The 57,671-nt window shown below is 62.8% G+C and carries 43 protein-coding genes, 3 tRNA genes and 1 pseudogene (1 of these 47 running past the window's edge); 38 read left to right on the top strand and 9 right to left on the bottom strand.

The genetic code is table 11. The annotated features are described in order from the left end of the window. The 10 genes from olsF to tmk form a co-directional block, all read left to right on the top strand. Window positions 1-806, top strand: the 3' portion of a protein-coding gene (gene olsF, locus HBF25_RS21140; RefSeq protein WP_166952556.1) for a bifunctional ornithine lipid synthase OlsF. It extends 904 nt beyond the left edge of the window; only the last 806 of its 1,710 coding nucleotides appear in the window; its start codon lies beyond the left edge, outside the window; the stop codon is at window positions 804-806. A gap of 268 nt (window positions 807-1,074) precedes the next feature. After that, window positions 1,075-4,440, top strand: a complete 3,366-nt coding sequence (locus HBF25_RS21135) for a TonB-dependent receptor (RefSeq protein ID WP_166952554.1) — start codon at window positions 1,075-1,077, stop codon at window positions 4,438-4,440. A gap of 163 nt (window positions 4,441-4,603) precedes the next feature. Continuing rightward, window positions 4,604-6,001 (top strand): nucleotide 5'-monophosphate nucleosidase PpnN, encoded by a 1,398-nt coding sequence (ppnN, locus tag HBF25_RS21130; protein ID WP_166952552.1) that lies wholly within the window; start codon window positions 4,604-4,606, stop codon window positions 5,999-6,001. Window positions 6,002-6,117: 116 nt separating this feature from the next. Beyond that, window positions 6,118-6,273 carry a DUF3309 family protein gene (locus HBF25_RS21125; protein WP_166952549.1) on the top strand — a complete coding sequence of 52 codons (156 nt, stop codon included), beginning with the start codon at window positions 6,118-6,120 and terminating at the stop codon, window positions 6,271-6,273. A gap of 72 nt (window positions 6,274-6,345) precedes the next feature. Beyond that, window positions 6,346-6,984 carry an SOS response-associated peptidase family protein gene (locus HBF25_RS21120; RefSeq protein ID WP_166952546.1) on the top strand — a complete coding sequence of 213 codons (639 nt, stop codon included), beginning with the start codon at window positions 6,346-6,348 and terminating at the stop codon, window positions 6,982-6,984. Between the two features lie 18 nt (window positions 6,985-7,002). After that, window positions 7,003-7,137: a hypothetical protein gene (locus HBF25_RS22485; RefSeq protein ID WP_279588233.1), complete on the top strand. Its 135-nt coding sequence runs from the start codon at window positions 7,003-7,005 to the stop codon at window positions 7,135-7,137. Continuing rightward, window positions 7,137-7,742 (top strand): DNA-3-methyladenine glycosylase, encoded by a 606-nt coding sequence (locus HBF25_RS21115; protein WP_166952543.1) that lies wholly within the window; start codon window positions 7,137-7,139, stop codon window positions 7,740-7,742. The genes HBF25_RS22485 and HBF25_RS21115 overlap by 1 nt, the downstream gene beginning before the upstream one ends. Before the next feature lie 66 nt (window positions 7,743-7,808). Next, window positions 7,809-8,081 (top strand): hypothetical protein, encoded by a 273-nt coding sequence (locus HBF25_RS21110; RefSeq protein ID WP_166952540.1) that lies wholly within the window; start codon window positions 7,809-7,811, stop codon window positions 8,079-8,081. 70 nt (window positions 8,082-8,151) lie between these two features. Next, window positions 8,152-8,228, top strand: a tRNA-Asn gene (locus HBF25_RS21105). 170 nt (window positions 8,229-8,398) lie between these two features. Continuing rightward, on the top strand, window positions 8,399-9,022 hold the full coding sequence (gene tmk, locus HBF25_RS21100) for a dTMP kinase (RefSeq protein WP_166952537.1): 624 nt from the start codon (window positions 8,399-8,401) through the stop codon (window positions 9,020-9,022). 108 nt (window positions 9,023-9,130) lie between these two features. Here the strand turns inward: tmk and HBF25_RS21095 are convergent, their stop codons facing one another. After that, window positions 9,131-9,622 carry a GspH/FimT family pseudopilin gene (locus HBF25_RS21095; RefSeq protein WP_166952534.1) on the bottom strand — a complete coding sequence of 164 codons (492 nt, stop codon included), beginning with the start codon at window positions 9,620-9,622 and terminating at the stop codon, window positions 9,131-9,133. Between the two features lie 124 nt (window positions 9,623-9,746). Between HBF25_RS21095 and uvrB the strand changes: the two genes are divergently transcribed. Together uvrB and HBF25_RS21085 are read left to right on the top strand one after the other, a co-directional pair. Beyond that, entirely contained in the window at window positions 9,747-11,768 is a 2,022-nt protein-coding gene (gene uvrB / locus HBF25_RS21090) for an excinuclease ABC subunit UvrB (RefSeq protein WP_166952531.1), read from the top strand. A 58-nt stretch (window positions 11,769-11,826) separates the two neighbouring features. Beyond that, window positions 11,827-11,901 (top strand) — tRNA-Val (locus HBF25_RS21085). Window positions 11,902-12,521: 620 nt separating this feature from the next. Here HBF25_RS21085 and HBF25_RS21080 read toward each other — a convergent pair. Continuing rightward, window positions 12,522-13,955: a hypothetical protein gene (locus HBF25_RS21080; RefSeq protein ID WP_166952528.1), complete on the bottom strand. Its 1,434-nt coding sequence runs from the start codon at window positions 13,953-13,955 to the stop codon at window positions 12,522-12,524. 829 nt (window positions 13,956-14,784) lie between these two features. On the opposite strand from HBF25_RS21080, the gene HBF25_RS21075 reads away from it, so the two are divergent. Together HBF25_RS21075 and HBF25_RS21070 are read left to right on the top strand one after the other, a co-directional pair. Then, window positions 14,785-15,075, top strand: coding sequence for a hypothetical protein (locus tag HBF25_RS21075; RefSeq protein WP_166952525.1), 291 nt, complete (start codon window positions 14,785-14,787; stop codon window positions 15,073-15,075). Next, complete coding sequence (locus HBF25_RS21070; protein WP_166952522.1) at window positions 15,065-15,364, top strand: hypothetical protein; 300 nt, start codon at window positions 15,065-15,067, stop codon at window positions 15,362-15,364. The genes HBF25_RS21075 and HBF25_RS21070 overlap by 11 nt, the downstream gene beginning before the upstream one ends. Before the next feature lie 480 nt (window positions 15,365-15,844). On the opposite strand, the gene HBF25_RS21065 is transcribed toward HBF25_RS21070, so the two are convergent. Further along, window positions 15,845-18,061 carry a TonB-dependent receptor gene (locus HBF25_RS21065; RefSeq protein ID WP_166952519.1) on the bottom strand — a complete coding sequence of 739 codons (2,217 nt, stop codon included), beginning with the start codon at window positions 18,059-18,061 and terminating at the stop codon, window positions 15,845-15,847. A gap of 173 nt (window positions 18,062-18,234) precedes the next feature. Here HBF25_RS21065 and HBF25_RS21060 point away from each other — a divergent pair, with 173 nt between their 5' ends. From HBF25_RS21060 to recD, 4 genes are all read left to right on the top strand, one after another. Beyond that, complete coding sequence (locus HBF25_RS21060; RefSeq protein WP_166952516.1) at window positions 18,235-18,654, top strand: CopD family protein; 420 nt, start codon at window positions 18,235-18,237, stop codon at window positions 18,652-18,654. 63 nt (window positions 18,655-18,717) lie between these two features. Next, a complete protein-coding gene (gene recC, locus HBF25_RS21055) occupies window positions 18,718-22,143 on the top strand; it encodes an exodeoxyribonuclease V subunit gamma (RefSeq protein WP_243853355.1) in 3,426 nt (1,141 codons plus the stop codon). Next, window positions 22,140-25,784: an exodeoxyribonuclease V subunit beta gene (recB, locus tag HBF25_RS21050; protein ID WP_166952513.1), complete on the top strand. Its 3,645-nt coding sequence runs from the start codon at window positions 22,140-22,142 to the stop codon at window positions 25,782-25,784. Before recC ends, recB begins: the two co-directional genes overlap by 4 nt. Further along, window positions 25,781-27,658 carry an exodeoxyribonuclease V subunit alpha gene (recD, locus tag HBF25_RS21045; RefSeq protein WP_166952510.1) on the top strand — a complete coding sequence of 626 codons (1,878 nt, stop codon included), beginning with the start codon at window positions 25,781-25,783 and terminating at the stop codon, window positions 27,656-27,658. Before recB ends, recD begins: the two co-directional genes overlap by 4 nt. 200 nt (window positions 27,659-27,858) lie before the next feature. Here recD and HBF25_RS21040 read toward each other — a convergent pair whose 3' ends face one another. Further along, a complete protein-coding gene (locus HBF25_RS21040; protein WP_166952507.1) occupies window positions 27,859-28,863 on the bottom strand; it encodes an NAD-dependent epimerase in 1,005 nt (334 codons plus the stop codon). Between the two features lie 237 nt (window positions 28,864-29,100). On the opposite strand from HBF25_RS21040, the gene thrS reads away from it, so the two are divergent. The 12 genes from thrS (at window position 29,101) to HBF25_RS20980 (ending at window position 40,679) form a co-directional block, all read left to right on the top strand. Beyond that, window positions 29,101-31,002: a threonine--tRNA ligase gene (thrS, locus tag HBF25_RS21035; RefSeq protein ID WP_166952504.1), complete on the top strand. Its 1,902-nt coding sequence runs from the start codon at window positions 29,101-29,103 to the stop codon at window positions 31,000-31,002. Window positions 31,003-31,047: 45 nt separating this feature from the next. Then, window positions 31,048-31,575, top strand: coding sequence for a translation initiation factor IF-3 (gene infC, locus HBF25_RS21030; RefSeq protein ID WP_341778331.1), 528 nt, complete (start codon window positions 31,048-31,050; stop codon window positions 31,573-31,575). 418 nt (window positions 31,576-31,993) lie between these two features. Continuing rightward, complete coding sequence (gene rpmI, locus HBF25_RS21025) at window positions 31,994-32,191, top strand: 50S ribosomal protein L35 (protein WP_036114929.1); 198 nt, start codon at window positions 31,994-31,996, stop codon at window positions 32,189-32,191. Window positions 32,192-32,206: 15 nt separating this feature from the next. Continuing rightward, entirely contained in the window at window positions 32,207-32,566 is a 360-nt protein-coding gene (rplT, locus tag HBF25_RS21020; protein ID WP_072322974.1) for a 50S ribosomal protein L20, read from the top strand. Window positions 32,567-32,677: 111 nt separating this feature from the next. After that, window positions 32,678-33,670, top strand: coding sequence for a phenylalanine--tRNA ligase subunit alpha (gene pheS, locus HBF25_RS21015; protein WP_166952500.1), 993 nt, complete (start codon window positions 32,678-32,680; stop codon window positions 33,668-33,670). Between the two features lie 31 nt (window positions 33,671-33,701). Then, a complete protein-coding gene (gene pheT / locus HBF25_RS21010; RefSeq protein ID WP_166952497.1) occupies window positions 33,702-36,083 on the top strand; it encodes a phenylalanine--tRNA ligase subunit beta in 2,382 nt (793 codons plus the stop codon). A gap of 1 nt (window position 36,084) precedes the next feature. Continuing rightward, window positions 36,085-36,384 carry an integration host factor subunit alpha gene (gene ihfA, locus HBF25_RS21005; RefSeq protein ID WP_144909793.1) on the top strand — a complete coding sequence of 100 codons (300 nt, stop codon included), beginning with the start codon at window positions 36,085-36,087 and terminating at the stop codon, window positions 36,382-36,384. Then, window positions 36,365-36,721, top strand: a complete 357-nt coding sequence (locus HBF25_RS21000; protein ID WP_166952494.1) for a MerR family transcriptional regulator — start codon at window positions 36,365-36,367, stop codon at window positions 36,719-36,721. The genes ihfA and HBF25_RS21000 overlap by 20 nt, the downstream gene beginning before the upstream one ends. Before the next feature lie 46 nt (window positions 36,722-36,767). Beyond that, window positions 36,768-36,844, top strand: a tRNA-Pro gene (locus HBF25_RS20995). Between the two features lie 558 nt (window positions 36,845-37,402). After that, complete coding sequence (locus HBF25_RS20990; RefSeq protein WP_166952491.1) at window positions 37,403-38,251, top strand: tetratricopeptide repeat protein; 849 nt, start codon at window positions 37,403-37,405, stop codon at window positions 38,249-38,251. A 152-nt stretch (window positions 38,252-38,403) separates the two neighbouring features. Continuing rightward, entirely contained in the window at window positions 38,404-39,732 is a 1,329-nt protein-coding gene (locus tag HBF25_RS20985; protein ID WP_166952488.1) for a beta/alpha barrel domain-containing protein, read from the top strand. Continuing rightward, the gene (locus HBF25_RS20980; protein WP_166952486.1) at window positions 39,729-40,679 is read left to right on the top strand and encodes a GGDEF domain-containing protein; all 951 of its coding nucleotides are present in this window, start codon (window positions 39,729-39,731) and stop codon (window positions 40,677-40,679) included. The genes HBF25_RS20985 and HBF25_RS20980 overlap by 4 nt, the downstream gene beginning before the upstream one ends. On the opposite strand, the gene serA is transcribed toward HBF25_RS20980, so the two are convergent. Further along, entirely contained in the window at window positions 40,673-41,908 is a 1,236-nt protein-coding gene (serA, locus tag HBF25_RS20975) for a phosphoglycerate dehydrogenase (RefSeq protein ID WP_166952483.1), read from the bottom strand. The genes HBF25_RS20980 and serA overlap by 7 nt on opposite strands. 124 nt (window positions 41,909-42,032) lie before the next feature. Between serA and HBF25_RS20970 the strand changes: the two genes are divergently transcribed. The 6 genes and pseudogenes from HBF25_RS20970 to HBF25_RS20945 all read left to right on the top strand — a co-directional run bounded on the left by HBF25_RS20970 (window position 42,033) and on the right by HBF25_RS20945 (window position 49,151). Then, a complete protein-coding gene (locus HBF25_RS20970) occupies window positions 42,033-43,406 on the top strand; it encodes an FAD-binding oxidoreductase (protein ID WP_166952481.1) in 1,374 nt (457 codons plus the stop codon). A 245-nt stretch (window positions 43,407-43,651) separates the two neighbouring features. Continuing rightward, window positions 43,652-44,608, top strand: coding sequence for a prolyl aminopeptidase (gene pip, locus HBF25_RS20965; RefSeq protein WP_166952478.1), 957 nt, complete (start codon window positions 43,652-43,654; stop codon window positions 44,606-44,608). A 167-nt stretch (window positions 44,609-44,775) separates the two neighbouring features. After that, entirely contained in the window at window positions 44,776-45,792 is a 1,017-nt protein-coding gene (locus tag HBF25_RS20960) for a nucleoid-associated protein (RefSeq protein ID WP_166952476.1), read from the top strand. Continuing rightward, entirely contained in the window at window positions 45,792-46,730 is a 939-nt protein-coding gene (gene gapS4a / locus HBF25_RS20955; RefSeq protein WP_166952473.1) for a GapS4a family protein, read from the top strand. Before HBF25_RS20960 ends, gapS4a begins: the two co-directional genes overlap by 1 nt. Before the next feature lie 3 nt (window positions 46,731-46,733). Next, the gene (gene gapS4b, locus HBF25_RS20950; RefSeq protein ID WP_166952470.1) at window positions 46,734-47,864 is read left to right on the top strand and encodes a GapS4b family protein; all 1,131 of its coding nucleotides are present in this window, start codon (window positions 46,734-46,736) and stop codon (window positions 47,862-47,864) included. Window positions 47,865-48,012: 148 nt separating this feature from the next. Further along, a pseudogene (locus HBF25_RS20945) lies at window positions 48,013-49,151 on the top strand (IS3 family transposase). Window positions 49,152-49,494: 343 nt separating this feature from the next. Here the strand turns inward: HBF25_RS20945 and HBF25_RS20935 are convergent. Both HBF25_RS20935 and HBF25_RS20930 read right to left on the bottom strand, forming a co-directional pair. Further along, window positions 49,495-52,230 (bottom strand): lamin tail domain-containing protein, encoded by a 2,736-nt coding sequence (locus tag HBF25_RS20935; protein ID WP_166952468.1) that lies wholly within the window; start codon window positions 52,228-52,230, stop codon window positions 49,495-49,497. Window positions 52,231-52,440: 210 nt separating this feature from the next. Continuing rightward, entirely contained in the window at window positions 52,441-54,744 is a 2,304-nt protein-coding gene (locus tag HBF25_RS20930) for a TonB-dependent receptor (protein WP_208392711.1), read from the bottom strand. Between the two features lie 474 nt (window positions 54,745-55,218). Here HBF25_RS20930 and HBF25_RS20925 point away from each other — a divergent pair, with 474 nt between their 5' ends. Both HBF25_RS20925 and HBF25_RS20920 read left to right on the top strand, forming a co-directional pair. Beyond that, window positions 55,219-55,665 carry a YybH family protein gene (locus HBF25_RS20925; RefSeq protein WP_166952465.1) on the top strand — a complete coding sequence of 149 codons (447 nt, stop codon included), beginning with the start codon at window positions 55,219-55,221 and terminating at the stop codon, window positions 55,663-55,665. Between the two features lie 3 nt (window positions 55,666-55,668). Further along, window positions 55,669-56,247, top strand: a complete 579-nt coding sequence (locus HBF25_RS20920; protein ID WP_166952463.1) for a helix-turn-helix domain-containing protein — start codon at window positions 55,669-55,671, stop codon at window positions 56,245-56,247. A gap of 33 nt (window positions 56,248-56,280) precedes the next feature. Here HBF25_RS20920 and upp read toward each other — a convergent pair whose 3' ends face one another. Both upp and HBF25_RS20910 read right to left on the bottom strand, forming a co-directional pair. Continuing rightward, window positions 56,281-56,925: a uracil phosphoribosyltransferase gene (gene upp / locus HBF25_RS20915; protein WP_166952461.1), complete on the bottom strand. Its 645-nt coding sequence runs from the start codon at window positions 56,923-56,925 to the stop codon at window positions 56,281-56,283. A gap of 240 nt (window positions 56,926-57,165) precedes the next feature. Further along, window positions 57,166-57,486 carry a PsiF family protein gene (locus tag HBF25_RS20910; RefSeq protein WP_166952460.1) on the bottom strand — a complete coding sequence of 107 codons (321 nt, stop codon included), beginning with the start codon at window positions 57,484-57,486 and terminating at the stop codon, window positions 57,166-57,168. Between the last annotated feature and the right edge of the window lie 185 nt (window positions 57,487-57,671).

Genomic DNA, 57,671 nt, shown 5'->3' with positions numbered 1-57,671 from the left:
GCAAGAAGATCATCCTCATGCAGGGTTCGTCGGACAGCGCCGCCCTGCGCGAGATCGGCCGCCTGCGTGAACTGACCTTCCGCCGCGTGGGCGAGGGCACCGGCAAGCGCCGCGATCTCGACGCCTACGATCCCTACTACGAGCACCTGGTGCTGTGGGACGCCAAAGCCCTGCGCATCGTGGGCGCGTATCGCTTCGGTCACGGCGGTCGCATCATCGGCGAGCGCGGCATGAACTCGCTTTACACCTCAAGTTTGTTCGACTACTCGCCGGCGCTCGAATCACGCCTGGCGCAAGGACTTGAGCTGGGCCGCAGCTTCATTGCGCCCGCCTACTGGCGCTCGCGCGCCCTCGACCAGCTCTGGCAGGGCATCGGCCTGTATCTGCAGCGCCACGGCGACCTGCGCTACCTGTTCGGCCCGGTAAGCATGTCCGTAAGCATGCCGCGTGAGGCGCGGGAATGGATCGCAGCCGCGCACCAGCATTTCTTCGGCGTGCAGGGTCTTGCGGCGGCCCGCCAGCCGTTCGTGATTCCTGAAGCCACCATCGATTCGGTGCGTGCCGAGCTGGAAGGCCTTGATCCGGCGGCAGGTCTGGGCCGGCTCAAGCATCGCCTGGACGCTCTTGGTGTCACCTTGCCCGTACTTTATCGCCAGTATGTCGATCTGGTGGAGCCTGCGGGCGTGCAGTTCCTTGCGTTCGGTGAGGATCCCGACTTCTCGGGATGCGTCGACGGCCTCGTAATGCTCGACCTGGCCTCACTGAAACCTGCGAAGCGTTCACGCTACCTGACAAAGAATGCCTGATTTTTCAATGAGGTAGGCGGGAAGGGTCTGCCTCTAAGAAAAAGTGGTATTTATCAAAGTTACGTGAAAGAGTTACAAATCTGTCATACAATGCCGTTAAAGTGGGCTTAACAACTGTCACCACCGGTTCGCAGGATGTGACGCCGGTCACGTAGAGCCTACGTAGCACTTTGGGGACAAACCAGGACGAATCGCACAACCCGGCACGTTGCCGGGCGTCCCTTCGTCTGGCCATTTTTTCGTTGCAAGCCACAGGGTCGACCATTAAATGAATAGCCGAATCCGCGCCAAACTCTTGCCGCTGGCGATCGCATCGCTGTTTGCGGCACCTGCATTCGCGCAGGAAACCTCCGCCACGATCAGCGGCCGCATCCTCGATGCCGCCGGCCAGCCGGTGGCCAACGCCACCGTCGTCATCGTGCACGAGCCGTCGGGTACCACCAAGACGGTCACCACGGACGCTGCCGGTCGCTACAACGCCCTGGGCCTGCGCACGGGCGGTCCGTTCGACGTGACGGTGAAGAAGGACGGCGCGCCGTCCGCCCGTCAGGACAACATCTTCCTGGCCGTCGGTAACGACACGGCCGTGAACCTCACCGTGGGTGCCGGCGCCGCCAGCAGCGCCGACGCGACGGCGCTCTCCGCCGTGACCGTGTCCGCCGTGTCGGGCCAGTTCTCGTCGGAAAACAAGGGTCTGTCCACCTCGATCTCGCAGGAACAGCTGAAAAACACCCCGGCTCCCAGCGGCAACATCGCCGACATCGCGCGTCTCGATCCGCGCGTCACGGTCGATCACGGCACGGGCGCCATCTCGGCGAACGGCCAGAACACCCGCATGAACAGCATCAAGGTCGATGGCCTTGGCGTGGGCGACCCGTTCGGCCTGAACTCCACCGGCATGCCGACCGTCGGCTCGCCGGTGTCGATGGACACCATCGACTCGTTCAACATCTCCACCGCCAACTACGACGTCAACTCCGACACGATCGGTGCTGAAATCAACGCGGTGACGAAGTCCGGTACCAACGATTTCCACGGTTCGGTCTACTACGGCTTCAAGAACGCCAGCAGCATGGTCGGCGACGCGGGCTGGCTCAACCAGAACCGCGGCTACACCGAGTTCGACCGCAACTGGAAGAGCGGTGTCACCATCGGTGGCCCGATCATCAAGGACAAGCTGTTCTTCTTCGCCGGCTTCGAAAAGGAAGAAGTGACCGGCCTGAGCTCGGGTGCCGTCAATGGCCTCGATCCGTCGCTTGTCAATTCGACCTCGAACAAGATTTCGCAGACCGATCTGACCAATACGATCAACGGCGCGCGCAACATCGGCTTGAACCCCGGTACGCTCGGCGCCAACGCCGGCACGCTGACCGACAAGCGTTACATCGCGAAGATCGACTGGAATATTACCGACGGTCACCGCATGAACCTTGCGTACTCGCGTACCAAGGAAGTCAAGCCTAATCCGCAGGGCAATAGCGTCAACAGCATCGGCCTTTCGAGCTACTGGTACACGGTCAACTCCGACATCAAGAATTACACCCTGCAGTCGTTCGACGACTGGAGTGACATCTTCTCGTCGGAAACCAAGATTGGCTACAGTGATTACGGCCTGAACCGCTCGGTTGCTACGCAGCAGCCGCAGGTCACCGTACGCGTCAACAACGGCACCAACCCGGGTACCTCGCCGACGATCAACCTCGGCGAAGACCAGTACAGTCACTACAACGTGGCTTCGGTGAAGACGTTGAACGCCATGTGGGCCGGCACGTTGTACCTGGGCGACCACACCATCAAGGGTGGCGTCGAGTGGGAGCGTAGCCGCGTCTACAACCTGTTCGGTCGTACCGAATTCGGTGCCTACACCTTCGATGGCGCGGCGCGTCTCGCCGCAGGCGACTACACCCAGTACGTGCTGTATCAGCCGGCGCCGGGTTACTCGCTCGCCGATATCGCCGCCAAGGTGGAGCTGCGTCGCCAGACCTGGTTCCTGCAGGATACCTGGCAGGCCTCCGACAACCTCTCGGTCCAGTACGGCATTCGCGTCAACAAGTACCTGACGGACGACCAGCCGATCTACAACCCGACCTTCCAGCAGAAGTTCGGCTTCAGCAACGCCAACACCATCAATGGTAGCAAGCTGATCGAGCCGCGCCTGTCGTTCAATTACACCTTCGACAGCGAGTACAAGACCCAGCTGCGTGGCGGCGTTGGCCTGTTCCAGTCGGATCCGCCGACCGTCTGGCTGGCGAACCCGTACCAGAACAACGGTATCAACATCGCCACGTATACGTACAACCGCCAGCCGAACGGCCAGTGCACGCTGGGCAACAGCAAGACCACGATGGCCTGCCCGCAGTTCAGCCCGGATCCGCTTGCCCAGAAGATCAGCGGCGCCGGCACCATCCCGCAGATGGCCGTCGATACCGTCGACAAGAACTTCAAGCTGCCGAGCGTGTGGAAGTCCTCGATTGCCTTTGATCGCGAGCTGCCGTGGGATGGCATCATCGGTAGCATCGAGTGGCAGCATCTCGAGGTGAACAACGGCATCTTCTACCAGAACCTCAACATCGGTAACCCGACCGGCAAGCTGCCGGACGGTCGCTTTACCTACTACGGGTGCATTGGTGGCGCGACGCCGCTGGGTGGTCCGACCGGCGCTACCAACTGCGCGGCTCTGCCGAACGGCCAGGTCAGCAACGGCACGACCAATAACTTCAATCGACAGCGTTCGGACAATCGCTTCGCACAGGCTGTCACCTACCTGACCAACACCAAGAAGGGCGGTGCGGACACGGTGACTCTGTCGTTCAGCAAGGCCTTGCAGAACGGCTGGGCCTGGAGCGTCGCTGCGACTGCCGGTCACTCGACCGAGGTCAATCCGGGTACTTCCAGCCAGGCCAGCTCGAATTACTCGAACAACGCCTGGTACAACCCGAACGAGGACGTCGCCTCGACCGCGAACACCAACATCGGACGTCGCCTCAACGCCTCGCTCACCTGGCAGCACAAGTTCTTCGGTGACTACAACACCACGGTCAGCGCCTTCTACGACGGCCACGACGGCGTGCCGTACAGCTGGGTGTTCTCGAACGATGCCAACGGCGACAGCTACGCCCGCGACCTCGTCTACATCCCGAAGGGCCCGGGCGACGTGATCCTGCGTAACTCCGGTGGCACCGCGCCTGCCTCGCAGCAGCTGCAGGACCAGTTCTATTCGTACATCCAGAGCGACGACTACCTGCGCAAGCACAAGGGTGAAGTGGCCCGCCGCAACGGTACCCGTTCGGCCTGGGTGAACCAGATCGACCTCAGCATCAGCCAGGAAGTCCCGGGCATCTTCGCCGGCAACAAGGGCGAAATCCGTCTGGACATCTACAACGTGCTGAACCTGATCGACAAGAAGTGGGGCCAGCAGTCGTACATCGGCTTCCCGTACACCCGTAACTTCGCCGCCTTCGGTGGTGTGGACCCGGTGTCCGGCAAGTACATCTACAACCTGCTCACCGACGCGAACGGTAACTATCAGCCGGGCCAGAAGACGATCTACGACTCGCCTTCGGACAACAGTGCGACCAAGGTCAACCCGGTCTCGCGTTGGTCGGCTCAGCTGACCCTGCGTTACACGTTCTAAGCCGGCTCCGGTCGCAAAGGACGAAAGCCAGCCCCGCGAGGGGCTGGCTTTTTCTTTGGGCGGACTTGACCCCCGTGGGCGCCCCGCGTGATCCTAAGAGGTCCGCTCCAGACCCCGGAGCGGAGTTCGCCGCTAATTCGCGGTCAGAAGGACATGTAACTCCATGAATGCCAACCAGTTCGGAGAACCGGTCTCCGGCAAGACGGTCAGCGCCCGCGTTTCGCCGGCCGGCGGTCTCGATATCCTCTCCCGCAACGAAGTCGCCCGCCTGCGCGACGCCAGCGGGTCCGGCCTCCACCAGCTGCTGCGCCGCTGCGCGCTGGCCGTGCTCACCTCGGGCAACCTGTCCGACGAGCCGGGCTCCATCTTCGAGCAGTACCCCGATTTCGACATCCAGGTGCTGCAGGAAGACCGCGGCATCAAGATCGAACTGAAGAACGCCCCGGAGCAGGCCTTCGTCGACGGCCGCATCATCCGCGGCATCAACGAACTGCTGGTCGCCGTCGTGCGCGACATCGTCTACATCTCCACGCAGCTGGAGACAGGCGGCTTCGACCTCGACGAAACCGTGGGCATCACCCATGCCGTGTTCGAGATCCTGCGCAACTCGCGCATCCTGCGCCCGCAGGTGGACCCGAACCTCGTCGTCTGCTGGGGCGGTCACTCGATCTCGCGCGACGAATACGAATACACCAAGCGGGTGGGCTACCAGCTTGGCCTGCGAGGCATGGACATCTGCACGGGCTGCGGCCCGGGCGCGATGAAGGGCCCCATGAAGGGCGCCACCATTGCCCATGCCAAGCAGCGTCGCAAGGGCAACCGCTATATCGGCGTGACCGAGCCGGGCATTATCGCGGCCGAGTCGCCGAACCCGATCGTGAACAACCTCGTGATCATGCCGGACATCGAGAAGCGTCTCGAAGCCTTCGTGCGCCTCGGCCACGGCATCATCGTGTTCCCGGGCGGCGTGGGCACGGCGGAAGAAATCCTCTACATGCTCGGCATCCTGTTGCTGCCGCAGAACAAGGGCATTCCGTTCCCGCTGATCTTCTCCGGTCCGCAGGCGTCGGCGCCGTATTTCGAGCAGATCGATCGCTTCCTGCGCCTTTGCCTGGGCGACAGCGTGGCGGAGCACTACCGCATCATCATCGACGACCCGGCGGCCGTGGCGCACGCCATGGTGGCGGGCATCGACAAGGTGCGTAACCACCGCCTGGACAACAAGGACGCCTTCTTCTTCAACTGGGCGCTCGACATCCCGCTGCCGTTCCAGCAGCCGTTCCGCCCCAACCACGAGGCGATGGCCGGTCTCGCGCTGCACCGCGACCGTCCGCGCCACGAGCTGGCGGCCGACCTGCGTCGTGCCTTCTCGGGCATCGTGGCCGGCAACGTGAAGGAAGAGGGCGTGCGCGCCATCGCCGATCACGGCCCGTTCGTGATCGACGGTGAGCCGGAAATCATGCGTGCACTCGACGACCTGCTGAAGGCCTTCGTCGAACAGCACCGCATGAAGCTCCCCGGCGGCACCGCGTACGAGCCCTGCTACGTGGTTCGCACCTGAGCCGGCTTTCCGCCCGCTGAACGTGATGCCGGGGCACGGCCCCGGCATCACGATGCCTAGACGGCACTCCGAGCGAGGATGCGCGACCTGACAAGCGCCTACGGCCGGAGTTGCCCATGCTCGTTACCATCCTTCTCGTCATCCTGCTTCTTGCCCTGGTCGGTGGCCTGCCCACCTGGGGCTACTCGCGTAGCTGGGGTTACGGTCCCAGCGGCGGCATCGGCGTGATCCTCGCGATCATCCTCGTCTGCTGGTTGCTCGGCGTCTTCTGACCATGCCGGCGTTCGTGGCCGGAATGCGACGGACGCACGGTCCGGGCCGGTTGAACGCGCGATCATGAGGCCATGGACGCCTGCTACGAACTCATGCCGCCCTGGGCGGTGACTGGTGGCGCAAGGAGCGCGCTGCGCGCCCTGGGCATCGATCCCAGGGCCGCGCTGGGTGCCTATGGCGTCTTTCCCCGTATCGAGCCCGGCAGCTATGCCCCCGTGGTCTGCTGCGTGGATGGGCATCCTTCCCTGCACGGCAAGCGCTGGGGCATGCTGCCCGGCTGGTCCGATCGGCTGGCGCTGGCGGCCCGTACGGCCTTCGTCGAGGCGGATGGCGCCCATGAGCGACCGGCCTATCGTGAGGCCTTCGGAAGTCGCCGCTGCCTCGTTCCGGCGACCGGACTGCTGGTGGCGCAAGACCACGACGACGCCTTGCTGGCGCGCCCCGTCCGGGGCCGCCTGCTGTGCATGGCAGGGCTCTGGAACCGCTCGGGGGACGGGGTGCTCTCGTACTCCCTGCTGGCCAGGGGCCTGAACGACCGCCGTGACCCCGTATTCATCGCGCCGGATGCATGGTCGGCCTGGCTCTCGGGCAGCGCGGAAGAGGCGCGTGAGGCCCTGGCCGGGCAGGCGCATGTCGAGCTCCGCTACTATCCTTCACCGTACCGGTCGCCGATCACGGCCTATGCCCATGCCGGTGACGAATACGCCTGATTCGCCGGAGGACCTGCCATGCCGCGCCGCTTCCGCCCGGTTCCTGATGCGGAGCCTTTGCCATCCGGCACATCGCCGCCGCCGCTGGACCATGAACCCGTGGAGCGTCCGGGTCCCGATCCCGACACCGATGGCGAGCCGCTGGAGCATTGATGCCTCGTTCTTCCACGCGCTGGCCGGGTCGCATCCTGCCGCGTGAGTTCTTCCAGCGCGATCCGCGGATCGTAGGGCCCCTGCTGCTCAACAAGGTGCTCGCCTGCGCCGATGGCCGGGCAGGGCGCATCGTCGAGGTCGAGGCGTACTGCGGGGCCATCGATCCGGCCGCCCATACCTATCGCGGCAAGACGGCACGCAATGCAGTGATGTTCGGGCCGCCGGGACACATGTATGTGTACTTCACCTATGGCATGCACTGGTGCTGCAACACCGTCTGCGGTGAGGACGGGGAAGGCTCCGGCGTGCTCATCCGGGCACTGGAACCGATCGCCGGTATCGAGCACATGCGCGAGGCCCGCCCGAAGGCGAAGAAAGATCGCGAGCTGTGCAGCGGCCCGGCCCGCCTGACCCAGGCGCTGGGCATCACCGGCGCACAGAACGGCATCGACCTGGTGCGCGCGCGGGACGGCTATACGGTGGTCGACGACGGCACGCCTGCGCCGGAAAACGTGCCCGGCTCGGCACGCATCGGCATCCGCGAAGGCACGGACCTGCTGTGGCGCTGGTATGTGGCGGGCAATACCCACGTTTCCCGTGCCTAGGACGGGGCTGGCCTCGTGATGGCCCCCACCGTTAGGCTTACGTCCACCCAGTCAAAGGAATGTCGCATGAAGCGCATGTTCGTCATCGGTCTCGCCACGCTGCTCGTCATCGGCAGCGCCGCCGCGGACACCTATCGCTCCGGTTCGAAGGTGCTGGGCAGTGGGGACAGCGAAGGCCGCCTGCGCGAAGTCATGGGCAAGCCGGATCGCGAAACGCCCATCGAAACCTCGCGCGGTGGCCTCCGGGGCTATCGCCTGGAATACTTCCGCGACGGCAAATCCGTGCAGTTCGAGGTGGTCAACGGGCGCATCCAGTCGATCACCCAGATCGACAGTTGAGTGGATGAAACGGAATGTGAAGACAACGCTTGACAGCCCACCCCGATATCCACAAAATACGTAGCTCCCCGCCCGAATAGCTCAGCCGGTTAGAGCACTTGACTGTTAATCAGGGGGTCGTTGGTTCGAGTCCAACTTCGGGCGCCATATTCGAGAAGGGCCAGCAGAAATGCTGGCCCTTTTCTTTTTCGAAGCTGCTGCCGATCACGCAGGTCACTAGCTCTCTAAGCAGGGTACGCCGCGCGGACGTTTCGTAGCATTGGTCCAAAAATTAGCGACGCTAGTCTGGCGAGCTAAATCAGGTAAAGTCCGGCCCTATGGCACTTCATCCCATTCCCGGCGGTCTGCTCATCGCCATCGAAGGCATCGACGGTGCCGGCAAGACGACCCTCGCACGCACCCTCAGCGACGAGCTGACGCGTAACGGCGCCACCGTGTCGCTCAGCAAGGAGCCGACCACGGGGCCGTGGGGCATGAAGATGCGCAATTCCGCTGCGGAAGGCCGTCTGACACCCGACGAAGAACTGGACCTCCTGATCAAGGACCGCAAGCAGCACGTCGAGGAACTCATCGGCCCCGCGCTCGCCAGGGGTGAAGTCGTCATCCTCGACCGGTATTTCCCTTCCAACGTGGCTTATCAGGGCGCCGCAGGGCTGCCAGTCGACAAGGTCATGGAAGCGAATGCCTTCGCACCGCGCCCCGACCTCCTGCTCCTTCTCGACCTGCCTCCGGCCGTCGGCCTGAGCCGCATTCGCGCACGTGGCGATGCACCGAATCTTTTCGAGACAAACGACAATCTGTCGCGTTGCCGGGAGATTTTCCGCTCGCTCGATCTGGCGCATACGGCGGTCGTCGATGCGTCGGCCGAGGCAGATGCCGTGGCCGTGCAGGCCATGCAGCACGTGCGTGCGGCCATCGCGCGAAAGCTTGCTCACGGTTGAGGCTGTGCGCTCAAGGCGAGCGATCGCCTGAAGGTGCTTACGCCACTTGTCGCAGGTGTCCCGCCGTATCGAAAGCCACGCAGGAATGCGTGGCTTTTTCGTTGGGTATCATCGCGCGCAATCGCGGGCGTCGGCCGGGTCGGAGGCGTCGGTACGTATGCGCCCCGCGAGCGCAATGACGATGGACATGGCGGTCGCTGACTGCTTCCTTGCGCACAATGTAAGGGTGTGGCCCTGGATGACGGTGCCATCGGGTTTGAAATGAACCATGGTTGGCTGGCGACGCCCTGTGCGGAAATGGGCATCCAGCGGCGGATGCCCGATGGAAGTCACGATGCCGCCGCGTTGCCGGGCACTCCAGCCCCCGGCCCAACGCCGTGTGCCGTCGTGGGCGATGACGTGCACCGGCTCGCCAGTGGTGATGGCGAGTAGCCGGGCTCGATCCAGATCGGCCCGTAGTTCCTCGGCGGCAATACGCAATTGCCGGCGCATGGTGGTCTCCCGATAGGCCGGCACGGCGAAGGCGGCCAGCAGGCCCACGATGGCAAGCACCACGACCAGTTCGGCGAGGGTAAAGCCCGGGGAAGGGTGGTGTGGCATCGGATATCCAGGCAGGGCGCCTGATACTGGGTTTGTCAGCAGTCATTCGCCGCCAGCCGGCTACGTCACGCCGCGTGGGCGCCCGCGCTTTAAACTCGGGGTCCGCACCCGCATTTCGTCATCTATGACTGATCGCTTCCAGCTCGTTTCCCCCTACAAGCCGTCCGGCGACCAGCCGGAGGCCATCCGCAAGCTCGTCGACGGCTTCGAGGCCGGCCTGGCGGCGCAGACCCTGCTTGGCGTGACCGGCTCGGGCAAGACCTTCACGATCGCCAACGTGATCGAGCAGGTGCAGAAGCCGACCATCGTGCTGGCACCGAACAAGACGCTGGCGGCGCAGCTGTACGGCGAGTTCAAGGAGTTCTTCCCGAACAACGCGGTGGAGTACTTCGTCAGCTACTACGACTACTACCAGCCCGAAGCGTACGTGGTGGCCTCGGATACCTTCATCGAGAAGGATTCGAGCATCAACGATCACATCGAGCAGATGCGCCTGGCGGCCACGAAGGCATTGCTGTCGCGCAAGGATGCACTGATCGTGGCGACCGTCTCCGCCATCTACGGCCTGGGCGATCCGGAGGACTACATGAGCCTCCGCCTGATCCTCTCGCGTGGCGAGCATATCGACCAGCGCGCGCTGATCCGCCAGCTCACGGAGTTGCAGTACATCCGCAACGAGATGGAACTGCGCCGCGGTACATATCGCGTGCGCGGCGAGGTGATCGACGTGTTCCCGGCCGAATCCGAGAGCGAGGCCCTGCGCATCGAGTTGTTCGACGGCGATGTCGAAAACCTCTCGCTGTTCGATCCGCTCACCGGTGAAACGCTGCGCCGCGTACCGCGCTACACCGTGTACCCGAAGACCCATTACGCCACCACGCGGCAGAGCGTGCTGAACGCGATGGAGACGATCAAGGTCGAACTGTCGGAGCGCCTGGAGCAGCTGTATCGAGACAATAAGCTCGTGGAGGCGCAGCGCCTTGAACAGCGCACGCGTTTCGACCTGGAAATGATGGCCGAGGTGGGTTTCTGCCAGGGCATCGAGAACTATTCGCGCCACATGACCCGCCGAGGTCCGGGTGAGCCGCCGCCGACCCTGTTCGATTACCTGCCGCCCGATGCACTGATGGTGGTGGACGAATCGCACGTCACCGTGCCGCAGCTGGGCGCCATGTACAAGGGCGACCGTTCGCGCAAGGAAACCCTGGTGGAGTTCGGTTTCCGCTTGCCGTCGGCGATGGACAACCGTCCGCTGCGTTTCGAGGAATGGGAGCGCCGCAAGCCGCGCGCGATCTACGTATCGGCGACGCCGGCGAAATACGAACTGGAACAGGCCGAAGACAATATCGTCGAACTGGTGGTGCGTCCGACGGGCCTGATCGATCCGGAAGTGGAAGTGCGTCCGGTGCGTACGCAGGTGGATGATCTGCTGGGCGAGATCCGCCTGCGCATCGCCATGGGCGATCGCGTACTGGTCACCACGCTGACCAAGCGCATGTCGGAAAACCTCACCGATTACCTCTCGGAACACGACGTCAAGGTGCGCTACCTGCACTCGGACATTGAAACGGTCGAGCGCACCGAAATCATCCGCGACCTACGCCTGGGCGAGTTTGACGTGCTGGTGGGCATCAACCTGCTCCGCGAAGGCCTGGACATGCCCGAGGTGTCGCTGGTGGCGGTGCTGGATGCCGACAAGGAAGGCTTCCTGCGTTCCACGCGCTCGCTGATCCAGACCATCGGCCGTGCGGCACGTAACGTCCGTGGCAAGGCGATTCTCTATGCGGACGAGATCACGCGCTCGATGAAGGACGCGATGGACGAAACCGCCCGCCGCCGCGAGAAGCAGATCGAATACAACACGGCCCACGGCATCACGCCGAAGACCGTGGTCCGCCGCATCGCCGACATCATGGAAGGCGCGCGCGCCGACCTGGGCTCGCGGGGCAAGGGCAAGAAGGGCAAGGATGCGAAGAAGGTCGCCGAGCAGGCCGCCGACTACGCCAGCCTCAGCCCGGAGCAGGTGGGCGTCACGATCAAGAAGCTGGAAACCCGCATGTACAAGCACGCCCAGAACCTCGAATTCGAGGAGGCGGGCAAGCTGCGCGACGAGATCCACCGCCTGCGGGAACGGGCCCTGCGATGAATTTTCACCTGACCCCTTGCACGAGGGGTTGGGTGCCGGTAAACTGCGCAGCTCTTCCGGGCGGTTAGCTCAGCGGTAGAGCACTACCTTGACATGGTAGGGGTCACAAGTTCGATCCTTGTACCGCCCACCACTTTCCCTCCATCGGGTTAGTGGCATGAAGACCAAGACATAAGGAGCCCGTGAGGCTCCTTTTTCTTTGCCTGTGTTTTGGCGGTTGATTCATTCATGTGCGCGACTGTGCGTGGGCGTGCGCCGTTGGCGCGATGAGCGGTGGGGACCGGGGCAAGCGGAGCGCTTGGCGTTCCCTTCGGCCGCACGTCGCCTGGCCCCTTCGGGGCGCGGACGCCGGAGCGGGATTTCCCGATTAGACGCCGGTGTTGCATCGACCGGTTGAGATCGCCCCTCCCACCGATTCGACCCCCTGTAGGAGCGCGCCTCGCGCGCGACCGGAAGTATCCCGTGCCTCGCCTATATTCGGTGAAAGCCGATCGCGTCGGCGATCAGTCTTTGCGACATCCCACCCTTGCAGGAGCGCGCCTGGATGGAAGTGATGAATACGAACGGAAAAGTCGCGACGCCAGATTGGCCAGGACGTCCGGCCTTTGCAACCGGAGCAGGATCACAAGTTCGATGGCGAAAATACCTCGGACCACGATCGTTCGGCACTTTGCGTCACGTCCTGATTGTTATCTGGCATCACCGAAAACCGGCTGAGTTCTTGCGGCCGGTACGTACTGATTAAGGAATATTTCAGTCCGTTAAGCGGTAAACAGCAGCGGGCATGTCGCCGAAGTCGACGCTGATGGCGTTCGTGCTTTGTCCAACGGTCTCCCATAAGCCCGTCCAGAAATTCAGCTTCTCGATTTTCGTACGCCATTTGTTCAAGCCGACAAGAGTGATTGGTGTAGGGCCGTTATTTCGATTTACGAATACAACGATATTCGAACCATTGTCAGGATTCGTGAACTCGCTAGCCATGATGTTCTGCGCTGGCAGCCAGCCGACCACGGCGGCGGTCGGGACCCCGAGCCAAGGCGCTACGAAATCGACGTAGGTATATCCACCTAGCGCATCCTGGACCTGATGCGTGAAGCCAAAAACACTTTGTTGTTCGATGGCAATGTCTCGAGGGTTGTTCGAGGCATCGAGCATGCCGAAGTACTGTTCCCAATCGTGACTAAGGAAGTTCGCCGTGCCTCGTCCACCGAAAGCATAGAACCATGCGGCGAACCACCGAAGTTCGTGGAACGAGGCGTGCCTTGGATCGTATGGGCTCCCGGTGGGTACGGCTTGTTGCACATTCTGTAAGAACGCAATCGGGATAACTCCGCGAACGTTTGCCTGTTGCGCAATGATGCTCGCATTTGCGGTCATAAGTTGCTCGCGGGCCGTAGTGCAGCTATCTAGTGCCGCATTGAACGGATAGATGTCGTAGGCGATGTAGTCTGGTTTTATTTTGTCCAAGGCAGATATGACGTGGTCGGTGTAACGGGCCACCATCGCGTTGAACTTTGTCCGGTCTACCAGGGTGTTGCTATTACAGTCGATTCCAATATCGATGGGCTTGAGGGCATCCGGGATATCCTCCGGCGACTTTGGGCCGTTGAGGCTTGCATCGTTTGCGTTGACTGGTACCAGATTTACGAAAATTTTCAGATCTGATAGTAGAGGTTGGGCGCGGACACAAGCGACCATAGACCCTAGATTTGAATGTGTGCTGGAAGGTGGTTCGTCTTTCAACTCGAGGCCGAAAAATGAATCTGGATGCTGTTTTTTAAGCGGCACGAGAAGCGCATTGATTCGATTGGCAGTGTAGCTGTCGCAGCTGAACGTGCCAGCGCCCTTATTAACGGCGTCCTCGAACGTCCATCGTTCCATGGTAAGAAATTTTCCACCTCTGGCTTCGATGGCTGATGCCATGAGTTCGGTTTCTGCCGTCGTAGCGGAAGGAAGCATGAAGTATTCGACGCCCGCCGTCTGGAGATTTGTGACGGCTTTCAGTGCCTGATCCAGGTTCGTCATGTAGCACGTGTTCTGGTCTCCCGAGGTATCGGCTGGGCAGTTACTGGTCGCCGCCATCATCGCGAACGAGCCACTCGGTGTTGGTGCGCTTGCTTTCCCTGTTCCTGACATCATTGCCGCCGCTGTTATGGCAGCAAAAGCCCACGCTTTCGAATTTCCCATGTGTCGGTTCCTGGTGAGGTGACTCGGTTCGCCTACGCTTCCTGTCGCGAATCTACATCGGAATACCTGAGGTAGGAACGAATCCGGAAATTCATCGCGCACGGGTTTTTGACGTATCAAGGAATTTATGAGTGGAGAATGGTTGCGAGAGGCAGTCGCACAAGGAGACCGATCATGAAGGGATTCACCCATTCGCAATACGCACAGTTCCTGCCTTTCGGTAGGCGAGGTAAATACAAGAACAGGGCAACTTTATGCGGGCGCCGCCTACAGACAATTCTGTGTTGTTTTGTTACGTTGTCACCGCTGCCCGCGCTCGCGTTTCACTCGTACTTCGCAGGCAGCCTTCGCTCCAAGGCGGTGGGGGCGTGGAACCGGGGTGATTGGCGTCACCCCGGCCCACTAACCACCGAGTCCTCCTCAACTAGCGCAAACTAGCAAGGAATCGTCCAATGGCTAAAAGCTATTCTACGTCACTCGTCCGCCCGCCGCTTCTCCGCGGTGGCCCACCTGCCGGTGCCCGGGCCGTTCCGGCCCTGCCAGAACGCGGTTGACGAACCGCGGCGTGAGCCGCGCACCTGCGCTTGAAGCCTTGCCGTCAGCACCCGGCGCGTTGCCGGCTGTGCGGTAAAGGCCTGCTGACGCCGCATCCACTTCGACAATCACGCCGCCCGGCGTCCGGTCACGGACACGCCGGCAGGCCTCATCGTCCCGGAGCGATGCGCGAGAAAACGTCAACCTGACGTTGCGTTACCCCGTGGCACGTTCATGGAGTCCATGGCGTGCCACACCTGGGAGGAGAGGGCGGTGCTGACCTAGGGAGCTGTCTATGAAGGACATCAACGAACACTGGATTCTGGACGATGACGATGCGTCCACCGAGCGGTTGCTTAATGAAGCGACGGAATGGTTGGCGTATGCGCAGGGGACGGCGCGGGTGCTGGTGGAAGCTGCGCATGAAGCCTCATGCGAAAGCGATGGTCGCGATCTGGCGTTGGCCATCGGTGGCGTGGCGGCGTTGGTCGCCGTAGGGCATTACTGCGTGCAGCGGGCGCATACACAGGTATTGTTTGATTCGCCGTTGTTACGCGATACGGAGGACGTCATTCATGGGGATTGAAATCGTGCAGATCACGATGGCGTTGGCGTTGATGGTAATCAACGTGCTGGTGTTCGTGGATCGCCGCGACGGTATGAAGATCGCCACGCGTGGAGCGCGGGGATTTGCCGTGGCGGCGTTTGCCAGCGCGGTGGTGGCGTTGTTGACGATTAATCAGCTGATGATGCAGGTGTGGATTCATCCGGCCGATGAAACGGCGTTTGTCGTGTTTCGTCTATCGATGACGGCTATGGGGTTGACGACGTCAGGGGCAGTGGCGTTCTGGGTGTTGTCGCGCTGGGAGGTGTAGCAGTTTTTTGTAGGAGCGCGCCTTGCGCGCGACCGGGTATCGCGATCAGATCAAATGTTTCGCGATACCCGGTCGCGCGCAAGGCGCGCTCCTACACAAGCACGGTGCGGTGGGGAGAGGCGGCGGGGTCGGCCCTTGGCGCGACTTGACGGAGGTGAGGGGAGTGGGCGGAAAAGGCCGCGTAGCGGGGGCGGCCAGGAAGGCCGGCCCTTTTCGCCGAGGCACGGAGGCCGAGTCGAAAAGCCCCGCACGCTCCCCGGGCCCGAAGGGGCGAAGCCATAAGACACTAAGCCGCGCAGCGGCTCTCCTTTCCCGAGGGACACCGCAGGCCGTCGCGCCAAGGGCCGGCCCCGCCGGCTCGCTCGCCGCCACGCAAGAGCGCCGAGCGCGAGGCCGCAAGGCGAGCCCACCCTACGAAGCACTCCGCAACACGGTGCAGGCGCCAGCGGGAGAGCGGAAACCGCTCTCCCGCCACGCCCATCAAAGGTCGAACATCGCCGACACCATCACGGTGCGCGGCATACCCTGCGTCAGGTAGCCGCCAGTCGCAGACGCCCAGTAACCCTTGTTCGTCAGGTTCTCCACGCTCACGTTGAACGTGACCGGCTTGCCTTCCAGCGTCGGCGTGATGCGTGCGCCAATGTCATAGGTGGTCCACGCCGGAACACGCAGTGCATTGGCCGCGTCGAGATACTGCTTGCCCGTACGCACCGCACGCGCACTGAAGGTGAGATCCGGTGTGTTCGGAATGGTCCACTCCACACCGGCGTTGGCCTGGAAGCGCGGTACGCCGATGGCGTCGTGGCCGTTGTTGAGGCCGCCCTGCGTCTTCACGAGCTCCGGCTGCACGTAGTTAGCCCCGCCCAGGATGCGCACGCCCTTTACCGGTTCGCCGAAGAAACTCCACTCGACGCCACGGTTACGCTGCTCGCCATCCACCACATAGGTGTTGGTCGCATCGACATAGGCGCTCGGCTGCTTGATCTGGTACAGGCCGAGGCTGCTGCCGATGTTGCCGGCATCCCACTTCACGCCGACTTCGTTCTGCTTGGCCTTGTACGGGGCAAACACCTGGCCGCTGTTGGTCACCGGCTTGCCGTTGAAGTTCACCGGAGCCTGGCCGCCCTGGGTGAGTGCTTCGATGTGGTTGGCGTAGATCGCCCACTGGTCGCTGAGGCGGAAATTGACGCCGACGACCGGGCTCGTGGAGTACTGCTCGTACTCCGAATTCTTCGCACCGCTCACGCCGTTGACGGCGTAGGCGTAACCGACCACGTGCAGCTTTTGGCGGCGCGCACCCACGGTAACCTGGAGGCGATCGTCGAGAAAGCCGAGCGTATCGGACAGCACGAGGCTGCGCAGCTGCGTGCGACCGGTATAACCCGGGCTGCTGATCGGGCCGACGTTATAAGAGTAGTTCGGCAATGCGACCTGCACGGGGTCGTAGATGTTGGTGGTAAACGAGCTGGAGCCCGCGTAGGCGGCCTTCTTGTTCGTGCTGAGTGCCGAGAAACCAAGGGTAACGCGGTGGGTCACGTCGCCGGTGTTGAAGTTGGCGTTGAAGCCTGCTTCACCCGTGCCGGTGTCGGCGATGTAAGGCACGGTGAAACGGCCTTCGGTCGCATCGCCGACGTTGTTCTTCAGCGTGGGGCTTACGTAATCGCCGAACTCGTTCCCGTGGTGCGCACCGGCAGCGACGTAACCCGTAAGCCACGGCGTGAAGTCGTATTCGGCACGGACGACGCCGAAGGTGTCTTCCAGCGATGAGCCGGACCACGCCTGCGAGTAGTTGGTCCTGGCCGACGGCGCACGCGGCACGCTGGTGGCGCTGCCGATGAAGACGACCGAACGGCCACCGTCGATCACCTGCTTCTGGTAGCCGACATCGGTGGTGACGCGCAGGCGCTCACCCTGGTAGTCGAACGCCACCGAAGCCGCGGTGACGCGACGCTTCTCGCCATCGATGGCGGTGCCGCCTTCGCGATGCACGGCATTCACGCGCAGGCCGAATTCATTGTTGGCGCCGAAGCGACGGCCGATGTCTACCGTTTCGCCGATCTGGCTGTCGCTGCCGTAATCGACACCGACGCGGGTGATGGGGTCTTTTTCAGCACGCTTGGGCGCGATGTTGATGGCGCCGCCGATGCCTGAGCCGCCGACGCTCATGCCGTTGAGGAAGGCGTTGGAACCCTTGAACACTTCCACGCGGCTGATCAGTTCGGGGGCGAGCAGCTGGCGCGGCAGCAGGCCGTAGAGACCGTCGAAGCCAATGTCGTCGCTGTCCAGCTGGAAGCCGCGGATGGTGAACACCTGCGAGTAGTTGCCGTAGCCGAAGCCGGTGCGCACGGCGGGGTCGTTGTCCACGACATCACCCAGGGTGCGCGCCTGCTGCGCCCGGATCAGCGTATCCGTATAGCTGGTCATGCTGAAGGGCACGTTGATCGTGTCCTGGTTGCCCAGCACGCCGAAACGGCCGCCCCTGGCGACCTGGCCGCCAGCGTAGGCGGCGGTGGGCGGGGCGACATTGGCCTGCACCTGCACTCCCGACAGGGTGGTGGAGTTCTCGTTGGCCTTCCGCTGGCTGTCGGGGACGTCGGCATCCGCGGCGTGGGCGGCGGTGGCGAGGAGGAGGGTGCTCGCGAGGGCGAGACGGACCGAAGCCGCGAGGCGGGCGGGGGAGAAGCAGGGGCGGGACATGGTGGATCCTGGGCTGGCGAGAACGAAAGAAATAACGAATGTTAATAAGAATGATTTGCATTATATAGAAGAGCCGGGGCCCGGGATACGTGCCGCCCCCGGGGCGCTGTGCCGCACCGGGTTGGCCGTGCCAGCGGCTACACTGGCGACCTTTCACGAGGGAGCGCCAGACGGTGGCCTATTTGCTGACCAAGTCCCTGCATATCCTGTTCGTCATCGCCTGGATGGCGACGGTGTTCTACCTGCCGCGCATCCTGGTCAACGTGGTCGAGGCGGGCGACGAGCCGGCCGTGAGAGCCCGGCTGGAGCTGATGGCACGCCGGCTCTACAAGTTCGGCCACAGCATGTTCGGCATGGCCTTCCTGTTCGGCCTGGTGCTCTGGCTCTATTTCGGGATCACGGGCGGCTGGCTGCATGCCAAGCTGACCCTGGTGGCCGTGATGCTGGCCTATTTCATCTGGAACGGGCGCCTGCTCAAGCGCAGCATGGCCGGTGGCGCGCTGCCCAGCGGCAAGACGCTGCGCATCTTCAACGAGCTGCCCGTGCTGGTCCTGCTGGCGATCATCTTCCTTGTCGTGGCCAAGCCGTTCTGAGGTCTCACGGCTTGAGACGCACAGGAGCCAGGATGGGCGCCGGACCTGCCGTGGGGCATCTTTTTGACTGAGCGCAACGACATCGCGCCGGGCCTGATGGTCCTGCACGGAAATCGCCTGGAAGAACTACGTGACGTGCTGGCGGCGTGGCTGCGTCGTGCGCCCCTGGGGCCGCTGGAAGACGAGCACGTGCTGGTGCAGTCCAACGGCATCGCCCAGTGGTTCCGACTGGCTCTGGCGCGTGGCGTGAACGAAGGCGGCCTGGGTATCGCGGCCGCCGTGGATGTCCAGTTGCCCGGTCGTTTCCTGTGGCAGGCCTATCGCGCTGTGCTCGGCATCGAGGCCGTGCCCAAGGAATCGCCCTTCGACAAGTCGCGGTTGGTCTGGCGACTGATGCGGCTGCTGCCGTCGCTGGCTCGCGAGCCGGTGTTCGAGCCGCTGGCCGCCTTCCTGAGCGACGGCGAGGATGCCCGTAAGTGCCATCAGCTCGCCGAGCGCCTGGCTGATCTGTACGACCAATATCAGGTCTATCGCGCCGACTGGCTCGAAGACTGGGCGGCCGGGCAGGACATCCTGCGCGACGCGCGCGGCGGTGCGCCCGCCATGATCGAGGCCGATCGCTGGCAGGCCGCCTTGTGGCGGCGCCTGCTCGACGACGTGGGCCCGCAGGAGGCTGATGGTCATCGCGCGGCCGTGCATGCGCGATTCCTGCGTGCCGTCGCCGGAGCGACGACGCGACCTGCCGCGTTGCCACGCCGCATCGTCGTGTTCGGCATGTCGTCACTGCCACGGCAGACGCTGGAGGCGTTGTCCGCACTGGGGCGCTGGTCGCAGGTGGTGCTGGTGGTGATGAATCCATGCCGGCATTACTGGGCGGATATCGTCGACGATCGCGAACTGCTGCGTGCGGAGCGTCGCCGCCAGACGGCGAAGCCGGGCATGCCGCTGTCGCTGTCCGACGAAGACATGCACCTGTTTGCCCAGCCGCTGCTGGCGGCCTGGGGCAAGCAGGGGCGTGACTACATCCGCCTGCTCGACGAGTTCGATCACCCGGAGTCGTACCGCGAGCGCTTCACCGCCTGGGACCAGCGCATCGACCTGTTCGCCGAACCGGCAAACACGCATCTGCTGGGTCAGGTGCAGGCGGCCATCCTCGATCTGGAACCGCCACCTGCCGAACCCGTCATGCTGGCGCCCGGTGATCATTCCATCGCGTTCCACGTGGCCCATGGGCCACAGCGCGAGGTGGAGATCCTGCACGATCAGTTGCTCGCGCGCTTCGAAGCGTCGACGCTGGCGGGCGACCCCATCCGTCCGCGCGATGTCATCGTGATGGTGCCGGACATCGAGACCTACGGCCCGCACATCGATGCCGTGTTCGGCCGCGTGCCGCGCGACGATCCGCGTTTCATTCCCTACAGCGTGGCCGACCGCGCCTCGCGCGGCAGCGTGCCGCTGGTGGTGGCGCTGGACATGCTGCTGGCGATGACCGAATCCCGCTTCGGCGCGGGCGAGCTGGCCGACCTGCTCGACATACCCGCCGTGCGCCAGCGCTTCGGGCTAAGCGACGACGACCTGCCGTTGCTGCATCGCTGGGTCGAAGGCGCCGGCATCCGCTGGGGCCTGGACGCCGAGCAGCGTGCCTCCCTCGATCTGCCGGCATTGACGCAGAACACCTGGGCCTTCGGCCTGCGCCGCATGTTGCTCGGCTATGCCGTGGGCGATGGAGAGGCCTGGGGCGACATCGAGCCCTATGGAGAGGTCGGTGGACTCGATGCGCACCTCGTCGGCCCCCTGGCTGATCTTCTCGACCGCCTGGGCGAGCACTGGCGGGCGATGAGCGAGCGCGTTGCGCCTGCCGCTTGGGCCGAGCGCCTGCGGCATCTGCTGCGCGATTTCGTCGATCCCGCGGACGCCGACGACCGCATGAGTCTCGAACGCCTGCACGACGCCCTCGATGCATGGGAGACCGCCTGCGCGGAAGCCAGCTTCGCCGAGCCCTTGCCTGTCGATGTCGTACGCGAGGCATGGCTGGGTGGCCTGGACGATGGCGGCCTTTCCAAGCGCTTTCTTGCTGGCGCAGTGAGCTTCGGCACGCTGATGCCGATGCGTGCCATTCCGTTCCGCATCGTCTGCCTGCTGGGCATGAACGACGGCGACTATCCGCGCGCGCGGCCTCCGATGGATTTCGACCTCATGTCGCGGGCGGGCGCATGGCGCCCCGGCGACCGTTCGCGTCGCGAGGATGATCGCTATCTCTTCCTCGAAGCCCTGCTGTCGGCGCGCGACGCCCTGCATATCGGCTGGGTGGGACGCAGCGTGCGCGATAACAGCGAACGCGCGCCTTCCGTGCTTGTGGGGCAGTTGCGCGACTATCTCGCGGCCGGCTGGCGTGCCGGTGATGGCAGTGGCTCGCTTGCCGCGCTCACCGTGGAACACCCGCTGCAACCGTTTGGTCGCGACTATTTCCAGGCAGGCGATCCGCGCCTGTTCACCTATGCCAACGAATGGCGCGAAGTCCATGCGATGCGCGACAAGCGGGAAGACGTGACGCTGGCCGCCCCGGTCGTTGAGCGTCCGCTCACGCTGGCCACGCTGCGGCGTTTCCTGCGCCATCCCGTGCGTGAATTCTTCCAGGGCCGGCTCGGCGTGCGCTTCGAGGCACCTGACGTGGCCAGCGACGAGCTGGAACCCTTCAGCCTCGATGGCCTCGACCGCTACGCGATGACCGACACCCTCCTGCGTGCCGCCCTGCGCGACGAAGGCGGCAACGCTGCGATCGATCTCGCCGCTGCGCGCCTGCAACGCAGTGGCGTGCTGCCCATGGGGGGTTTCGCCGCGCCCTTGCGTCGCGATCTCGTCGAAGCGGCGCAAGCCGTGCACGGCCGTTATCTCACGGAGCGTCGCGCGTGGCCGCATGACGCCGGCAAGCGCGAGGTGCGCATCGATATCGAGGGCCTGTCCATCGAGGACTGGCTGGCCGACCTGCGCATGGACACTGACGGACGCCTGGCCTGGCTGCTGCCCTCGCCATCCGGCGTGCTCGACGCCGATGGCGCGCCAAAGCTGCATCGTCTGGTGATGCCCTGGGCCGACCATCTGGTAGCGCAGGCCGCGGGACTTGCCCTGGAAAGCCGCTATATCGGGCCCGACGCCACCCTCGTGATGGCGCCGCTGGACACCGACGACGCCCGCCGCATGCTCGCCTCCTTGTTACGCAGCTGGCGCGAGGGCATGACCCGTCCGCTTCCCATGGCTGCTCGCACGGCGCTGGCGTGGCTGACGGCCGATACGGCAGAGAACGCCCCGGGCAAGGCGCGCACGGCCTACGAAGGCGCGCAGGATCGCATGCACGGCGAGGTCGATGGCGATCCTTACCTGACACGCGCGTGGCCGTCGTTCAACACCCTGATGGACGGCGGATTCCCCGACTGGCTCGGTCCTTACCGTGATTTTCTTGGGGTTCTGCGGGTGGAGGGCAGCGCATGAGTTCCGCACAGCCCTTGCGTCCGCTGGCCATGCCGCTCGACGGCATGCGCCTGATCGAGGCCAGCGCCGGCACCGGCAAGACCTGGACCATCGCGGCCCTCTACGTGCGTGCCGTGCTGGGGCATGGCACGGGGCAGCCGCTGCTGCCGCCGCAGATCCTCGTGGTGACCTTCACCGAGGCCGCCACGCAGGAACTGCGCGAGCGTATCCGCGCGCGGCTGGTGGATGCGGCCCGGGCGTTCCGGGCCGGAACAGCCAGTGAAGCCTTCCTGTCGGACCTGCTGGCGGACCTGCCCGCCGACAGCTGGCCTTCTTGTGCGCGCCGTCTGGAACTGGCTGCGCAATGGATGGACGAGGCGGCCATCTTCACTATCCATGGCTGGAGCCAGCGCATGCTGACCCAGCATGCATTCGGCAGCGGTCATGCCTTTGCGCAGACGCTGGAACCGGACGAAACCGAACTCCTGGCCGAGTGCGTGCGCGACTACTGGCGCAAGGCTTTTTATCCTCTGGACGAAGCCCAGCTGGCCCCCGTACTGGAGGAATGGCGCACGCCGGATGCGCTGATGCGCGATCTGAAGCCCTTGCTGTTCGGTGGCGAAGCCGTGCTGCGCGTCGATGGCGAGGTGCTGCGGGAAGACGTCGCCGCTCACGAGGTGCTGGCCGAGCGTCGCCGCTGGGACGAAGAAGATCGCAGGCGCCTGGACGACGCGGCCGCCACCTGGCGTCACGCCGCCGATGGCCTCGACGCCATGCTGCTGGCTGCCGTGCGCGACAAGGTGCTGCACAACGGCTGGTATCGCCCGGAGCGTATGCCGTCGGACATGATGGCGATGCGTCGCTGGGCGACGAGCGGCGATGCGTTGGGGTTCGACATCGCGCGTTATTCGACATCGCGCCTGGGCAAGGCCACCGGCAAGGGCAAGAGCTCTCCAGAGCATCCCGCCTTCGGCGCGCTGGAACACTGGAACGAATGGCAGGCTGGCAAGGTGGTGGTGCGTCACGCGATCCTCGCCGAAGCGATGTCGTGGGTGCGCCAGCGCTTCGTCATGCAGAAGCGACGCCGTGCGCAGATCGGCTTCGACGACCTGCTGTTGCGTCTGGATGCTGCGCTGGCAGGGCCGTCGGGCGGTGATCTGGCAGCCACCATCCGGCAGCAGTTTCCGCTGGCCCTGATCGACGAATTCCAGGACACCGATCCGTTGCAGTACCGCATCTTCCGCGCCGTGTATGCGCAGGCGGAAGGCACGGGGCTGCTACTCATCGGCGATCCGAAACAGGCCATCTACGCGTTTCGCGGCGCGGATATCCACACGTATCTCACGGCGCGCGCGGAAGCGATGGCGCCGCATTACAGCCTCGACACCAATCACCGATCCAGCGTGGGCATGGTGGAGGCCGTGAACCGGCTTTTCGTGCGGGCCGAATCGCATGCGACCGGTGCCTTCCACTTTGCGGATCGCGGGCTGCCCTTCGAGCCGGTCAGGGCGCGGGGCAGGGACGAGCGTTTCGTGCGCGATGGCGAGCCGCAGCCGGCCCTGCGACTATGGCTGCTCGACGACGAGGCGCCGGTCGGTGTGCGCATGTACCGTCAGCAGATGGCGGAGGCATGCGCCAGCGAGATCGTGCGCCTGCTGGATGCGGCGGCGCACGGCCGTTGCGGTTTCGAGACGGACGATGGCCGGCATGTTTCGCTGGCGCCGGCAGATATCGCCATCCTCGTGCGCAGCCACAACGAAGCGGCCGAGATACGTGCTGCCTTGTCGGCGCGCCGCGTGCGCAGCGTATTCCTTTCCGATCGCGACTCGGTGCTGGACAGCATCGAGGCCAGCGACCTGCTGTTCTGGCTGCGCGCCGTTGCCGAGCCCACCTCCGATGGCGCGATGCGCGCCGCACTGGCGACGCGTACGCTCGACCTGGGCTACGCGGAACTGGAAAAGCTGAACCTCGACGAGCGTCACTGGGAGCATCGCGGACAGCAGTTGTTCGCCCTGCGCGAGGTCTGGCGCAAGGCCGGCGTGCTGGCCATGCTGCACCGGATGTTGCACGAGTTCGACCTGCCGGGGCGTCTGCTTTCGTTGCCCGGCGGCGAGCGCAGTCTTACCAACCTGCTGCATCTGGCCGAGTTGTTGCAGCACGCCGCGTCCACCATCGAAGGGGAGCAGGCGCTGATCCGCCACTTGGCCGAGCGCATTGCGGATCGTGCCGGGCACACGGGCGACGAGCAGATCGTTCGCCTGGAAAGCGACGATGACCTGGTGAAGGTGGTCACCATCCACAAGTCGAAAGGCCTGGAATACCCGCTGGTGTTCCTGCCCTTCGTCTGTGGGCAGGGCGGTCTGCGTGCCGGGCAGGGCTATCGTTACCACGACGGCGAGTCGGCGCAGATCGAGCTGCTTTCGGCCAGCGCCAGCGGCAGCGATGCCGTGCGCGAAGCCAAGGAGGCTGCCGAGCGTGCTTCGTTGCAGGAAGACCTGCGCCTGCTGTACGTGGCGCTGACGCGTGCGCGTCATGCCTGCTGGCTGGGCGTGGCGCCGGTCTGCTACAACGCGGCGAAGAAACCCCAGGTGCATCGTTCCGCGTTCGGCCACCTCCTGCGTGGCGGTGCGGAGATCGACAACGGCGTGCTTGCCAACCTGCTCCAGGAACTGAAAGGCGACGTGGCGTCGATCGTCGTGGAATACGTGCCCGAGCCGGATGATGCCGTCTACGTGCCACCGGTGCATGAGATACGTTCCCTGCCCGCACGCGAGCCGAAGATCGCCCGCGCGGAGCCATGGTGGATTACCAGCTACAGCGCCTTGCGTCACGACGACAAGAGCGCGGCGCCCGAGACCGCCATCGACGACGTCATCGTGGAATACCGCGAGGAACGCCCGGTCGTGCCCATCGTGGCTGGCAGCATTCATGATTTTCACCGCGGCGCGGATGCCGGCACCTTCCTGCACGACCTGCTGGAATGGATGGCGGAGGAGGGCTTCGCGGCCATGGCGCACGCCCGGCCGCGCCTGCGCGATACCGTGGCGCGCCGTTGCGAACGGCATGGCTGGACGACCTGGATCGACCCGCTGACAGACTGGCTGCTGGGCTTGCTGCAGGTGCCACTGGCGCTTCCGTCAGGAGGCGCGATGACGCTGGCATCCTTCGATGATCCGTCGCGGTATCGCGCGGAGCTTGAGTTCCTGTTTGAAGCCCGTGGCGTGGATACCCTCGCGCTGGACCGCATCGTACGCGAGCACACGCTGGGTGGCGCACGCCGTGTGCCGCTGGCCGCCGAAAAGGTCAATGGCATGCTCAAGGGCTTCATCGATCTCATCGTGGAACACGAAGGACGCTGGTACGTGGTCGATTACAAGTCGAACTGGCTGGGCAACGATGCTGGCGCCTACGGCGCGGCGGCCATGCGCCATTCGATCCTGGAAGCACGCTACGAATTGCAGTACGCGCTATACCTGCTGGCCCTGCATCGCCTGCTGCGCTCGCGCCTTGGCGATGCCTACGATTACGACACTCATATCGGTGGCGCGGTATACCTCTACCTGCGTGGCGTGGATGGCGAGGGGCATGGCATTCATGCCGAGCGGCCGCCCCTGGCGATGATCGAGGCCATGGATGTCCTGTTCGAAGGTCGCGCGACATGACGGTCGATATCCTGCCCTGGCTGGATCTTGAGATCATCGAACAGCGGCTTCGTCCGCTGGATCGCGCCTTCGCACGCTTCCTCGCAACGCTGGATGCCAGTGCCGATGCCCGCGTACTCGCGGCAGCGGCCATGACCAGCAAGGAGCTGGGCGACGGGCATATCTGTGTCGATGTGAACGAACTGGCGGAGCGTGTGCCATGGTTGCACGATGTCGCCGATGAGCTTCGGGCGTCACCGCTGGTTGCCACCACGTACGAAGACAACGCATCGCCGCTGGTACTGGATGGCGACCTGCTCTACCTGCGCCGCTTCTGGCGATATGAAGTAGGGGTGGCCGGTGCCATTCGTTCCCGGCTGGCGCACGAGGGCACGCCAGCCGGGCTTGCTTCCGAGCTGGCGCGTCTGTTCCCACCGGACGATATGTCCCCGGACTGGCAGAAGATCGCCTGCGCCATCGCGGCGCGCGGTGCGTTCGCCGTCATCACCGGTGGTCCGGGCACGGGCAAGACAACCACGGTGGTCCGCCTGCTCGGCCTGTTACAGACATTGGCGATCCGGCGCGGCGAGCCGCGCCTGCGCATCCGTCTTGCGGCGCCCACGGGCAAGGCCGCAGCGCGCTTGAATGCCTCGATTGCAGGACAGATCGAGCGCCTGAACGTCGATGCGCAGGTGAAGCAGGCGATTCCCGCCGAGGTCACCACGCTGCACCGACTGCTTGGCAGCCGGCCGGATAGCCGGGCCTTCCGCCACGATCGTGACAACCCGCTGCACCTGGACGTGCTGGTCATCGACGAAGCCTCGATGATCGACCTGGAAATGATGGCCGCCACGCTCGATGCCTTGCCACCGGATGCGCGGCTGGTGCTGCTGGGCGACAAGGACCAGCTGTCGTCGGTGGAAGCCGGTGCGGTACTGGGCGATCTCTGCGCGCGGGCGGAAGCGGGGCGTTACGACGCCGATACGGTGCAATGGCTGGCCGAGGTCTGTGACGTGGACATGGCGGCGTGGCGTGATCCGGAGGAAGCGAGGGCGCTCGACCAGCGCGTGGTGATGCTGCGCCGTAGTCGCCGGTTTGGTGAGCACAGTGGCATCGGTGCGCTGGCGAATGCCATCCGCCAGGGTGATACGCAGGCGGCGGGGCAGACCCTCAAGGCGTCTTCCGGCGATATCGCTCTCCAGGTACCCACGGCCGATGGCATCGCCACGCTGGCGATCGAGGGACGCGCAGGCACGCCGGGCTATCGGGCGTATCTCGACTGGATCGAACGGGAAAGACCGCAGCCCGATGCACCGTTCGATGCCTTCGAAGCCTGGGGCGGCGGAGCCCTGCAGGCCTATGCGCGCTTCCAGCTGCTGTGCGCCTCGCGGCATGGCGACACCGGTGTGCCGGCGCAGAATGAACGCATTGCCCAGGGGCTGGCGGCGCGCGGGTTGATCGACATCGAGCGCGACTGGTACGAAGGCCGCCCGGTGATGGTGACCCGCAACGACTACGCCATCGGCCTCATGAACGGTGATGTGGGCATCACCCTGTGGATTCCGGACGGGCAGGGCGGCATGGCCTTGCGGGTGGTGTTCGCCGTGCTGGACGAGCACGGCAAGGAACGCGTGCGCTTCGTCGTGCCCAGTCGCCTCGCGGCAGTGGAGACGGTGTACGCGATGACGGTGCACAAGTCGCAAGGTTCGGAGTTCGAGCACACGGCGCTGGCCTTGCCGACGGAGCCTTCGGCCGTGCTCACGCGCGAATTGCTTTACACCGGCGTGACGCGAGCGAAAACCCATTTCACCCTGCTGGCCACGCCGGACATCATGGCCTACGCCATCGCCCGCCAGACCCGACGCGCCTCCGGCCTGCTCCCCCGCCTTTTGTAGGAGCGCGCCTGCGCGCGACAACCCGACGAAGCGGTGCGGTCGTGATCGCGTCAAGGCACACCGCTTCTTGTAGGAGCGCGCCTTGCGCGCGACAAACCCAATGAAACGGTGAGGCTGTGATCAGCTTACGGGTCGTTGCTCAACGGTTGTGACGGTTTCAACGAATGGTTTCGCTGTGCCGGTCGCGCGCAGGCGCGCTCCTACAGGTAGAAGCTTTTGTACCAGGCGGCGAACTTGCGCAGGCCTTCGTCGATCGACGTCGACGGGGCGTAGCCCACGTCGCGGCGCAGGGCTGACACATCGGCCCAGGTATCCGGCACGTCGCCCGGCTGCATCGGCAGCAGGCGCTTTTCCACCGTGCGGCCCAGGTGCTTTTCCAGCAGGCCGATGAAGTCCATCAACTGCACCGGCTCGTCATTGCCGATGTTGTAGACGCGATAAGGCGCGGCAGAACTGCCCGGGTTCGGCGCCACCGGGTCATAGGACAGATCGGGCTGCGCCGGATGATCCAGCGTGCGGATCACGCCCTCGACGATGTCGTCGATATAGGTGAAATCACGGCTGTGGTTGCCGTGGTTGAACACGTCGATCGGTTCGCCTCGCACGATGCGGTTGGCGAACAGGATCGGCGACATGTCCGGGCGACCCCAGGGGCCATACACGGTGAAAAAGCGCAGCCCCGTGGTCGGCAGGCCGAACAGGTGGCTATAGGTATGCGCCATCAGCTCGTTGGATTTCTTCGTGGCCGCATACAGGCTCACGGGATGGTCGACGGCATCCTCCACCGCAAAAGGCATCTTGCGATTGGCTCCATACACCGAGCTGGACGAGGCATAGACCAGATGCCCCACCTCATGCCGGCGGCAGGCCTCCAGCACGTTCACGAAGCCCACCAGGTTGCTCTGCACATAGGTATGCGGATGGGTGAGCGAATAGCGCACACCGGCCTGGGCGGCGAGGTTCACCACGCGCTCGGGCTGGAAATCCGCAAAGGCCTTGTCCACCGCCGCCTGCTCGGCGAGGTCGGCGCGCAGGTGCGTGTAGTTCGGGTGGTTCGCGAACCGGGCCAGGCGCGCTTCCTTCAGGGCCGGGTCGTAGTAGTCGTTGTGGTTGTCGAAACCGAGCACGGTGTCGCCACGCGCGAGCAGGCGCTCGGTGAGGGCGGAGCCGACGAAGCCGGCACTGCCGGTGACCAGGATGCGCATGGGGATGACCTGCCTGTGGAGCGGATCACCATTGTAACGGAGCGCCCGGATTGACATGGAGGCAGCCCTGCACTAGCTTTTTACAGGTATCTACGAGACGAGAGGTGGCCCGCGGCAACGCCGGCCGAGTGTGCGACATGAGCACTACCCGCTTTCCAACCTGATTCCCACGCCACGTCTTCGTCTTCATCCGAAGGGCGCCTGGCGCCCTTTTTGTTTGTCCGGAAAACGCTTCCCATGATCCAGATCACGCTCCCCGACGGCAGCCAGCGTCCCTTCGACCACCCCGTGTCCGTGCAGGAGGTGGCCGCCTCCATCGGCGCCGGTCTTGCCAAGGCCACCCTGGCCGGTAAGGTCGACGGCAAGCTGGTGGATGCCAGCTACACGATCGACCGCGACGCCGCGCTCGAAATCGTCACCGAGAAGAGCCCCGACGCCCTCGAGATCCTCCGCCACTCCACGGCCCACCTGCTGGGCCAGGCCGTGCAGCGCCTGTTCCCCGGCGCGCAGGTCACGATCGGCCCGGTGATCGACAACGGGTTCTATTACGACTTTGCCTACGAGCGTCCCTTCACGCCGGAAGATCTCGACGCCATCCAGGCCGAGATGGAAAAGATCGTCAAGGAGAACATCCCCGTCACGCGCTCGGTGAAGGACCGCGACGAGGCCGTGACTTTCTTCCGTGGCATGGGCGAGGAATACAAGGCGCAGATCATCGAGAGCATCCCTGCCGGCGAAGAGCTGTCGCTCTATACGCAGGGCGAGTTCACCGACCTGTGCCGCGGCCCGCACGTGCCCAACACGGGCAAGCTGCGCGCGTTCAAGCTGATGAAGGTGGCCGGCGCCTACTGGCGCGGCGACTCCAACAACGCGATGCTCAGCCGCATCTACGGCACGGCCTGGCTCAACGACAAGGATCTCAAAGCCTACCTGCACCAGCTGGAAGAAGCCGAGAAGCGCGACCATCGCCGCATCGCCAAGCAGCTCGACCTGTTCCACCTGCAGGAAGAAGCCCCGGGCATGGTGTTCTGGCATCCGAAGGGCTGGGCCATCTGGCAGGTGGTCGAGCAGTACGTGCGCGGCGTCTATCGCAACAGCGGCTACCAGGAAGTGCGCGGGCCGCAGATCATGGACGTGAGCCTGTGGAAGAAGTCCGGCCACTGGGACAACTACCAGGAGAACATGTTCTTCACGGAGTCGGAGAAGCGCACCTATGCGCTGAAGCCGATGAACTGCCCGGGTCACATCCAGATCTTCAACGCCAACCTGCACAGCTACCGCGACCTGCCGATCCGCTACGGCGAGTTCGGCGGCTGCCACCGCAACGAGCCCTCGGGCGCGCTGCACGGCATCATGCGCGTGCGTGCCTTCACGCAGGACGACGGCCACATCTTCTGCACCCCGGCACAGATCGAGGACGAGGTGGCGGCCTTCCATCGCCAGGCGATGGCCGTGTACCAGGATTTCGGCTTCGAGGACATCGCGATGAAGATCGCGTTGCGCCCGGAAAAGCGCATCGGTGCCGAGGAAGTCTGGGACAGGGCGGAGGATGCCCTGCGCAAGGCGCTGTCCGTGGCTGACGTGGAATGGGAAGAACTCCCGGGCGAGGGCGCGTTCTACGGTCCCAAGATCGAATACCATATGAAGGACTCGATCGGCCGTACCTGGCAGGTCGGCACGATGCAGGTCGACTTCATGATGCCCGAGCGCCTCGGCGCCGAGTACGTGGACGAAAACAGCCAGCGTCAGCACCCTGTCATGCTCCACCGGGCCATCGTGGGCTCCATGGAGCGTTTCATCGGTATCCTGATCGAGCACCACGCAGGCTTGCTTCCGCCCTGGCTTGCCCCCATTCAGGCAGCGGTGTTCAGCATCACCGACGCCCAGGCCGATTATGTGCGTGAAGTCACGCAAGCCCTTGTGGGACAAGGCTTCAGGGTGGCGGCCGATTTGCGCAACGAAAAAGTCGGATATAAAATCCGCGAGCACACGCTGCAGAAGGTGCCTTACCTCATCGTGGTCGGTGATCGCGAGAAGGAAACGGGTACCGTGTCAGTACGTACGCGCGGTGGCGAAGACCTCGGCAGCATGCCGCTGGCCGACTTCGCCAAGAAACTGGAGGCTGAGACCCGCCGCTAGGCTGCGGGCTCGCCGTTAGGGTTCAATCTTCTGGAGGATAGCGGTATCGCTACGACCGAAAACAAGGGCAATCGCAAGAACAACGAGATCCGCGTGCCGAAAGTGCGCGTGCTTGGTCCCGAGGGTGAGCAGCTGGGCATCATGGACACCCGTGACGCTATCCGCCGCGCCGAAGAGGACGGTCTCGACCTCGTCGAAATCCAGCCGAACGGCGATCCGCCGGTCTGCAAGATCATGGATTTCGGCAAGTTCAAGTTCGAAGCCCAGAAGAAAGCCCAGGCCGCCAAGAAGAAGCAGAAGCAGGTCGAAATCAAGGAAGTGAAGTTCCGTCCGGTCACGGACGAGGGCGACTACCAGATCAAGCTTCGCAAGATGCGCGAGTTCCTTGAGGAAGGCGACAAGGTCAAGGTCACCATCCGCTTCCGCGGCCGTGAAATGTCCCATCAGGACCTCGGCCAGAACCTGGCTCGCCGGGTTCAGACCGACATCGGCGAAGACGGTGTGGTGGAGTCCTTCCCCCGCCTCGAAGGCCGCCAGATGGTCATGATGATCGGTCCGAAAAAGAAGATCTGATCACTCGGAACGGCGCCTCAGGGCGCCGTTCTCATATCTGGCTGAGACAGCGCGACTACCCGTCGTTCCTGCGCACGCAGGAACCCAGTGCGATGCAATGGGTTGTCGCGAGGGCTCCCCCTACATAAAGCCGATGCAACGCCTTGGCCATGCTGGCAAACCGGGGCGCTGGGTTCCTGTTTTCACAGGAACGACGAGCCTGGGCTAACGAGCCATGAGGGTAATATCACGCACCGTGATACGAAAATCACAGGTTGTGATGTCACGCATCACAAGGCGTGATAAACCCACGAATTTCGTGTATCCTCGCCGGCTCGGTCCGAATGGATGGGCCGATCACCGTACCCGGCAGGATGGAAAGCGCAGGCCCCAGGGCCCGCCGCCGGATCAGTCAGCAACCGAAATACGGAGCATTCCCATGCCCAAGATCAAGACCAACCGGGCGGCCGCGAAGCGTTTTCGCAAGACCGCGTCGGGCAAGTTCAAGGCAGGCCATGCGTTCAAGTCGCACATCCTGACCAAGAAGTCCACCAAGCGTAAGCGCGGCCTGCGCGCTCCCAACCACGTCAAGGCGTGCGACACCAAGGGTGTAGCTCGCATGTTGCCGTATCTCTAAGGGAGGCTAAGAAAAATGGCTCGTGTTAAGCGTGGTGTTACCGCTCGTCGTCGTCACAAGAAAATCATCGGCCGTGCCAAGGGCTACTACAACGCCCGTCGCAAGGTTTTCCGCGTAGCTAACCAGGCCGTCATCAAGGCCGGTCAGTACGCCTACATCGGCCGCAAGCAGCGCAAGCGCCAGTTCCGCGCGCTGTGGATCGTCCGTATCAATGCTGCCGCTCGCCAGTTCGGCCTGTCGTACAGCCGTCTCATCAACGGTCTGGCCAAGGCCAACATCTCGGTCGACCGCAAGGTTCTCGCGGACCTCGCCGTGCACGACATCAAGGCGTTTGGCGCGATCGCAGAGAAGGCCAAGGCCAGTCTGGCTGCGTAATCCGCTTTACCACGTGCGGTAACTTTTATCGCGCGATGATGGATGACGTGGGGAGAAGGCCTTGCCTTCTCCCCACACTTTTTTGTGTGCCCGAAAAATCAGGGAAAACCGATGGAATCGATCGAGCATATCGACGCCTCCCTCCGCGACATCGAATCGGCGGCCTCGCTTGAGGCGCTGGACACGTTGCGTGTCGCCCTCCTGGGCAAGAACGGCGCGGTCACCGCCGCCCTGAAGGCCCTGGGCCAGCTATCCGGCGACGAGCGCAAGGCGCGCGGCGCGGAAGTGAACCGGGCCAAGGAGCGCCTCACCGACGCCATCGCCGTGCGCAAGCAGGCACTGGAGCAGGCCGAGCTGGATCGTCGCCTCGCCTCCGAACGCATCGATGTCACCCTGCCGGGTCGCGCCGGCGATTTCGGTGGCATCCACCCGATCACCCGCGCCCTCGAACGCATCGCCGACATCTTCGGTCGCCTGGGTTACCAGCGCGCCGACGGTCCCGAGATCGAGGACGACTGGCACAATTTCGAAGCGCTCAACTTCCCGCCGCACCATCCGGCGCGCGCGATGCACGACACCTTCTACTTCGGTGACGGCCGCCTGCTGCGCACGCATACCTCGCCGGTGCAGATCCGTTCGATGCAGGGGCGCCAGCCGCCGATCCGCATCATCGCGCCCGGCAAGGTCTATCGCAGCGATTCGGACCAGACCCACTCGCCGATGTTCCACCAGATCGAAGGCCTGCTGGTGGACGAGACCTCCAGCTTCGCCGACCTGAAGGGCACGCTGGCTGAGTTCATCCGCGCGTTCTTCGAGCGCGATTTCGAAATGCGCTTCCGTCCGAGCTACTTCCCCTTCACCGAGCCCTCGGCCGAAGTGGACATCCGCTGGGATGCCGAAGACGGTTCCACGCGCTGGCTCGAAGTGCTCGGCTGCGGCATGGTGCATCCCACCGTGCTGAAGAACTGCGGCATCGATCCGGAGCGCTACACCGGCTTCGCCTTCGGGCTGGGCGTGGAGCGCTTCGCCATGCTGCGTTATGGCGTGGGCGACCTGCGCGCGTTCTTCGAGAACGACCTGCGCTTCCTGCGCCAGTTCGCCTGATCCGCCACCCCCGTTTGAACGAGTCGCTCCCATGAAATTCTCCGAAAACTGGTTGCGTGAACTGGTGACCGTCGACGCGGACCGCGCCGCGCTGGTGCACGCGCTGACCATGGCCGGCCTCGAAGTCGAAGAGGTCACCACGCTGGGCGAAGGTCTCGACGGCGTGGTCGTCGCCGAGATCATCGAGGCCACCAAGCATCCCGAAGCCGACCGTCTTCAGGTCTGCAAGGTCGATGCAGGGCAGGGCGAACCCTTGCAGATCGTCTGCGGTGCGCCCAATGCGCGCGTAGGCATCCGCGTGCCGCTCGCCACCGTGGGTGCCAGCCTGCCGGGTGGCATTCAGATCAAGGCCGCCAAGCTGCGCGGCGTCGAATCGTTCGGCATGCTGTGCTCGGCCAAGGAGCTGGACATCGACGCCGATGCCTCCGGCCTGCTCGAACTGCCGGCCGATGCACCGGTCGGCACGCCACTGGCCGCCTACCTCGGCCTGCCCGATGCCAGCATCGAGCTGAAGATCACGCCGAACCGCCCCGACGTGCTCGGCCTCAACGGCCTGGCCCACGACGTGGCCGCGCTGTTCGGCAGCCATGTGAAGTCGATCGGCGTGGGCGACGCGCCCGTGACCTCCGCCGCCACCCGTGCGGTGAAGCTGGACGCTGGCGCCGACGCGCCGCGCTATCTCGGTCGCGTCATCGAGGGCATCGACGCCAGCACGAAGTCGCCGCTGTGGCTGGCCGAGCGCCTGCGTCGCTCGGGCATCCGCCCGATCAGTGCCATCGTCGACGTCACCCAGTACGTAATGTTTGAACTGGGCCACCCGCTGCACGCCTTCGACAACGACACGCTCTCCGGCACCGTCGTTGCCCGTCATGCGGCCGAGGGTGAAACCCTGAAGCTGCTCGACGGCAGCGAGGCGAAGCTCGATCCGTCCTTCGTGGTCATTGCCGACGATGCGAAGGCGCTGGCCGTGGCCGGCGTGATGGGCGGTTTCGATTCGCGCGTCACCGACGACACCCGCAACATCTTCCTGGAGGCCGCGCACTTCGCGCCGTCCGCCATCATGGGCCGCGCCCGCAAGCTCGGCCTGCACACCGATGCCTCGCATCGTTTCGAGCGTGGCGTCGATCCCGCGCTGCCGAGGCGTGCGCTGGAGCGAGCCACCGAACTGCTGCTGGCGATTGCCGGCGGCAAGGCCGGTCCGATCAGCTCAGCCGAGCGTCCGGAAGACCTGCGCGACCACGCGCCGGTGCTGCTGCGTCACGCGCGCCTGCGTCGCGTGCTGGGCATCGATGTGGCCGCCGCCGAAGTCACCCGCATCTTCACCGCGCTCGGCATGGGTGTGGTGGAGGTGGCCGATGGCTGGCAGGTCACCCCGCCCAGCAGCCGTTTCGACATCGAGCGCGAGGAAGACCTCATCGAAGAGGTCGCCCGCATCCATGGCTATGAGCGGATTCCCACGACCACCCCGGCAGGCAAGATCGCCCTCATGCCGGAGGCCGAGACCCGTCTTTCCGAGATGCAGCTGCGCGATCAGCTCGCCGCCCGCGGCTATTACGAGGCGGTCACTCTCTCCTTCGTCAGCGCCGAACTGCTGAAGACCTGGGGCGTGGACCATGCCTGGGTACCGCTGGCCAATCCGCTGTCGGCCGATCTGGCCGTGATGCGCACCTCGCTGCTGCCGGGCCTGATCGAGGCCCTGCGCTACAACCGTGCCCGCCAGCAGGAGCGCGTGCGCCTGTTTGAAGTGGCGCGCAGTTTCCATGCCACAGGCGGCGCGCCGGACGAGATCGGCCGCGTAGCCGTGGTCGCTTCGGGTGCGGCCCGGGCAGAGCAGTGGGGCGAAGCCACGCGCACCGTGGACTTCTTCGACCTCAAGGGCGACCTGGATGCACTGATCGCACGCACCGGTGAGCCGGAGCGCTGGTCGACCGATACGAATGATCTGCCGTCGTGGCTGCATCCGGGCCGTGGTGCCCGCGTGTTGCGTGATGGCCACCCGGCCGGCTTCATCGGCGCGTTGCATCCCGCGCTGGCGAAGGCACTCGACCTGGGCACCGACGTCCACGTGCTGGAAGTGGCACTGGAGCCGATCCTGGCCCGTCGCCTGCCGCGGGCGTCGCGGGTGACCCGTTTCCCGGCCGTTCGCCGCGATATCGCCATGGAACTGCCGGAAGAGGTGACCTGGGCCAGCGTCGAGGGCGCCGTCCGTGGCGTGCTCGGCGACGTCCTCAAGGAGATCCGCCTGTTCGACCGCTATGCGGGCAAGGGGATCGACGAGGGGCGAAAGAGTCTCGCTATGGGCTTGATTTTACAGGACGCTTCACGCACCCTTACCGACGACGATGCCGACGCTCGCGTGGCAGAAGCGGTGGGGGTATTGGAGAAGACATGCAAGGCAAGAATGCGAGGATGAGATGGCGCTGACCAAGGCGGAAATGGCCGAGCGGCTTTTCCTCGACGTGGGCCTCAACAAGCGCGAGGCCAAGGAATTCGTGGACGCGTATTTCGAGGTCGTGCGTGAGGCGCTCGAGAAGGGCGAGCAGGTAAAGCTGTCGGGCTTCGGCAACTTCGACCTGCGCCAGAAGAATCAGCGGCCCGGTCGCAATCCGAAGACCGGCGAGGAAATACCCATTTCGGCCCGGCGGGTGGTCACCTTCCGTCCCGGCCAGAAACTCAAGGTAAGAGTCGAGGGCTATGCTGGATCCAGGGAATAACACCGAGCTTCCGGCCATACCGGCGAAGCGCTACTTCACCATTGGTGAGGTGAGCGAGCTTTGCGGCGTCAAGCCGCACGTGCTTCGTTACTGGGAGCAGGAGTTTCCCGCGTTGAAGCCCGTCAAGCGCCGCGGCAACCGCCGCTATTACCAGCGCCATGACGTGCTCATGATCCGCCAGATCCGCTCGTTGCTGTATGACGAGGGCTTCACCATCACGGGCGCCCGCGCCCGCCTCGAGGGCCCCCAGGCCCGCGTGGAGGCCACCATGTCGCACCAGATCGTGCGTCAGGTGCGTCTGGAGCTGGAAGAAGTTCTCACTCTGCTTCGTCGCTGACCTGCTTCCGCAGGCGGCGTCGAAGCTGCTACAATCGTTAGCTCGTCGGGGTGTAGCGCAGCCTGGTAGCGCACTACGCTGGGGGTGTAGTGGTCGCGAGTTCGAATCTCGCCACCCCGACCATTATTCAAAGCAAAAGGCGTCCCGTTGGGGCGCCTTTTGCTTTTGAGGTATCGCCCGTCCCGGTCCCGCGCAGGCTCGCTCCTACAAGGGAGCGCTGCGTCCAGATCAGCCGAATACCTCTGTAGGAGCGCGCCTTGCGCGCGACAGATTCGTTAGCGGGAGGCTCACGGCTTTGAACGGTCGCGCGCAGGCGCGCTCCTACAAGGGCTGGGTTGCGTTCGGATCAGCCGAATGCCCCTGTAGGAGCGCGCCTTGCGCGCGACAGATTCGTTAGCGGGAGGCTCACGGCTTTGAACGGTCGCGCGCGGGCGCGCTCCTACAAGGGCTGGGTTGCGTTCGGATCAGCCGAATACCCCTGTAGGAGCGCGCCTTGCGCGCGACCGGTTTTCGCGACATCGCAATACATACGGCTTGGGTTTTCCACGGCATGGCGGGATGGGGGCGCTTCGCCTTTCCGGTCGCGCGCAGGCGCGCTCCTACATGAGCCGGTCGTGCTGGGCCTTGAGAACTTTCGTGGTCGGCGCCACTCAAACGGGAATCACCCCGCCGAAGCGTGCCATGAAGAAGCTGATTCTTGCCTTTGTCCTGCTGGCCCTGACGGGGCTGGCGAGTGCCGCCGATTCACCGCACGACGTTCAGGCGCTCATCGTCCGGGGCGATTATCCGGGGGCCGAGGCCCTGCTGCGCGAGGCGATCAAGGATCACCCGCAGAGTGCCAAGGCGCACTACGTGCTGGCCCAGGTGCTGGCCCACGAGGGCAACATCGGTGAAGCGCGCGCCGAGGCCACGCAGGCGGCCACGCTCGATCCGGCTACCCATTTCACGGACCCGGCGAAATTCCAGCAATTCCAGAAAGAGCTGAACACGGCGCTGGCGCCGTCTTCAGGCTCGCGATTAGGCAGCGCCCAGGTCATGTCCGAAGGCGCCCGTCCGGCCCGGGAGCACGGTGGCGTGTCACTGCTGACCGGCCTGCTGGTGATCGTCGGCGTGATCGTGCTCATCGCCGTGCTGTGGTCGCGTCGCCAGCGTCCGGCCGCCAGCCCCTTTGGCAATGGCAACCAAGCCTCGCCGTTCAATGGCGTACCTCCGGGCGGTGGCTACAACCCCAACGGCTATAACGGTTACGCCCCGCCTTATGCCCCGCCGCCGTCGTCCGGCGTGGGTGGCGCCGTCGCCGCAGGCCTGGGTGGCCTCGCCGCAGGCGTGCTTCTCGACGAGGCTCTCCGTTCGCATCGGGACGGGGAAGTCATCCGGGAGGTAGGTTCTTCCGGCAACGTGACGCCGGACCCTTCAGGGCAGGCTTACGACGATCTCCGCAACGATCCGGTGGACTTCGGCAACAACGACAATTCCTGGGACGACAGCTCGTCCGGCGGCAGCGATTCGTTCGACGACAACCAGTGGTAAGTCTTTCCCGGTAATCGATCGTGTTTCATGGATGAAACACCTGCCACGCCCTTGGGTTCACCCCGCCACGGACAGGGCTCAAGGGCCTTGCCAGCCTGCCGATATCCCTGCGATACAGACACGGCTACAACGCCGCTTCCGGGGGGAATCGCATGTCGTCATCCGTTGCACGGGATCGTGCCCGCGCCGTGCTCGCCGAGGCACAGACAAAGCTCGCGAGGCTGGCCTCCATCCAGCCCTTCCTGATCGATCTTTCGCTGCGCGAGAACCCGGTGGGCTCCCGGGTGGGCCAGACGCTGGAAGAAAAAGTGGAACTGCTGCCCAGGCTGAGGGAGTTCGGCTTCCGTCATATCTCGCTTGGCACGCTCGACTACAGCGCACCCGGGGAACTGGAAGTCGACGACGACTTCATGCGTTTCCTGCGCGATACGCATGCCGACCTGCACGGCTGCTATGCCTTCACCGCCCTGGGCCGCGTCGACGACAAGGGGCGCTTCACGCCCGATCCCTCGCAGATCAAGCTGCGCGACTACCGCGTCCCCAACACCGTCCACGAAATCTATCTCAGCCCCTTCGGCATGGACGGCCTGTACGACCTCGACACGCTCAAGCGGAGCATCCCGGCCAGCGTCCAATGGCTGCTCGACAACGTGAAGGGCGAGGACGGTGGCAAGCCTCGCATCTTCATCAATATCGTCGACGGTTGCGACGCCTTTTCGGAAGTCCCTGACGACACCTTCGACGTGCTCGAACTCATCGGCTCACTGCCGATCGAGGGGATCACGATGGAGGACGACCGCGGTACGTATCTTCCGTTCCAGGTGGGCGCCTATGTCGCGGCGGCGCGCGAGATCCTGCCGGCTCCCTTCAAGATCCTGGTGCACATCCATGCCGGTGCAGGTTTCGAGAATGCCTCCGTGATCGAAGCCCTGCTTCAGGGCGCGGACGGCGTGTGGGGTGGCCTGCCCAAGAAGGCGGCAGTGATAGGCCATGCGTCACTGGGCGAACTGCTGGCCAACCTCACGCGCGTGGGCAACCCATCCGTCCAGGCGGACTACCGGCTCGACCAGTTGACGCCGCTCGTTACCGAGTTGCAGGTGCTGGATGACGAGGTGCCCATGCCCGACGATCTTCCGATCTTCGGGCATAACGCCTATCGCCTGCCGCACAGTGTCTTCCGCCAGAAGGGCGAGCGCTTCATGGATCTGCCCCCGGAGTTGATCGGCGGGCGCTACCGCTATCGCATTTGCCCGGTGCTGAGCGACGACGAGTGCGTACGTGGTCGTCTCGCCGAAGTGACGGGAGATAAGCCGGAGGCGTACAGTGATGTTGTCATCAAGGCCATGATCCGCCTGATGCGCCGGGAACTACGCTGCGGCTGGCGGATCGACTACGATGATCCTGGTCATCTCATCCAGTTGCATCAGCGCGCACTCGACCGTCTTAAGCGGGCCAACTCCCAAGCGTACCGATCCCCATGAGCATTGAAGACGTGATCCTCACCGAGGAACCGGGGGTCTACAAGACCCTGCTGGAATCCACCCGGGCCATTCCCTGGAAGATCGACTGGGCCACCCTGCGGTTCGACTACATCGGCCCGCAGATCGAGGAACTACTGGGCTGGTCGCCGCAGTCGTGGGCGACGGTGCAGGACTGGGCCGACCGCATGCACCCGGAAGACCGCGAATGGGTGTTCAACTTCTGCGTGGCGCAGTCGCAGGCGGGCATCGATCACGAGGCCGACTATCGAGCGCTGCGCAAGGACGGCACCTTCGTGTGGATCCGCGACGTGGTCCACGTGGTGCGCAACCCGGATGGCACGCCAAACTCCCTGATCGGCTTCATGTTCGACATCAGCGAGCGCAAGCGTACGGAAGAAAAACTGCTCGACATGCAGCGCGAGCTGGAAGAGCTGTCCTACAAGGACGGCCTGACGGGCGTCGCCAACCGTCGCCGCTTCGACGGCATGATGGACATCGAATGGCGCGAGGCAAAGCGCCTTCGGCAGCCGGTATCGGTGGTGGTGCTCGATATCGATTACTTCAAGCAGTACAACGACCACTACGGTCACCTTGAAGGCGACGAATGCCTGAAGCGGGTGGCGAAGGCCCTCAGCGGCATCCTGCGCGGGCCGCGTGACGTGCTCTGCCGCTTCGGCGGTGAGGAATTCGTGCTGTTGCTGCCCGACACCGATGAGCCCACGGCCATGGCGCAGGCCTGGCGCTGCCTCGACCTGGTAGACCGTGCCCTCATCCCGCATACGGGCATCGGTCCGGGCGCCCGTCTTACCCTGAGTGCCGGCGTACACACCCTGGTGCCGAAGGAACACGACGAGGTGAACCCATTCATCGGCGTGGCCGACCGCCGCCTCTACACCGCCAAGCAGCGGGGCAGGGCGCGGGTGGTCTCCGACGACGCGCCTCAGTAGAGGACGCGCGCCTTCAGCGTGCCGTCGATGGCGGCCAGTTCGTTGCGCAGTGCCGCGGCATGCTCTTCGGTGGTGGTCACGTCGATCACCACGTAGCCGAGCTGCGGCGAGGTCTGCAGGTACTGGCCGTCGATGTTCACGGCGGCGCGCGAGAACACCTCGTTGATACGCGAGAGCACGCCCGGGATATTCCGGTGGATGTGCAGCAGGCGTCGGCTGGTCGGATGGCCCGGCAGCGACACTTCGGGGAAATTCACGGCCGACAGGGTGCTGCCGTTGTCGCTGTAGCGCACCAGCTTGGAGGCCACCTCGATACCGATGTTCTCCTGCGCCTCGGCCGTGCTGCCGCCGACGTGCGGGGTGAGGATGACGTTGTCCATGCCCACCAGCGGCGACAGGAACGCATCGCCATTGCCCTTGGGCTCCACCGGGAAGACGTCGATGGCGGCGCCGGCCAGGTGCTTCGAGCGCAGGGCTTCGGCCAGGGCGTCGATATCCACAACGGTGCCGCGCGAGGCGTTCACCAGCATGGAGCCCGGGCGCATGCGGCCCAGTTCGGCCGCCCCGATCATGTCCTTCGTCTGCGCGGTTTCGGGGACGTGCAGGGTGACCACGTCGGCGCGTTCGAGCAGGTCATCCAGGCTGGCAGCCGGGCGGGCATTGCCCAGCGAGAGCTTGGGCTCGATGTCGTGGAAGATCACCCGCATGCCCAGCGACTCGGCGAGCACGCCGACCTGGGTGCCGATGTGGCCGTAGCCGACGATGCCCAGCACCTTGTCGCGCACCTCGTAGCTGCCGGCGGCCGACTTGGACCAGCCGCCGCGATGGCATTCGGCGTTCTTCTCCGGGATGCGACGCACCAGCATGATCGTTTCGGCGATGACCAGTTCGGCCACGCTGCGCGTGTTGGAGTAGGGCGCGTTGAACACCGGGATGCCCAGGCGCTCGGCTTCGGCGGCATCGACCTGGTTGGTGCCGATGCAGAAGCAGCCCACGGCCATCAGGCGGCGGGCATGGGAAAACACCTCGGCGGAGAGATGCGTGCGGGAGCGGATGCCCACGATGTGTGCATCGGCGATGCGCTCGCGCAGTTCGTCGTCGGGCAGGGATTTTTCGTGGAACTCGATCTGGGTGTATCCGGCCTGGCGAAAGGTGTCGAGGGCGCTGCGGCTGACGCCTTCGAGCAGCAGGACCTTGATGTCTTCTTTCGGATACGACGTGCGCTTCATGGCCGGCCAGGTTCCGCGTGAGTGGACGTCCACTATGCCAGATGGGCGACGGGATTGTTGCAGTGCAGTGGACGCCGCTTCCCGCCGCTGGCACCCTCGGGGGATCGACCCGAGCGAAGCCCCCATGACCGATCCGCGCCTGTCCGAGCTTGCCCGCCTGCTGCCCGACCTGAAGCTGTCGACCGACCCCGGCGACCTTGAACACCATGGCCGCGACTGGACCCGGCGCTGGACCCCGGCCCCGCTGGCGGTGGCCTTTCCGGCCGATATCGCGCAGGTGCAGGCCATCGTCCGCTGGGCGGCGCAGACGGGTGTCGCCATCGTTCCTTCCGGTGGCCGGACCGGCCTGTCCGGCGGTGCCGTGGCAGCCCATGGCGAGCTGGTACTGAGCCTGGACCGGATGAACAAGGTCCTCGACTTCAATCCCGTGGACCGCACCCTCACCGTGCAGCCCGGCATCGCGCTTGAGGCGGTGCAGCAAGCGGCCCGCGACCGGGGTCTGATCTATCCGGTGGACTTCGCCGCACGAGGCTCCTGTCAGATCGGCGGCAACATCGCGACCAATGCCGGCGGAATCCGGGTCATTCGCTACGGCAACACGCGCCAGTGGGTAGCCGGGCTGAAGGTCGTCACCGGCACGGGCGAACTGCTCGACCTCAACAAGGGGCTGGTGAAGAACGCTTCGGGGTATGACCTGCGCCATCTGGTGATCGGTTCGGAAGGCACGCTGGGCATCGTGGTCGAGGCCACGCTGTGGCTCACGGCGCCACCGCCCGACACCCAGGTCATGTTGCTCGCCATACCGGCGATGGATGCCCTGATGAAGGTGTTCGCCGAGGCAAACCATCGTCTGCGGCTGGAAGCGTTCGAATTCTTCACCGACCGCGCGCTGGCGCATGTGACTGCGCATGGTGCGCAGAAGCCGTTTGCGGAGGATCATCCGTTCTACGTGGTCACGGAGTTCGACGCCGCTGGCGAAGCCGACGCACTGGATTTCTTCGAGCGCTGCGTGGAAGAGGGCTGGGTGGTCGATGGCGTGATCGCTTCCAGCGATGCGCAGGCAGCGGCGTTGTGGCGGCTGCGCGAGGGCATCACCGAGAGCCTTGCGCGCTACAAGCCCTACAAGAACGACGTGTCGGTGCGCATCTCCGTGGTGCCTGCCTTCATGGAGGAAATGCAGCGGCTGCTGTCCGCGGAGTATCCCCACTTCGACGTGGTCTGGTTCGGCCACATCGGCGATGGCAACCTGCACATCAACGTGTTGAAGCCGGATGATCTCGCCAACGACACCTTCGTGTCGCAGTGCGAGCACGTGACCTCGCTGCTGGTGGAAACACTGCACCGGCACGAAGGCAGCATCTCGGCCGAGCACGGCATCGGCCTGGTAAAGAAGCCCTGGCTGGGCAGCGTACGCTCGGACGCCGAGATCACCCTGATGCGCGGCATCAAGGCCGCCTGGGACCCCAGAAACATCATGAACCCCGGAAAACTCCTGTAGGAGCGCGCCTCGCGCGTGACCCCGCCGCCCCGAACCATCTATCTCCTGGTAGGAGCGCGCCTTGCGCGCGACCGGTGATGCGGAATCGATGGAGATCATCGCATCACCGGTCGCGCGCGAGGCGCGCTCCTACAGGGCGGGGCGGCGATCATCATTGTCTCCACGCCACCGGTCGCGCGCGAGGCGCGCTCCTACAACGGGTGTGGTGCTAGCCTTGGGGTTTTCCCCCTCCCAAGGACCCGACCATGGCCCCGGAATCCACCGACCTCTACCCGCCGATCGAGCCGTTCAACAGCGGCATGCTCAAGGTCTCGCCCCTGCATACCCTCTACTTCGAGGAAAGCGGCAATCCGAAGGGCAAGCCCGTGGTCTTCCTGCATGGCGGCCCCGGCGCCGGCACCAACCCCAACTGCCGCCGCTTCTTCGACCCGGCGAAGTACCGCATCGTGCTGTTCGATCAGCGTGGCTGCGGCAAATCCACGCCGCACGCCGAACTCACCGACAACACCACCTGGGATCTCGTCGCCGACATCGAGCGACTGCGCGAGCACCTGGGCATCGAAAAGTGGCAGGTCTTCGGCGGCTCGTGGGGCTCCACCCTGGCGCTGTCCTATGCCGAGACCCACCCGGAGCGCGTGACCGAGCTGGTGCTGCGCGGCATCTTCACCCTGCGTCGCACGGAGCTGGAGTGGTTCTACCAGTCCGGTTGCAGCGACCTGTATCCGGATTCGTGGGAGGCCTACCTGGCGGCCATTCCGCAGGCCGAGCACGGCGACCTGATCAGCGCCTACCATCGCCGTCTTACCAGCACCGATCCGGCCGTGCGTGTCGCGGCAGCGCGTGCGTGGTCCGTGTGGGAGGCCGGCACCAGCCACCTGCACCAGGACCCGGGCCATATCTCGTCCAACGGTGAAGACGAATTCGCACTGGCCTTCGCGCGCATCGAATGCCACTACTTCGTCAATGCGGGCTTCTTCGAAGTCGATGGCCAGCTGCTGCGTGACGTCCACAAGATTCGCCACATCCCGACGGTGATCGTGCAGGGCCGATATGACGTGGTCTGCCCGATGCGTAGTGCGTGGGATCTGCACCGCGCCTTCCCGGAAGCCGAGCTGACGGTGGTGCAGGATGCCGGCCATTCGGCATTTGAGCCGGGCATTGCAAGCGAGCTGGTGAAGGCGACAAACCGCTTCGCCACCTGAGCAACCCTGTAGGAACGCGCCTTGCGCGCGACCGGTTGATCGGGAACGATGATGCATCGCGCGACAACCGGTCGCGCGCAGGCGCGCTCCTACAAAAGCGACTCACCGTAGACGCCAGGCATAAAAGAAGAGTCTCTATCCATTCTGAAAAATCAAAGGATTGAAAAATGATTGATTTAAGTTCGGCGCAGCTAACAAGTGTTGTTGTACATCGAGTGGGAAATAAAATACGCGAAGAAGGAATGCGTCTCGCCGATAAAGAATCAGTCATAAGTGATTCATTGCGTAACTCCCTGGCTCAGCATTACTTGCTTCCGCTGGCAAAACAGGGAAACAATTATGAATTCTTCCATGAGTCAGATTTATCACTAAATGTTGTTTCAAATATCTCTGAGAAAATTTTTGGCGATCAGGCCAGCTTTGTTAAGCACACTCAGGGGATTGCAAAACATCTATATGCGTCCTCAACTCATCCCAATATATCAGGTGGTGAGGTGGTATTTTTGCTGTTTTCAGAGGTCAGGGTTGAAGAAGATGCGGTCAGCGCGCTTGCAATATTAAAAATAGAAAACAAAGATGATTTTATTGACATAAAAGAATCATCTGGATCTTTTGAGATAATCGAGCGATCCGGAATTTCTTTAAGCAAGATACAAAAAGGCGCTCTTATACTTCCCGACTCAAAAGGTGTCTTTGTTGTCGACAACCTAGGGCAAAAAACAAAATACTGGGTGGATTCGTTTTTGAAAGCCTCGCCCAGAGCCACCTCGAAATCTTATGCCAAAATTGCCGGAATAATATTAAAGGGAATAACCTCGAAGATTGAGGATGCTCAAGCAGCAGTTGGTTTTTCTGAAAAAGTAAAAGAAATAATTAAAACATCAAAAACAACAACCATTGGAGATATAAAGTCCATATCATCTCAATACATTGATTCGGACTTCCTTTCCGATGTCATGTCTGGCGTCACCAGTAGTGCTGGCACTGAAATTTCCGAAAGTTATGAGTTCAAATCTCAGGACTTCGCAAAGCTTGCCAATCCGATAACCAGAAAAATAAAAATAAAGAGTGGTGTTGGTTTGATAGTTAGCGATCCGGATTACTTCATTTCCGGATTGCTTATTAAAGAAAAAACAAATGGATTTCAAGCAATTATTGATATTTTATCAAGGGAGGAAAAATAATGGGAGAGAAGTCCAAAAAGTCCGGGGAGATTGGGGAAAAAATATCAACCGAATTGCTTAAATTAATCGGATGGAATAACTCCCTCCACAATATAAGCATTGCTTGTAATTCCCCTAAGCATAAAAATGAAGAAGGAAACCAACGATCAACACATGGCGAGGATCAGGTATTCATCTATCACAGTCCATTCCATGACGACAGGACAGAAATAGTTCACGTTTCTGTCAAAAATACTCTCGGCGGCCCTCCGAGCGAGGCGACTTTAAAAACAAAATTCAAATCTCATTTTAAAGAATGCCAAGAAATAATTGAGTGCGCCAAACATAGTCCTGAAGTTAAATTAATATCTAATTCTCATGGCACCAGGGGGAAGAAAGGCCACTCTGGACTTTTAGTATGGCTACACAATGATGGCTCGGATATAGAGTGCAATATTAAGCCCAGCCTTGCCAGTAGCCGATTAGAGCCAGACGCAAAATTTCCCATCTATTTGATAGATAACGCGAGAGCATCATTTTTGATAAAAATAATTGATGATATGAATAGGCGGTTTCAGGATAAAAAAATAGAATTCTTTTACCCCCGCATAGGAACATCTGTTTACGTCAATGAAGCTAGATCGGGAAGCAGTTTGCCGCTAGAGCTTATCGCGTCCGATGTAGTTCCATTCCTTGTGAAGTCCGATGACTCACGCGAAATGGTAATCTACGCCGATCAAGCATTCACCAAAGATGCATATAAAAAGCTTTTATCGTATGCGCTACAATTTTCAAGCGGACTGGTTGCGAAAATCAAGATAGGCATGCCCGACTACAATCCAGCACTAAATGAGCAAGAAGCTAAACTTGCAAGACTGCATTTTCCAGATCGTGACGAGGAAATAACTCCATTTTCTTTTAATAGGTCGATTTTGAGCCTTCTCTCCACAGAGGATTGAAATATGAAGTCCCAATTAGATACGAGTTCGACTATTCTCGCAGGAGCAGATCTTAGAATTCTACTCAATAGCGACCATATTTCTTATGGGGAAGTGCATGCAGCCCTAAAAGAAAAAGGAATTTATGTTGGGGAAAATGAAAAATCCACCACTGTTCCTATACTCTCAGCAACTCTTTTGACTCCAGATAACTTCTCTCGATTAATAGAGGCCAGTGTCGATCGAGAGTCACAACCTAAAGTGAAAGGTTCAAGTTTGGAGTTGGTGTCTGACTCCCTGGATTGGATAACACCGCTGAAGGACTCCTTGTTTGACGACTCAAGCTGGTTAACTGGCGAGTCGGATAATGTTTCTTTCGTGGAAGCACCTGAAGTTATCGTTGAGAGTTCTGATTCGATCAGGATACCTTACAGATTGACAAAATCAGACTACAGCAAGGACTGGTTGCAGCGAGATTTACGCTTCGATGGTGAAATAATCATAAAGAAAAAAGATGGCACCTTATTGCTGGATTTCTCATCAAGTCATTCCTCCAAAGAAACAGAGATTATTAACAAAAAAATTACAATCAATATTTCTAAAATACTTAACGATGCCAGCATTGTCACATCACCTGAGCCGCATCAAATTAAGTTTGATTCATTTGATAATGAGGAGAGAATTAGATTTTTCAAGAGACTTACCGCTGGGTTTGGCAAGATAATATCCACCGGAGATGTTGACAATATTGAGATAAATATAGATGTCGACGGTCCACCTCTCCCGAGTGACCCGCAAATCTCATGGATGAAAAACTCCGTTAAGAGAATGAAAATTGACGGGGAAAGATTGAATGATGTGTTTTTGATTTCTGAGGAAAAATATTACAAGCACTATCACATTCAGAAGATGGATGTCGAATACCCCTATACTCAGGGAGTAAATTCAGGGAAATGCAAAATATGCTTCCTATTTAGTAGCTCAACCCGCGCAGAAGATGATTACAAAAAATCTGAGCTGACATTCTCTTGCATAAGATTGAGTCACGGCAGCAAGGTGAATCAAGATTCAAAAAAATTAATATCCAAGTTAATAAATGAGAATCTGAAAAATTTAATAGATGAAAAATACCAGGAGATACTTTCTGAGCGATGACAAAGGTGCTTAAGGAAATTGTTGTCACCGAACAAAAAAAGCGCCGAAGCCCCTACAACTCAGATCAGTCCGGGTTCTGCAAACGACATTGTGGCTCCTTCCGTAAGCTCCCCCATCTACAGGTACCTCATAACTAAAACTTTCTGCCATTGTTTCCCCGTCAGGAGGTTCCACGCGCACATCGAAGTTCACCGAGACGCAGATCGTCTCAATCCTCAAGCAGGCCGACGCCGGAGTGCCTGTGAAAGACCTTTGCCGGCAAGCGGGCATCAGCGTCGCCACGTACTACCAGTGGAAGAGCAAATACGGTGGCCTAGAGGCGTCCTAATTGCGCCGGGTGAAGGACTTGGAAGCGGAGAATGCCAAGCTAAAACGGATGTACGCAGAGTTGGCGTTGAACAACACTGCATTGAAGGATCTGATTGCAAAAAAACTTTAGGACCGGTCCAGAAGCGAGAGTCGGTGCGCTTCCTGACCGAGGAGCATGCCCGCCCACTGAGCCGGTCCTGCGGATCTCTTGTGCTGTCACGAGCGGCCTTGTATTCGCCGCCGCTGGACTGGACGGTGCTTGACGCCGACATCATTGCCGCGCTAGCGAAACTGGTGGAAGAGCACCCTAGCCGCGGATTTTGGAAGTGCAGCGACCAGTTACGCAAGAAACGGAAGGACTGGAATCCAAAGCGGATCTACAGGGTGTACAAGGCCATGAAGCTAAACCTTCGGCGCGCAGCGAAGCGCCGCCTCCCAAACGCCAGCGTGTGGCGCTTTATGTACCGAAGCTTCCGGATACCGTGTGCTCCATCGACTTCATGAGCGATGCCCTGGCTTGCGGCCGTCGGTTTCGAACGTTCAACATACTAGACGACTTCAATCGTGAGGCACTTCACATCGAAGTGGATACATCGATTACTTCCAACCGCTTGGTGCGTGTTTTCGATCAAATCAAGCGCGACCACGGCCTGCCGCAGGTTCTACGGTCAGACAATGGTCCCGAGTTTCTGGGGGAGGCGGTTACGCAGTGGGCACAAGCCAATGGCGTGGCGATCCAATATATCCAGCCCGGCAAACCCAGCCAAAATGCCTTTATCGAACGCTTCAACCGCACCTTTCGTGAAGAGCTACTTGGATCAGCACCTCTTCGCCCGCCTTCAGGACTTTCGCGAGGCGGCACACTGGTGGATGATCGATTACAACGAAGTTCGACCCCACGATGCACTCGGCGGTCTTAGCCCCGTCGAATTCCGCACCACGCACGCTAGAAGTTCTAGTTTTGAAGTGTCTGCTTGACGGGGGAGCTTACGTGATTTTGTACAGAAAGCCAGGAACCAGGGTGTCGCGAAGTTCGACTGGCTGCACCTGGGCTTGTGCCGCATCGACTGCGGACTTGGTGAGTTTGATTTTCGCCATGATGACTCCTCGGAAGAACCGATTTCCAGGAGCCTGTTGGGAGCCAAGCGGGTGGAAGCCGGGTCAAGTTTCAGAAAGCACCGGCATATGATGAATTATCCTAAGTTTTTGATAAACCGGATGTATCTAGTTGTGGCGTAGTCCAGCGAAGTTCGGTGCTGGAGTCATCGTGAAGTTAAAAAAGGCGCCCGGCCGAAGCCGGGCGCCTTTTTACATCACGCCATCAAAGCAGGATCGTCGGCAGCGCCAGCATATCCACCACGAAACCATCGTGGTCGGACGAGCCCAGCGCCTTCTTCACATCGGTGGCCTTCGCCGAATCGTCCAGCGTCTGCACCGGTGCGTCGAGGTTGCCGCGGCCGTACTGCATCTTCAGGAACAGCGCACGCGCATTGGTGTTGAGCAGCGCATGGTCCAGCACCTGGTGCGTCGGCACCGAGCGCGGGGCCTGACCCTGTACGTTGCCGAAGTTCTCGGTGAACAAGAACGAATAACGATCGTTCGAGGGCACCGAATCCACGGCGTTCCACAGCGCCGGCTTGACGATGTTCTTGCCGAGCTTCAGCAGGTTCTGGCTGTCGTCGTACTTGCCCGAGATCAGGCCGACCACGTCCGCGAAGCCATCGCTGAACTGATAAGCATTGAAATCACCCACCACCAGCAGCGGGGTGAAAAGGTTCTTGCGGTCGGTCTGCAAGGCCTGCACCTGGTTTGCCAGCGACTGGGCCTGGAGGAAACGCTTCTGGCGGTCGCGATCGGCGGTGGGGCCGGTCTTGTCCACGTTCTGGCGCGCCTTCGGATGCACCGCGATCACGTTGACGCGCATGCGTCCCAGCAGGGTCGGCACGTCGGCGGTGAGCAGCAGCGGCGGATGGTCATGCAGGAACGAAGTCTGTCCCTGGTCCTGCCACGTGGCGTCGGCATCGAGCTGGCGCACGTTCACCACGCGCACGCGATCCGTACGCACGAGGAAGCCCACGTTGATGCCGCTGGGGTCATGACCCGGCTGCAGAAAGGCTTCGTACTGCACCGGATAATCGTCACCCAGCTGTTTGGCGAGGCCCTGCAATACGGTGAGGCTCTTCACCTCTTCTACCGACAGGATGTCCGGCAGCTTCAGCACGCTGCCGATGTAGGCAGACAGGCGCTGCGTCTTCAGCTTCACTTCGTCGGCGGTGGGCTCCTTGCTGCCGCCGCTGCACGTGAAGGTGGTGTTGAACTCCGTATCGCAGAAACGCTCGGTATTGAAGCCACCCACGCGCACGGCGAAGAACGGACGCGGATCGACCGCGCGCGGCAGCGGTGCGGCCTTCTTGACGGTGACCTTGGTCGGAATGAACGTATAGGCACCGAACGCATACGAGATCACGCCTTCGGCGCTGAACGTGGTGCCCGCGTTGTACGGCGTGTTCACCGGCACGGCACCGAAGTCGGCCGTGTTCATCTTCAGCACCTGCGGGTTGCCCGACCAGTTCGGCAGGTTCACGCCCTCGGGCACCGGCACCGTGTAACGCACGCCCGGTTCGCGCAGCGAACGCTTGCCGTTGGCGGTGATGTACACCTCGGCGAAAGGCTCGTTGCTGAAGCGCAGGTTGCCCGTGGTGATCATGCCATCGTTGATGGTGACGCGCATGCCCACGAAGCACTGGAAGTTGGTGGTGCCGCAGGACAGGGCGTTCGGATCGGACGAGGGTACCTTGTCGTTGAAGGCGACGGCCTTCGGCAGGCGCGCGCCGTGCATCGTGGTGCTGACCGTGGCGTTCTTCAGCTCCGGCAGGTTGTAGTAGTTGTCCACCGTGGCTTCCACGTCCACCTGGTCACCCACCTTCACGGTCGGGGCGGCGCTGGTGAACACGTAGATGCCGTTGGAGGTCAGGGCGTCGTCATCCGCACGGTTGTCCGGCGTCTGCATCGTGAAGCCGGCCGGGCCTACGGCAGTTACGATATTGCCCTTGGTGGCCACGCGCTTGCCCAGCATCGGCGAGACCTGGCCGCGGCCGGTGATCTGCCAGATCTCGGCGGCGACCGGAATCTCGTTGAGGATCGCGCCGATGGCCGAGCCCTTCGAGATCGCGATGCCATCGGTGGCATCGGTCAGGTTCACGCGGAAGGCCTTGTCCGGACCGGCGGCCTTGGCGCCATGCACCGTGACGTTCATCGTGGCGCTGGTCGCACCGGCCGGAATGGTCAGCGTGGTGTTGACGGCATCGTAATCGCCGGCAGCCACGGTGGCCGTGTCGTCGGCGGTAGCCGCATGCACGGTGACGTCGCTGTCGTCAGCCTTGCTGAGAGTGACGGTAAACGGCATCTGCACATCGTCACCGTTGCGCAGGCTGACGGTGCTGTCCGCGATCGACAGCGACGGGCCCTGGGCTACGCACGGTGACGTGCTGTTGCGCGGCGCGGTGGGGGCAACCTTCACCCAGTCCGATGCATTATTGCCGCTGTTCTGCGGGAAACCACCGGCATTGGTCTTGCGGCCGTAGCCCTGGTCGGCGTTGCTGCTGCCCAGGCTGGCGAGCGGCGTGCCCAGCTTGTAGGCGGAGCCGCTGCTCAGGCCCACCTGGTCGAGCACCGTGCCCGACGCATTCAGCAGTGCGATGCCGCCGTCGTCGGTGACGCCCGTGCTGTATTTGAAGTCAGGCGTGACGCTGCCGGAGTAACCGGATGCGGCCGTGTTGGCGAGCAGGGCGAAGCAACCCGGTGCCACCGTGGCGCCGGCAGGAAACGTGAAGCGGGTGCCGGTGGTACCGCTGGCATTCGACGCGTTGAGCTTGTAGCCCGACAGGTCGAGCGGCGCGGTGCCGGTGTTCTGTACTTCGATGAATTCGTCGTTGCCGCCCGCGGGGCCGCGGAGACGGAACTGGGTGATCGAGAGATCGGCCGCTTGCAGCGGTGCGATGGTGGCAAGGCCGGCCAGCGCCGCCCAGAGGGCGCGCCGAGACGTGGTCGAACGCATGCGTTGTTCCCCTTCGAGTCGTGAGGTTGTACGCGACCCGAAGCACCTGCCATGGGCTGGCGCGGTGTTCCCCCTGTCAGGTCCGCTTGCGAAGTGTGCCGCAAGTTTATGACAGGGGGATGTGACAGATTCCTACGAAATAGTCTGCTATAAGCAGCGCGTGCGACGAACAGCCCGCCGGGCCGTGAGGATCACGGCCCGGCGGATACCTCAGTAGTGATACTGCACCGTCACGCCTACGGTACGCGGCTGGTTCAGGGCCACGCGACGGGTGGTGGGCAGGTCGGCGGAGATCGCCACCGGAAGATCGGTTTCACCGCGCTTGTCGAACAGGTTTGTCGCGTACAGCGCGACATCGAAGCCACTGTTCCCTTCGACACCCACCCGGATGTTGGTCGTAGCGAAGCCGCCACGACGATAGAACGGGCTGGTGCGGTCGTAGAGGAAGGTGGCGTTGCCGATAAAGCCTATGTCTGCGCGTACGAAACCCATGTATTCGGCGTTGACCCGGCGACGGAATTCGGCCGACAACGAACCGGTAAAGCGCGGCACGTTGGTCAGGCGGTCGCCATCCTTTGCGGGCGTGCCGGGTACGTCGCTCTTCAGGTGCGCATCGGTGTAACCGAAACCCGCGCCCAGGGTGAGGCCGGCGATGGGCAGCCAGGTGATTTCCAGCTCGCCGCCCTGGCTCACCGCATTACCGAAGTTGGCGGTGATGTTGTAGCCGCAACCCAGCACGATCTGCTGCTGCACCTTGGTCCAGTCGATGTGATACACCGATGCATTGATCATCAGGCGGTGATCGAGCCATGCCGTCTTCGCGCCGATCTCGTAGTTCCACAGGTAATCGGGGCCGTACTTGCTCAGCTGCGACTGACTGAGACCCAGCCCGTTCACTTCCGCACCGCAAAGCGCCGCTGGTGCGGGGTTGTTCGGGCCGCCCGGGCGGTACCCCTGCGAGGCCGTGGCGTAGATCATGTGATCCGGCGAGATCTGGTACTGCAAGGTGTACTTGGGCGTGCTGCCGTAATCTTTCGAGGTGTTGTGGACGCTGCTCGGGCCGCCGTTGAGCAGGCCGTCACCACTCTGGTCGAAACTCTGCTTCACCTCGAAGGCGCGCAGGCCCACGCTGGCCTTGAGCTTGTCGGTGACGTTGTACGACAGCTCGCCGAACACGGCGTACTCATCCAGCGTCGCGTGGCGGGCGCCGGCATAGATCGTCGAATAAGTGGGGAAGGGCGTGTTGAAAGCCTGGTTGAAGCCCGCCGGATACGGAATGGCCGAATGCAGCGGCGCATCCACATCGTGGTAGAACGCACCGAGGATGGCCTGGAACGGGCCGTCGAACTTGCTCGTGGCGCGAAATTCCTGGGTGAATTCCTTGTTCTTGTAGCTGCCGTACATCGTGGTGGGATACACGCTGGGCAGGTTGAAGAAGTAGTTGATCACCTTGGAACTGTCGTCCTTTACGTCGATGTTGCGCGTGAAGTACGAGGTGGACGACATGAGCTCGAACGCATCGAACTGCTTGTGGATCGCCAGGTTGGAGATGGTCGATTTCTGCACGTTGGCTTCGTTGACGTCGCGCACCTGGTAGGGATCCTGCAACGAGGCGGGGATCTTGTCGTAGGTGAACGGCGAGCCGACCTTTGCATACTGGTAGATGAAGCTCGGCGTGATGGTCAGCGTATCGTCCGGCGTGATGAGCAGGGCGATGCGTGTGCCGTAGGTCTTGTACGTATTGACGTTGTCCTGCTTGCCGCCATTCGGGTCGGCAGCGAGGTAGTTCTTCGGATCGATGCGGTAGCGGTCGATGTAGCCGTCGTCATCGCGGTAGTACGCCGAGATGCGCAGACCTACCTTGTCCTGTAACAGGGGGATGTTCACCACGCCGTTGATGTTGCCATTGGGGCCGCCATGGTACGTGCCCGATGCATCGGCCTTGATGCGCACTTCGGTGCTGTTCGCATCGGGCTGGTTGGTGATGTATTTCACCGTGCCGCCCATCGAACTGGAGCCGTAGATGGTGCCCTGGGGGCCACGCAGCACTTCCACGCGCTGGATGTCGAACACGGAGGGATCGATCACGCCACGGGTGGAAATCAGCGCGGCATTGCTCGACGCGGCAATCGGCACATCGTCGAGGTAGTAGCCCACCGTGGCTGCCGAACCGGCGCTGGATGAAATGCCGCGCACGATCAGGTTATTGGCGCCCGGGCCCGACGAGGCAACGCTCAACGCCGGTGCGATGCGCGAGAGATCCGACAGGCTGGTGATGCCCTGGCGTTCCAGCTGCTCGCCCGTATAGGCGGCCATGCTGATGGGTACCTTCTGCACGTCCTGTTCGCGCTTGGTCGCGGTGACGGTGATGCTTTCCAGCGCAACGGGCGCGTCGTCTGTCTTCTTGGTGGTGCCGGGTTTTCCAGGTGCAGCTTCCTGGGCATGGACCGGATGGGCCAGCAGTGCGGCCATGATCGCCGTACACAGGAACACGCGTTCGCGTTGATGGTGCATATCCAAACCCCCTCTATTTGATGGTCGAAGCGATCGTTCGCCAGGGGCGGCCGTAAACGGCCCAGACGAGCCCGTCTCGCGGACGGTATGTCCGAAAGCGGAGGTCGATCCTGACGTTGCCCCTCTCTCCCCAGAGGCGGGCGTATCGGTACTGCGGACTGCGAAAACACATGGCGCGGCGGATGTCGGCATCCCTGGCCCTTACGGCCTTCGTAGCGGCATGACCCCGAGGGGCACGCCGACGAAGGTGTCTTCACGTGATTTTGATCAGATCAAAAAGTTTTGATGACGTCAAGCAATTCCGGCTAGGATGCAACCCAGGGCCTTTCCAGTGCAGCGGGAGGCCAACCAGCCGGGGGGCAGGGGGTTCTACGATGTTCGACACCAGGCAACACCACAGGCCATGTCTGCATGGCGACGGGAAGCCAGCCCCTTGTCTGTCGCTTGCACCTTCATGCCATGTCACGGAGCGCCATGAAAAACCTGCCCTTGCTGTTGTGCACGACCGCCACTGTCCTGCTGGTGGCGCCGGTGCTTGCTGAAACGCCCGCCGAAACCACGCGTGCTTCCATCGAAAAAGCGCTCAACGCCAGCGCCGCGGCGTGGATGGCCGGCGACCTCGATACCTTCATGCAGTTGTACGAGAACGCACCGACCACCCGCTATATCAATTCAAGCGGCGTCACCGAAGGGTACGAAGCCATCAAGGCCAAGTACGCGCCACGCTTCAAGCCGGGTGCCGACATGGGCAAGCTGAGCCTTCAGGTGCTGGACGTGAAGGAAATCGGCTCGCAATACGCCTTCGTCGTGGGTCGCTATACCCTGCACCAGGCCGACGGCAGCACACCGTCGGGCATCACGACGCTGCTGTTCCACAAGCAGGGCGGTCGCTGGCTGATCGCCAACGATCACACCTCCTGACGCATGCAGGGCAACGACAGCTCGCCGGACAAGATCCCCGCACGCAGCATCGGTGCGGCCATTCGCGACCGGCGCAGCGGACTGGGTCTCACGCTCAAGGCCTTGGCCGAAGGTTCGGGCCTGTCGATTCCGTTTCTCTCGCAGGTGGAACGGAACCTGGCATCGCCGTCGCTGTTGTCGCTGGAAGCCATCGCGCAGGCGCTGGGCGTCGACGTGGACTACTTCGTGAGCGTGCCCAATCCGGGGCAGATCGTCCGGCGTGCCGACGAGCATGAGCGCATCCAGCTCGGCTCGCCCGTGGTGTACGAGAGGCTCAGTGGCAGGCATCCCGAACGGAAGATGGAAGCGCTGCGGCTGGTCGTACCGCCCGGCCTCGCGGCGCCCACGATCCATCGCGAAGGCGAGGGCTTCTGGTACATCCTGAGCGGGTCGCTGGAGATGAACGTCGGCAAGAAGAAATTCGTGCTCAACGCCGGGGATAGCGCGCATTTCGACCAGCGGCACCCTTATGGCGTGCGCAACATCGGCACGGACGAGGTGCGGATGATCTGGGTGGGCACGCCGGCCATCTTCAAGGACTGAGCGCGGTATGGCGCCCAGTCCTTGGTGCGACGATCAGCGGTGTGCCGGAAGCTGCTTGGTGCCGAAGATCTTGTCGCCGGCATCGCCCAGGCCGGGGATGATGTAGCCCAGCTCATTGAGGTGGTCGTCGATGCATGCCACGTAGATCTCGATGTCGGGATGAGCGGCCTTGACGCGCTCCAGCCCTTCCGGCGCCGCCACCAGGAACAGGCCCTTGATGCGCTTGGCACCGGCGGCCTTGAGCATGTCCACGGTAGCGACCAGGGTGCCGGCCGTGGCCAGCATGGGGTCGACGATGATCGCGGTGCGCTCGTCCATGCCGCCGGTAAGCTTCTCGTAGTAGGCCACCGGTTCGAGGGTTTCCTCGTCGCGCTGCAGGCCCACCACGCTGACGCGGGCAGCGGGAATCATCTCCAGCACGCCGGTAAGCATGCCCAGGCCCGCGCGCAGGATGGGCACGATGGTGACCTTCTTGCCCTTGATGTGGGTGACCTCGACCGGGCCGGCCCAGCCGTCGATCGTCTTGGTCTCGGTTTCCAGGTCGGCCGTGGCTTCGTAGGTGAGCAGGGCGGCGACTTCGGAAGCCAGCTCGCGGAACTCCTTGGTGCTGATGCCGGCTTTGCGCATCAGGCCGAGCTTGTGCTGGATGAGGGGGTGACGGACTTCGACGATCTTCATGGGCGGCCGGCTGGGCAGAAAACCCCATTGTAACCGCCCCACCCGAAGCCCAACCCTCCCTTGTAGGAGCGCGCCTCGCGCGCGACCGGTATCACCGGAACGTCCGGTATCGCCGGGACACCCGGTATCGCCGGAACGCCCGGCATCGCCGGAACGCCCGGCATCGCCGGAACGCCCGGTATCGCCATGGCGCCCGGCATGACCGGTCGCGCGCGAGGCGCGCTCATACAGGGGAGTGGATTACTTCTTGAGGCAGGTGCTCATGAACGTCTTCCGCTCATCGCCCTTGAGGCTCTTGGCGGAGGCGTCGGCATTGCAGGTCTTCATTTTCTCCTGCTGGGTGGCCGGGGCGGCAGCCGCTGCGGGCTGCTCGCCCTTCAGACAGCTGCTCATGAAGGTCTTGCGCTCGTCGCCCTTCTTCCCGGTGGCCTGCGCATTGCAGTCCTTCATCCGCTGTTGCTGCGGCGTGAGGGTCTTGGCGGGAGGTGTCTGGGCCGCGAAGGCAGACCCGGCGAAAACGAGGAGGGTGGAAACGGCAAGGACACGGAACTGCGTACGCATGGCGAACCCCTACGTGACGCCGGGCCAATCCGGCGCCCGCAGCTTACCCTGTAGGAGCGCGCCTTGCGCGGCAGCCTGCCCGCCACCTCACCCTTGTAGGAGCGCGCCTCGCGCGCGACCGTTCCAGAGGCCATGAACAGCAGATGCCCAAATGGGCTGCTATCGCAGCCCGTCGCGCGCAGGCG

The organism is Luteibacter anthropi (assembly GCF_011759365.1).
GTDB lineage: Bacteria > Pseudomonadota > Gammaproteobacteria > Xanthomonadales > Rhodanobacteraceae > Luteibacter > Luteibacter anthropi.
Note: the sequence above shows the minus strand (reverse complement) of the source record. Positions and strands in the feature narration are given on the sequence as shown.

Coding starts and splice junctions, on each gene's coding strand:
- HBF25_RS21135 (WP_166952554.1), top strand. CDS start 1,075: ATGAATAGCCGAATCCGCGCCAAACTCTTGCCGCTGGCGATCGCATCG.
- ppnN (WP_166952552.1), top strand. CDS start 4,604: ATGAATGCCAACCAGTTCGGAGAACCGGTCTCCGGCAAGACGGTCAGC.
- HBF25_RS21125 (WP_166952549.1), top strand. CDS start 6,118: ATGCTCGTTACCATCCTTCTCGTCATCCTGCTTCTTGCCCTGGTCGGT.
- HBF25_RS21120 (WP_166952546.1), top strand. CDS start 6,346: ATGGACGCCTGCTACGAACTCATGCCGCCCTGGGCGGTGACTGGTGGC.
- HBF25_RS22485 (WP_279588233.1), top strand. CDS start 7,003: ATGCCGCGCCGCTTCCGCCCGGTTCCTGATGCGGAGCCTTTGCCATCC.
- HBF25_RS21115 (WP_166952543.1), top strand. CDS start 7,137: ATGCCTCGTTCTTCCACGCGCTGGCCGGGTCGCATCCTGCCGCGTGAG.
- HBF25_RS21110 (WP_166952540.1), top strand. CDS start 7,809: ATGAAGCGCATGTTCGTCATCGGTCTCGCCACGCTGCTCGTCATCGGC.
- tmk (WP_166952537.1), top strand. CDS start 8,399: ATGGCACTTCATCCCATTCCCGGCGGTCTGCTCATCGCCATCGAAGGC.
- HBF25_RS21095 (WP_166952534.1), bottom strand. CDS start 9,622: ATGCCACACCACCCTTCCCCGGGCTTTACCCTCGCCGAACTGGTCGTG.
- uvrB (WP_166952531.1), top strand. CDS start 9,747: ATGACTGATCGCTTCCAGCTCGTTTCCCCCTACAAGCCGTCCGGCGAC.
- HBF25_RS21080 (WP_166952528.1), bottom strand. CDS start 13,955: ATGGGAAATTCGAAAGCGTGGGCTTTTGCTGCCATAACAGCGGCGGCA.
- HBF25_RS21075 (WP_166952525.1), top strand. CDS start 14,785: ATGAAGGACATCAACGAACACTGGATTCTGGACGATGACGATGCGTCC.
- HBF25_RS21070 (WP_166952522.1), top strand. CDS start 15,065: ATGGGGATTGAAATCGTGCAGATCACGATGGCGTTGGCGTTGATGGTA.
- HBF25_RS21065 (WP_166952519.1), bottom strand. CDS start 18,061: ATGTCCCGCCCCTGCTTCTCCCCCGCCCGCCTCGCGGCTTCGGTCCGT.
- recB (WP_166952513.1), top strand. CDS start 22,140: ATGAGTTCCGCACAGCCCTTGCGTCCGCTGGCCATGCCGCTCGACGGC.
- recD (WP_166952510.1), top strand. CDS start 25,781: ATGACGGTCGATATCCTGCCCTGGCTGGATCTTGAGATCATCGAACAG.
- HBF25_RS21040 (WP_166952507.1), bottom strand. CDS start 28,863: ATGCGCATCCTGGTCACCGGCAGTGCCGGCTTCGTCGGCTCCGCCCTC.
- thrS (WP_166952504.1), top strand. CDS start 29,101: ATGATCCAGATCACGCTCCCCGACGGCAGCCAGCGTCCCTTCGACCAC.
- rpmI (WP_036114929.1), top strand. CDS start 31,994: ATGCCCAAGATCAAGACCAACCGGGCGGCCGCGAAGCGTTTTCGCAAG.
- rplT (WP_072322974.1), top strand. CDS start 32,207: ATGGCTCGTGTTAAGCGTGGTGTTACCGCTCGTCGTCGTCACAAGAAA.
- pheS (WP_166952500.1), top strand. CDS start 32,678: ATGGAATCGATCGAGCATATCGACGCCTCCCTCCGCGACATCGAATCG.
- pheT (WP_166952497.1), top strand. CDS start 33,702: ATGAAATTCTCCGAAAACTGGTTGCGTGAACTGGTGACCGTCGACGCG.
- ihfA (WP_144909793.1), top strand. CDS start 36,085: ATGGCGCTGACCAAGGCGGAAATGGCCGAGCGGCTTTTCCTCGACGTG.
- HBF25_RS21000 (WP_166952494.1), top strand. CDS start 36,365: ATGCTGGATCCAGGGAATAACACCGAGCTTCCGGCCATACCGGCGAAG.
- HBF25_RS20990 (WP_166952491.1), top strand. CDS start 37,403: ATGAAGAAGCTGATTCTTGCCTTTGTCCTGCTGGCCCTGACGGGGCTG.
- HBF25_RS20985 (WP_166952488.1), top strand. CDS start 38,404: ATGTCGTCATCCGTTGCACGGGATCGTGCCCGCGCCGTGCTCGCCGAG.
- HBF25_RS20980 (WP_166952486.1), top strand. CDS start 39,729: ATGAGCATTGAAGACGTGATCCTCACCGAGGAACCGGGGGTCTACAAG.
- serA (WP_166952483.1), bottom strand. CDS start 41,908: ATGAAGCGCACGTCGTATCCGAAAGAAGACATCAAGGTCCTGCTGCTC.
- HBF25_RS20970 (WP_166952481.1), top strand. CDS start 42,033: ATGACCGATCCGCGCCTGTCCGAGCTTGCCCGCCTGCTGCCCGACCTG.
- pip (WP_166952478.1), top strand. CDS start 43,652: ATGGCCCCGGAATCCACCGACCTCTACCCGCCGATCGAGCCGTTCAAC.
- HBF25_RS20960 (WP_166952476.1), top strand. CDS start 44,776: ATGATTGATTTAAGTTCGGCGCAGCTAACAAGTGTTGTTGTACATCGA.
- gapS4a (WP_166952473.1), top strand. CDS start 45,792: ATGGGAGAGAAGTCCAAAAAGTCCGGGGAGATTGGGGAAAAAATATCA.
- gapS4b (WP_166952470.1), top strand. CDS start 46,734: ATGAAGTCCCAATTAGATACGAGTTCGACTATTCTCGCAGGAGCAGAT.
- HBF25_RS20935 (WP_166952468.1), bottom strand. CDS start 52,230: ATGCGTTCGACCACGTCTCGGCGCGCCCTCTGGGCGGCGCTGGCCGGC.
- HBF25_RS20930 (WP_208392711.1), bottom strand. CDS start 54,744: ATGCACCATCAACGCGAACGCGTGTTCCTGTGTACGGCGATCATGGCC.
- HBF25_RS20925 (WP_166952465.1), top strand. CDS start 55,219: ATGAAAAACCTGCCCTTGCTGTTGTGCACGACCGCCACTGTCCTGCTG.
- HBF25_RS20920 (WP_166952463.1), top strand. CDS start 55,669: ATGCAGGGCAACGACAGCTCGCCGGACAAGATCCCCGCACGCAGCATC.
- upp (WP_166952461.1), bottom strand. CDS start 56,925: ATGAAGATCGTCGAAGTCCGTCACCCCCTCATCCAGCACAAGCTCGGC.
- HBF25_RS20910 (WP_166952460.1), bottom strand. CDS start 57,486: ATGCGTACGCAGTTCCGTGTCCTTGCCGTTTCCACCCTCCTCGTTTTC.